This is a genomic window from Streptomyces sp. NPDC025793 (assembly GCF_055558375.1).
Genome location: NZ_JBVHMR010000019.1, coordinates 115,344 through 167,562 on the forward strand (window position 1 = coordinate 115,344; position 52,219 = coordinate 167,562).

The following is a 52,219-nucleotide window of genomic DNA, read 5'->3' on the forward strand; positions in this document are numbered from 1 at the left end:
GGAACGAGGCCCGCTTCATCGCCGCCTACGAGACCGGGCCCGAGGAGGGCCTCGCGCCGGGTGGCTCCGAGCAGGCGGCGCTGCGATGAGCGCAACCCCTGTTCTCGGCCTCGACGCGGCGACTTTGGTCGACCTGGTGCGCGAGCGCGGATTCGGCCCGTTCACCGGGGTGCCCTGCTCGTACCTGGGCCCGGTCATCAGCTGCCTGCAGGACCGGTATCCGCAGGAATACCTCATCGCCGCGAATGAGGGCGAGGCGGTGGCCGTCGCTGCCGGTGCCCGGCTCGCCGGGCGTACGCCGGTGGTGATATTGCAGAATTCCGGACTCGGCAACGCCGTCAACCCGCTGACCTCTCTGTGCCACACGCTTCGGCTACCGGTCCTGCTCTTCGTCACCTGGCGCGGCCGCCCCGGCTGCCCCGATGAGCCGCAGCACGAGCTGATGGGTGAGATCACCCCCCAGACGCTGACGGCCATGCGGATCAGGAACGAGATCGTGCCCGACGACCCCCTGACGCTGGCGGCCCGGCTCGACGAGGCCAAGGCCCATATGGAGGCCACCGGGCTGCCGTTCGCCTTCGTCGTCCCCAAGGGAGCCGTCGCACCGTACGCCGCCGGCCCACCGCCCCGCGAGCGCAGCGGCCTGATGCTGCGTGCGGAGGCGATCAGCCACGTCGTACAGAGCATGGAACCGGCTACCTGCCTGGTCGCCACCACCGGCAAGACGGCCCGGGAGCTGGAACGGGACTGGGACCGCGCGCGGAACCTGTACGTGGTCGGTTCGATGGGCTGTGCCTCCAGCGTCGCCCTCGGGGTGGCGCTGTACGCCGGGGACCGCAAGGTGGTGGTGCTCGACGGCGACGGCGCAGCGCTCATGCGGCTGGAGGCCATGGCCGCCATCGGTCGTCTGGCGCCCCCCAACCTGTTGCACATCCTGCTCGACAACGAGTCGTACGAGTCCACGGGTGGGCAGCCCACCGCCTCCGCTGCCGTTGACTTCGGCGCGATCGCACGGGCCTGCGGCTATCGGGCGGCCCATGACGTGACGGACGCCGTCGAACTCGCTGCCGCGGTGGCGGACGCCCAGGGCGCCGGAGGCCCCCGGCTGATCCGGGTGCGGATCGCCTCCGGGTCCGATCCGCGGCTCGGCCGTCCGGCCCTCTCCCCGCCTGCTTCGGCGACCCGGTTCATGGAGGCGATCTCCGCATGACAGTCGGTATCGTGGAGGGGCTGGCCGTCCGCTCCGAAGAAGGCCCCGATGACGCCCCCGACGGGCAGGCGCGCAGGCTGGTCCTGATGAACCCCGGCCCGGTGATGACCGACGAGCGGGTCCGTTCCGCGCTCGCCGGACCCGACATGTGCCACCGGGAACCGGAGTTCGCCCGGCTGCTGACCCGGGTACGGCGCAAGACGACTGCGGTCTGCGGAGGAGACGACGACCACACGGTCGTGATACTCACCGGCTCCGGAACCTGCGCGGTGGAAGCGGCGATCAGTTCCGCGGTCCCAGAGGCAGGTGCGCTGCTGGTGATCGACAACGGCCACTACGGCGAGCGCCTGCACCACATCGCGAGCGCGCACGCCGTCCGGACCCACCGCTGGGAACTTGGCTGGGGCACGCCGGTGGACTGCGAGGTGCTCGACCGGCTGCTGGCTGCGGATCCCGGGCTGACCCACGTCGGCGTCGTGCACCACGAGACGAGCACCGGCATGCTCAACGACGTGACCGCGGTGACCGCGATCGCCCACGCGCACGGGCGCGAGGTCGTCGTGGACGCGGTCAGCAGTGTCGGAGCCGAGGCCCTCTCCCTGCGCGACGACGTTCCCGACTGGCTCGCCGGCTCGTCCAACAAATGCCTCGAAGGAGCACCCGGGCTGAGCTTCGTCGGGGCCAGGAAGGATGCCTTCCGCGCACTGGGCAGCGCTCCGCGCCGCACCTACTACCTGGACCTGCACAGGCACTACACGGCTCAGGAAGAGGCGGCCGCCCCCGCCTTCACGCCCGGTATCCCGGCCTTCTACGCCTTCGACGCCGCGCTCGACCTCGCGCTGGCGGAAGGCCGTGAAGCCCGCCTGGCCCGCTACACGCGGCTTGCGCAGCGGCTGCGCAGCGGCCTTGAGGAGATGGGCTTGGAGATCCTCCTGCCGCCGGAGCACAGGGCCGCCGCGCTCACCGCAGTCCGGATCCCGCAGGGCCTCACCTACACCGAACTCCACGAAAGGTTGCGACGGGACGGCTTCGTCATCTACAGCGCCCAGGAGCAATTGGCCCAGGACTTCTTCCGATTGTCGACCATGGGATGCATGACGGCCGGGGAGATCGATTCCTTCCTCTCCGCCCTTGACCGCCTTCTGACGGAACGCCATCGCTGACATTCGGTCATTCCCCCGACGGACGATCGTATCCACGAAGAGAGGTACCCGGTGACCGCCGCCCAAACAGCCGCCTCCGAGCAGCCCGCGCCGCCCTTCAAACTCGCGCTGGTCGGAGGCGGGCCACGCGCCACCTACCTCCTCGAGAGGCTGTCGGCGACCATCGGCCGGCTGGACGCGGGACGGAGGCTGGAGGTGCACGTCTTCGAGCGCTCTGGTGCGTTCGGTGCGGGACAGGCCCACCACCCCGCTCAGGCGCGGACCAGCTATCTCAACCGCATCGCCTGCCAGGTCGGGTTCGCAGCGGACGAGAGCGTCGTCGGCGCCGGCCCGCTTCGGCCGACGGCGGAGCGTCCCACGCTGTACGACTGGTGCCGCCGCCGGTTCGCCCGCACCGGGGAGCCGGACTTCGCCGTCGGCCCCGGGGACTGGCCCAAGCGCTACGTCCACGGGTTGGCCCTGCGCGAGATGTTCGACACCTTCGCCGCCGAGCTGCGTGCGCACCCGGCGGTGGAAGTGGAACTGCACACCGCCGAAGTGGTCGATGTGCGTCCATCGGAGGACGGCCTCCGCGTGGTCACCGGCGAGGGGGCGGCGGTTCACCCGGCGGACGCGGTGGTGCTGCTGACCGGCCACACCAGCCACGACCCGCAACGGGTGCCCGCTTCCAGGCGGCTGGCGGAGCTCGCCGAACGCACCGGCGCGCAGTACGTCCCGCAGCCGTATCCCCTCGACATCGCGCTCGACGTCGAGCACTGCGGCCCCGGTACGGTCGTCGGATGCGCGGGCATGGGCCTCACCGCCATCGACGCGATCCTCTATCTCACGGAGGGCCGCGGCGGCACGTTCCACAGCGACCCGGTGGACGGTCTGGTCTACCGGCCCAGCGGCGACGAACCCGCCTCCATAGTGGCCTTCAGCGGCGCGGGCCTGTTCACCTTCGCAAGGCCCGTTAACTACAAGGAGCGGGACGGCGGCCCCGGGGACCACACCGGGCGGTTCTTCACCACCGACGCGATCGATCGGCTACGGACCAATGTAGGCCGACCGGTCGCGCACGGTTCGAACAAACGGCTCCAACTCGACTTCGACCAGGACATACTGCCGCTTGCCGTCCTGGAGATGGCACATCTCCACTACGCCGCCCTGTTCGGCCCCGCCTCGGTCTCTTTTCTGACACGCGGGGCCGCGGTGTGCGCCGAGGCGTTCGTCACCGGGCCGCGCGAGGCGAGCGAGGACCCCGAGCAACTGCTGGGACCGCTCGAGGAGGCCGTCGGCGAGGTGGCGGACCTCTTGACGGAGGTGGTGCGGGGCGCCGTGCCGGTACCGGCCGCACAGGTGCGCGCCGACTGGCCGGTCCGCGAGGTGCTGCTCCACTGGGTGGAAACGGTGTACGGCCCCTCTGTGGTTTGCGAGGTGGCACACCGGATCGACCGAGGACTGCCGCCGGGCCCCGCGCTCGAAGGAAGCGGCTCCCCGTGGGGGCTCGAAACCGACCCAAAGGGGAATCGGTTCAGTTGGTGGCGCACCGTCTCCCCGGTCGCGCCGCAGGGGACCGCCGACGACCAGCGGCGCGCGGTGCTGCGCTTCATGGAGCGTGACGGACTCTGGGCGCAACACGGGAACGTGCGCAACCCGCACAAGGCGGCCGCGGACGGCGTCTGGCGCGACCTCAGGTCCGTAATCTCCTACGCCGTTGACGACGCCGGACTGGTTCCGCGGTCCCAGCGCAGATTCCTGGACTGTTACGTGCGCCACCACAACAGGCTGGCCAACGGAGCCGCCGACGAGATCATGGCGAAGGTCACCGCGCTCGTCCGGCACGGCATAGTCGACGTCTCCACAGGCCCCGGTGCTCGTCTTCGACTGGACGAGGAGCACGGGCGTCTGCTGGTCGAGGGGCCCCGAACAGGGACCTCCCGGGAACTCGACGTCCTTGTGGAGGCCCGGATCCACCCATTCGATCCGCGGCTGGACGCCCTGCCCCTATACCGCAACCTCCTGGAACGCGGGGTGGTCCGGCTGTGGATCAACAGGTCGGCGGATGGTGAGACCTTCGTGCCAGGCGGGCTGGACCTGACCCCTCAGGGGCATCCGGTGCGTGCCGACGGCAGCGTCGATCCGCGTGTCACGGTGCTGGGTGTGCCGTCCGAGGGAGCGCGATCATTCCTGCTTTCGGCGCTGCGGCCCAATGCGGACCACTACGTGATGCACGACATCATGGCCTGGCTGGAGGGGTTCTGGGAGACGGTCGCCGCTCGGCCAGCGGCGGAATGCCCATCAGCTCGCTGATAGTTCGCTGACGCAACGCCACGGAAGCAGGCGGCTCAACGAGCTGCCGTCCCCATGACGTTGCGTCTGTTCCAGCAGGCCGGCAGGATCCGCCGGATCTGGTCGGCCACCGCGCCGGTATTCGTCGGCCGGCGGACCGTGTCGTGGCCGCCGAGGACCACCGGTAGCCCGCACATGCGCGCGCGTTCACCTCGAAGCGGTCGAAGATCGCGGCGCACTCCACAGGTCGAGGTCGTCAGGGATGATCCCCGGACCACCGCAGGGAGGCGACGAGGTGGGGAAGGGCGTCGAAGCGCCCTGCGGCGGACCACGGGCGGCCCGGTGCGACCGGCGAGGTCCCGGCCGAGCCAGTCGAGGAGGGCCGCGCGGTAGAGCGCGTCCACCGCGACGGTCGCCTCGACCTCGCAGCCGAGTGCGCCCAGCTCGCGGGCGAGCTCAACGGCGAGCAAGCCCCCATGGACCAGCCGCCGAGCCGCTACCTGCGGCCGGGCACGTCCCGCAGGATCGCCTACGCGTAGTCGGCCACCAACTCCACGAAGCTCACTGCCCAGTCCCAGCACCTCCCCGCCGGTCGGGTGGGCAAAACCAACGGTGTCCACTGGCAGTTCCGCACCGGGACGACGACTGCCCGGCGGCCCGGACCACCGGCCGACTCCCCCGCTCCTTGGCCTTCCGGACCATGTCACGGATGGTCGGAGCGTCGTAGAGGGCGGAGACGGCAAGCTCCACACCAGTCTCCCTGCGCAGCGCCGATACCAGCCGCACCGCCCGGAGCGAGTTGCCGCCCCGGGTCGAAGGAGTCGTCGGTTACCGTCAGAGGGAACTCCCCCCGGCACGGAGATCACCGAAGAGACCATGTACCGCGGCAGCGACCTCGCCACCAGCTCCTTCAGCTCGGTTCCGGTGAGCTCCGCGCCGGGCTCCGGCAGGACGTGCGCCACCAGCCCGGAGCCGCCGGCGCCCGTCGCCGCGAACCCCGGGACAGGCCGGCAGCGCGGCCTCCGCATCGCCCGGCTCGATCCGGTGACCGCCAACCTTGACCTGCGCATCCTCACGGTTGCTCGCGGAGGAGCTGACCCTGCCGGGCACGGGCAGCGGGTGGATGCGCGCGCGGTCACTGCGGCTGCTCGAACGCCTCCCCTCCGCGTCGCCCGGCCGGGCGTGTGCAACGCGTCCGCAGGACGCGCCCACCGTCCACAGACTCGTCAAGGCCGAGCGGAGGGTGGCGGTGATGGCCGCGTGCGGCCGTACCAACCGCGAGATCGCGGCCCAGCTCTACGTGACCGCCGGCACCATCGAAGCGCCTGACGCCTGCCTACCAGAAACTGGGGGTACGCGGGCGCAGCGACCAGCCGACCGCCCTGGGGCCCGAGCTCGAAGCCGGGGCCGAGACCGCGGACCTCTGAGCGGTGGTCAGGGGTTCCTTCACACGCGCAGGAACCCCTGACCACTCTTGCGACCCAAATGGCCACCGACCACCAACTGCTCTAGCGCGGTCGGCGGTGTGAAGGACGGCTCGGGGAACTCGTCGCTCAGCCGCCTCAGGATGGCCAGCGAGACGTCGAGACCGATGGTGTCCAGCAGCGCGAACGGACCCATCGGATACCCGAAGCCGTCCTCCAGCGCCGTATCCAGCTCCCGTGGGTCCACGTCAGGGCGGTCCAAAAGCCGGATCGCGTCGGCGAGATAGGGGAAGAGCAGGTAGTTCACGATGAACCCCGCCCGGTCCCGGCACGGGACGGTCGTCTTGCCGAGCGCGGCGCAGAAGGCGTTCGCGGTGCTCAGGGCCTGATCACCGGTGCGCGGCGCACGCACCACCTCGACCAGCTTCATCACCTGGGCGGGATTGAAGAAGTGCAGTCCTAGCACGTCGTGGTCGCGCCCGGAGGCCTCGGCGCAGGCGGCGACGGAGAGACTGGAGGTGACGGTCGCCAGCAGCGCCCCCGGGCGGCACACGGCCCCCAGGGTCGCGAACACCGCGCGCTTGACGTCGAGTTCCTCCGCCGTCGCCTCGATCACCACGTCGCAGTCGGCGACGGCCGCGCAGTCGTCGGACGCGGTGAGCAGGGCCAGCGCGGACGCCGTCGCCTCCGGCGTCCGCCTGCCCCTGGCCACCGACTTCGCCAGGGAGGACTCGACCGCGGCCAGCGCGAGATCCGCCTTGGGCCGGCCCCTGGCGACCAGGACCGTCGGCAGGCCGGCGGAGGCGGTCACCTCGGCGATGCCCCGTGCCATCGTCCCCGAGCCGATCACGCCGACCGTCTGGACGGCGCAGTCCACCGGTGCGCTCGCCACGGCGTGCCGGGCACCCTCGGGCCGTCCGAGCGCGTCGTAGGCGTAGAAGCCCTGGCCGCCCGCGCGTCCTTCCAGCCCGGCCTCGACCATTGCGGTGAGCAGCGGCGCCGGGCGGTACGCGGCGTCGCCGGTGCTCGCATGCAGGGCGAGCAGCTTCGCGTGGACGGTGCCCAGGCCCACCTGGTCCACGGTCTCCAGCGGTCCCGCCGGAAGCCCGCAGCCCAGGCGCATGGCCGTGTCCACGGACTCCTGGTCGGCGTGGCCAGCCTCGACCATGGCGACGGCGCGGTTGAGGTACGCGTAGACCAGCGCGGTGGCGTCATCGCCGACGCGTGCGCCGAGCGGCTTCACGGCCAGACCACTGTCGGCCACCAGTGCGTCGAGTGCGGCAATGGCGTCATCGCAACTCATCGCCGTCCGCACCGGCTCGACGGCGCTTCCGGGAGCAGGCGGGCGCACAAACCGCAGCCCCAGCGTCCTCGCCGGGCGTCCCGACGCAATCGCGAGCCCGGTGAGCGAGACCGACGACGCGGTACTGACGAGCACGGTGCGGTCCAGGCACACGCTGTTGAGGCGCCGCAACAAGTCGATCTTGACCGACTGCTTGTCTGGCACCGCCTCGATGACCACAGCGGCCGCGCCCAGCTCGGCCACCTCGTTGGTCAGCGTCCAACTACCCTGGCCTTCTCCGCCCTCCGCGCCGCTTTCAGCCTCCGCCGTCTTCATCCGCCGGTCGACACGGGCCAGCACGTCGAGTTCGCTGTCCACCCCGATGACGTCGTACCCCGCGGACCGCACCATGGCCAGCAGGGCTTCCCCCACCGTGCCGAGGCCGACGATCCCCACCACCGATGACTTCTTCGCCATGATTCGCCTCTCTTCTCCGGAACGTTCGGTACCAGCGTTCTCAGTTCGCGAGCATGCGGAAGCGGTTGATCGCGTCGATGTGCTTCGCCCGCATCTCGTGGTCGCGCACGCCCATGCCCTCGCACGGCGCCAGTGCGAGCACGCCGACCTTGCCCTGGTGCAGGTTGCGGTGGACGTCGTAGGCGGCCTGGCCGGTCTCCTCCAGGGAGTACACCTTCGACAGGGTCGGGTGGATCCTGCCCTTGGCGATGAGGCGGTTGGCCTCCCAGGCCTCGCGGTAGTTGGCGAAGTGGGAGCCGATGATGCGCTTGAGGGACATCCACAGGTAGCGGTTGTCGTACTCGTGGTTGTAGCCCGACGTCGAGGCGCAGGTGACGATCGTGCCGCCCTTGCGGGTGACGTAGACGGAGGCCCCAAAGGTGTCCCGGCCGGGGTGCTCGAAGACGATGTCGACGTCCTCGCCACCGGTGAGTTCACGGATGCGCTTGCCGAACCGCTTCCACTCCTTGGGGTCCTGGGTGTGCTCGTCCTTCCAGAACCGGTAGTCCTCGGCGTTGCGGTCGATGATCGCCTCGGCGCCCATCGCCCGGCAGATCTCCGCCTTCTGCGGCGAGGAGACCACGCAGATCGGGTTGGCGCCGCCGGCCAGCGCGAACTGGGTGGCGTAGGAGCCGAGTCCGCCGCTGGCGCCCCAGATGAGCACGTTGTCGCCCTGCTTCATCTGGGCGCCATTGCGCGAGACGAGCTGTCGGTAGGCAGTGGAGTTGACCAGGCCGGGTGCGGCGGCCTCCTCCCAGCTGAGGTGGCGCGGCTTGGGCATCAGCTGGTTGGACTTGACGAGCGCTATCTCTGCCAGTCCGCCGAAATTGGTCTCGAAACCCCAGATGCGCTGCTCGGGGTCGAGCATCGTGTCGTTGTGCCCGTCGCTCGACTCCAGCTCCACCGACAGGCAGTGCGCGACGACCTCGTCACCCGGCTTCCAGGCGTTGACCCCGGGCCCGGTGCGCAGTACGACGCCGGCCAGGTCGGAGCCGATGATGTGGTACGGCAGATCGTGCCGCTTGCTCAGTGGCGACATCTTTCCGTACCGCTCAAGGAAGTTGAACGTCGGTAGGGGTTCGAAGATGGCCGACCAGACGGAGTTGTAGTTCACCGAACTGGCCATCACCGCCACCAGAGCCTCGCCAGGACCGGGCTGCGGAGTCGGAACCTCTTGGAGGTGTAGCGACTTACGGGGATCCTTGTCCGCGATGGCCATGCCCTCGAACATTCCCACGTCTTCCTTGCGCAGGACGCACGCGCGGTAGCTCTCCGGAACGGCGATGGCAGCGAAATCGGAGGCTGCCGCGTTATCGGAGAGGACGGCTTCCAGTATGTCTTTCACGTTCGGATCCCTCTGACGCTGTTATGTGTACGCGGAGTAGGAGGACGCCGACAGCTCCACATCGCAGCGCCGTCGACGCCGGCTCCTGGATACGGCGGTTCCAAACCGCACACGACGCCGGAACTCGTCTGGTCTGCTTTCCACATGCCGGTGGATCGGCCGACTTCCTCTTTCCGCGGGTGCGGGAACCCGGCCGTCGAGGCCCTCATCCTTGAGTAACCGGTTCCGGGTCGTTCTTGTTGGGGATTTGGGGACTGTCGTTGCGGTGGGTTCTCGCGGTGGTCGCGTGGGCATCGGGCCGCCCCCTGTTGGAGCCGACACCTACTACCGGAGGTGGCGCGAGCACGGAAGCTGGCATGCCCAGGCCCGGCGGCATCTGTTCAACCGCTTGATCGGACAGCTCTACAACTGCTTCCAGACCGGGCAGCAGCCGAGGCCATCGCCGATCGCCTTGCCGGGCCGCCACGCGATGACCCCGGCGGCGGGGTGGCGGGCAGCGGCCGGAGCCGGCGGCCCGCCAGGCCCGGGCCGTGCGTGGCCGGCCCAACCGCGGTGCCCGGGGTGATCCCGGGCACCGCGGGTTCAGCTCGACCGTCGGATTCAGCGGTCGCTACACCCGTTCGAGCGCAGATCATCGCGACGAGCCCACGACGGTTGTGTCTCGGCTGATCTCCTCGCGGGGAATCTCCACCGAGTAGTTTCGCTGGATACGCGACGTCAGTTCCACGATGCTGCGCCAGTCGATATCGGGTGCATTGATCATGGCGCGTCGGAGATCATCTCCGGCTGGGCGCCGAAGTCCATGAACTCGGCCTCGACAGGCACGGTCGGGCGCGTGGGACATGGCTATCCTCGTCTCTCATCCCGGGATGGCGTCGACGAGCCTTTCGAGTTGGGCTCGCGGAAACGCGCGGGATCCGGGGTATGCGATGCGATAGCCCGGTCAGGAGGCGTACGCGGACCTCATTTCCTCCCGCGAGTCGTCCAGCCAGGCCTCTCGCGCGAGGATTGCTCGATGCAGCTTCTGCAACTTCAGCCCGGGCTCGACCCCGAGCTCCTGGACGAGGATCTTTCGAATCCTGCCGTATTCCGCGAGCGATTCTGCGATGCGACCGCTGCGATAAAGGGCGATCATCAGGTGCCAGTAGAGACTCTCGCGGGTCGGCTGCTCGTCGATGAGTGAGTAGAGTTCACCGATCAGTGAGTTGTGTCGCCCGAGTTTGAGTTCGAGCTCGAACTTCTGCTCGTAAGCGAAGGCGCGCTTCTCGTCCAACTGCCGACACAGGTTGTGGAAAAAAGGGACCGCACGCAGGTCTTCGAGGGCCGGCCCACGCCACAGTGCCAGGGCCATGTTGAGAGCCTCTGCCGCCTCCTTAAGCTGGTCCTGCGCATGGAGGCTGCGGAAGTCGCAGAGCAGGGACTCGAATCGCCGCAGGTCAAGCGTCTGGCTGCACAGGTCCAGCCGGTACCCGGGCGGCTGCGTGACGAGCAGTTTCGGATCGGCCCCCACGCTGGACAAGTACTTCCGCAGCTGTGAAACGTATACGTGCAGCGCTGTGGTGGCGCTCTGCGGAGGCATCCCGGACCATAGGGCTTCGATGAGGCGGTCCATCGAGACGGATCGTGTATTGCGTATGCACAGGTAAGCCAGGAGTGACCGGAGTTTGAGCGCTCGAGGGCTTACACGCTGCCCGTCTCGTGTTTCAATCTCCAATGGCCCCAGTATCTGAAACTGCATTTTCCCCCTCAGGTATGAACCCATGAAAAACTGCGCGCGATTCCGCGCGGCTGCACGCTGCTGCACCCAAACGTTCCGGCGCAGCGCCCCGTTTCCCCATTCCGTGTTCGTGGGCCCGAAGCGCTCATCCCGACGCCTCCAGCGCCACACCTCACCGTACAAACCGACGAGCGAGGTAGACGCTCCGCGCATCTCGCTCTGGGTGTGTACGGCTATGTGCTGCAACGGGCAACGCTCGTACCGGCGCGGCGAACCGCGCTTCTGACGGGCAAACGTTGCCTGCCGTGGCGCTAGTTGACTAGACGCGCCGAGGTGACGGTACGCCGCAACCACTCCAGCCTGTCAAGTGAACGAGATGGTCGACTGGGGCTACTTGCGACGACATCTAGTGAAGGAGATAATGAGACGCAGGCGGACACACGTCCGCAACCACGCAGGCAAGAGGGGGGGTCGGTAGATGAGCGACAGCGGCCCATCGAGCAGTCGGCGTACGATTGCTCAAAGGCTGGACTACCTGATCGGCGCGATCCACCCCAAGGGGCGCGGGCCCTTCACATACCACGAGATCGCCGAGCTGATCAGGGAGCGTGCCGGCGAAGGAGGTCCCACTGTCTCCCACGGCACCGTCCAAGCGATCCGTACCGGTAAGGTCACCAACCCCAGCGTCGACTCGCTCCGCGCACTGGCCGACTTTTTCGGCGTGCCTGCAGCCTACTTCCTTGACGACACCGTCTCAGAAGCCGTCGAGGCCCGGATCATGGAGATCAAGGAGAGCGCCGAAACGGCCGAAGCCGCCAACGAACTTGCCGATGTCCTACAGGACAACGAGGTTCGCGCCGTGGCGTTCCGCCTCGGCGGCCTGTCGGCTCGGTCAATTCGCGGGATAAAGAGCATCGTCGAGGGGTTCCGTCAAGCCGAGGGCCTGCCCGAAGTCAAGCTCCCGCCCTCGAGGCGCCGTCGCGGATAGGTCGCAAGCGCCGAGTCGGCGAGTGTCCGACCGGGCTGCGCTTGTGCCGGGAAACGGTATGAGACCCTAGCTAGAATGAAGTGGTGGAGGCGCAGACGCGATGACCTGCGCAGGAAAGTCGAGGACGAACTGATCATCCCTCAGCCGTTCGACCTCGAAGTCTTTTGCGCGAACATCTCTGCACAACGAGGACGCCCGCTCCTCGTACTTCCCCTCGATGGTCCCGCTGATACCGACCTGCCGTGCGGCATCTGGGTGGGCCTCGACACGGCGGACTTGGTGTTCTACGAGGCCGGGGCGGCGGACATCCTCAAGGTCCAGATCGTCCTGCACGAGATCGCACACATGCTGCTCGGCCACGTCTCGCCGCAGCTTGACGTCCGTGGCGATGCCGACGACGAACTCGTCACCGCCTCGGAGTACTTCCGCCGGTTTCTGGCGAGTACCAGCGACTTCGAAAATGGCATGCATCCCGATTTGACCATCGCCGAGACCGTGCGCGCCGAGGCCGCCCGGATCAGGGTGGCCGCAACCAGACCCACGTCCACCGACATCGAACTAGGGCTGTCCACCGACCGCATCCTTCACCTTCTGGGCCGCACTAAGTTCGGGAACCGGCAGGAGAAGGAGGCAGAGACCCTGGCAACCCTCATCCTTGAGCGCGCCAGCCGCAACGAGGCCATCTCCACCTCAAGTGGCGCGTCGGACGTCCTCGCCCGTCTCAACGACGCTCTCGGGCACCCAGGGAAAAGAACGTGACAGCGGTCAAGACTTTCACTCAGATCATGCTGTGGGTCGTGGCGGCCTGGCGCCTTCCCGGTGCCATCCGCACGCCCAGGCAGCGTGCACTGTGGATCGCCTTCGCATCGATTGCGGTCGCGACGACCCTCGGGACGCCGGGAGTCGCTCACGCGACCGACTCCGTCACCGGCATCCACAACCTGGCCACCCTGGGCAAGAACCTGCTCGGCATCATCGCATCGGCCGCGATTGTCGACTTCGTCACCGCTATCGCCCGGCCCGACTCCGTCTCCGGCTTGCGCCGCACCCTGGTTCCGGCAACCACCATTGCCATGACGTCTCTGACCGCTCTCTTCGCGCTCATCCCTCGGCCAGAAGAATCTGACAACTTCTTCAAGACGAACATGGGGTCTGCTCCAGGCACCGCTTACTGCATCGTCTTCCTCGGGGCTCTCGGGCTGGCCATGACTGAGGCCACTCGGCTGTTCTGGGGGAGCAGCAGACACGCGGGCGCCCGATGGCTGCGCTCGGGCCTGCGGATGCTCGGCACGGGCACTGTCTTCGGCGCGTTGTACAGCCTCTTCCGTACCATCCTGATGCTGCTCGGCCTGCTGCACACCGCCACCGAAGACGCGCGGACGGACCAGATCGCCGACATTCTCGAGTACACCGCCATCTCGCTGATCATCCTGGGGAGTTCCATACCCGCCATCGGCGTCCTGTGGCGTGTGCTGCGTGACTGGCGGCTACTGCGATGCATCCGACCGCTGTGGACAGCACTCACCAGGGCCGTTCCCGACGTGGTGTTGGACACCCGGTCACTGCACCCCGGCCCGCGGGTCCGGCTGCACCGAACGGTGATCGAGATTCGCGACGCCGCTCTGGTGCTGGCACGCCACGCCTCGCCAGACGTTCGCGAAAGAGCCCGCTCTGCCGCCGAACAGTACGAACTCACCCCCGAACAGCGTTCCGCGCTGGCCGAGGCTATCTGGCTGCACACGGCCGTTACCGCTCAGCTCGCCGGCGCACCACCGGCACCGACAGGCAGTGCGCATCCGAGTCCGCAGCTCGCCATGGATTTCGACTTCGACGCCGAGGTCGACAGGCTCCGCGCCATCAGCGAGGCTTACCACTCGCCCGCGGTCCATGCCGCGACCGAGTCTGCCGCTTCCACCACCGTTACACCGGTTACCACCGCATCCGATCAGGACACCGCGTGACATCCACCCTCGCCAGGCCCGAACCATCGTTCGCTCGTGCCATCACCGATGGTCTCGAACCCAAAAACTGGATCATCGCAGTCGCCATCCTCATGGGCTGGCATGCCGACCGACTCGCCGGAGTGGCCTGGGGGCTGGTCGCGGCCCTCTTCGCCGCCGTTGTCCCGATCATGTTCATCAAGTTCGGCCAGCGACGCGGCTACTGGGGTGACCGGCACGTGCGGCGACGCCAGGACCGGCTGATCCTCATTCCCGGCATCATCGCATCGGTCGCGACCGGCATGCTGCTCATGGGCGTGTTCGGCGCCCCCCGCGAGATGATCGCACTGGTCACCGCAATGCTGGCCACCCTCGTCACCATTCTGGCCATCACCGCGGCGTGGAAGATATCCGTCCACACCGCCGTCTCCTCCGGCGCCATCGCGATGCTCGCGATGGCATACGGCCCTTGGCTGCTGTGCGCCTATCCGCTCGTCCTCCTAGTCGGATGGTCCCGAGTCGCGCTCAGGGATCACACGGTCCTCCAGGTCCTCGCCGGAACGGCCCTCGGCGCGCTGGTCGCGGGTGCTACCTTCGCCCTGTTGCGATAGCAACTCCGGTGACCGTCCCCGCGCGTACGACCACTCGCGTGACGCCCAAGCCCAGCGGAAGGTCCCCGCGGACGGCGTGGTAATGGCCGGCGGCCGAGGGCGCGAACCTGCGGCCAACCAGACCGTCACCCCGTCCACGGCCCACGCGGGCAACAACGGCGTCGCCGACACCGCCCCGCCCCGGACGTCACCGCCCCGAAACGCTCGCCCGCACAGGCATACAAGAGGAACGGACTGCTCCTGCCACTGAGCGGCAACGTCCAGCGGTCCAGACCCGAGTCTCTTGGCAGCCCATGCAACCGGCGTCCGGTACGCTCCGCTGGCCTTTCCTGCGAGACAGCCACTCCGACGCCTCAAGATCAATGCACATCCGGTGCACAATCACCCGGGAACTCCCAGGAAACCGCAGGTACAGGCGGGCACTCCAGCCAGACGCACCAACGCCCCGACCAGGTTGTTTTGCCTGGTCAGGGCTCAAATGGCAGACGAGTCGGGCTGTACGCCGGGTTTTGTTCCTCCACATGGAGGCAGCCTGGACAGCACGCGGCGTCCCTTCCGTCTCTCCAGTGCCCTTGAGGCTGCGTAGCCGCGCGCTACGGGCGAGCATTGAGCTGCGATTCGAAAGATGTGCGCATCTGTCCGAATGTCAGAGCAACAGGCTCAGGACACACGCCGCGCGCTGGAAGGAAACGAGGCCGTGCATGGCGAGTACAAGGTACCCGGCGGCAAGCTGGTCGCCGTGGATCTGGATGTCGAGGAAGGCGTCCTGCGCAACGTGCGCGTCGCCGGGGACTTCTTCCTGGAGCCGGACGAAGCGATCCTCTCGATCAACGCAGCCCTTGAGGGTTCACCCTCATCGACGGACGCCGCAGGGCTGGCCGCCCGGATCACGGCGGCGCTGCCGGAGTCGACCATGATGCTCGGGCTGACCGCGGAGGGCGTCGGCATCGCCGTCCGGCGTGCTCTGGCCCACGCGACCGAGTGGAGCGACTACGACTGGCAGCTGGTGCACATGGAGCCACAGACACCGGCCCTGCACATGGCGCTGGACGAGGTGCTCACCACCGAGGTGGCCGCCGGGCGGCGAGCCCCGACCCTGCGGGTATGGGAGTGGGCCTCGCCTTCCGTGGTGATCGGCAGCTTCCAGTCCCTGTGCAACGAAGTGGACCCCGAAGGGGCCGCGAAGCACGGGATGACCGTGGTCCGCCGTGTTTCCGGAGGTGGGGCCATGTTCGTGGAGCCCTTGAGTACGATCACGTACTCCCTGTCCGTGCCGGAGTCCCTGGTCTCGGGCCTCTCCTTCGCAGACAGCTACGCCTACCTCGACGACTGGGTGCTGGGTGCACTCGGCGACATGGGCATCAAGGCCTGGTACCAGCCCCTGAACGACATCGCCACCGAGGCCGGCAAGATCGCCGGTGCGGCCCAGAAGCGCATGGTCGGCCCGGACGGCGGCCCCGGAGCGGTCCTCCATCACGTGACCATGTCCTACGACATCGACGCCAACAAGATGCTGGAAGTGCTCCGCATCGGCAAGGAGAAGCTGTCCGACAAGGGGACCAGGAGCGCCAAGAAGCGGGTCGACCCGCTCCGCCGGCAGACGGGCCTCGCGCGGGAACAGGTCATCGAGAACATGATCGCCTCCTTCCGCAACCGCTACGGGCTGACCACCGGCGAAGTCACGGCGGAAGAGATGGCACGCGCGGAGGAACTGGTGCGGACCAAGTTCGCCACCGAGGAGTGGACCGCACGCGTGCCGTAAGCGCCGCGCCCCGGCCTGTGCCGCGTGGCACCCAGCAGGGCGTGTAGGTCCTTGCCCATGATCACGCCGGCTCGTAGTGTCTTCCCCGTCCGACCTTCGTCGAGCCGGGCAACACGATCATGTACTCCCTGTCGGTGCCCGACTCCCTCGTGCAGGGCCTGTCCTTCCAGGACAGCTGCGCCTATCTGGACGACTGGGTGCTGGGCGCCCTCGGCGACATGGGGATCGGGGCCTGGTACCAGCCGCTGAACGACATCGCGACCGACCAGGGCAAGATCGCGGGCGCCGCGCAGAAGCGGATGGTCGGGCCGGACGGGGGCCCGGGGGCCGTGCTGCACCACGTGACGATGTCGTACGACATCGACGCCGACAAGATGGTGGAGGTGCTGCGCATCGGCCGGGAGAAGCTGTCCGACAAGGGCACGCGCAGCGCGAAGAAGCGGGTCGATCCGCTGCGTCGGCAGACGGGGCTGCCCCGCGAGGCGGTCATCGACCGGATGATCGCGTCGTTCCGCGCGCGGTACGGCCTGGCGCCGGGCGGGATCACGGACGAGGAGCTGGCGCGGGCCGAGGAGCTGGCGCGGAGCAAGTTCGCGTCGACGGAGTGGACGGCGCGGGTGCCTTAGCGGGCGGTCCGGGCGGACGCCCCGGTTCAGCAACGGGTCAAGGACTGCCCTTCCCCGGATCAAACGGTCGTATGGGTTCCGTGCACGTCGACTTCCGCACGCCGACATAGCCTGATTTGTCTCATTGACTGCTGGCTAACGTGGTCGAGCCCAACGGCCACGCGAAACCACGGGGAAGAGGTGAAGGCGGTGGGGGCGCCGATACGTTCACGGCTGCACGATTTCCTGGAACCAGACCCGCCGGGACGCGACACTTCACGGCAAGCCACCGAGCCGCGCCGTTCGGCGCTGCTGGACCTGCTGGGCGCAGCCCCGCCGCCCCGACCCGCCACGGACGACCGTCCCGGCCCCAAACCGGGCGTACCCGCCTACCACACGCCGGTGTTCGTACCGGCCCATCCGAGGTCCGTCGCCGGCACCGGCGCGGACGGCCGTCCCGCACGTTCGGTCTTCGTCGTCTTCGAACTCTTCGACCATCCCTCCCACGGCACCGTGGCCTTCGCCTTCACCACACCGGAGAAGCTGGTCGACGCACTCGGCGAGGCACAGCCATGGGTGGCCACCTCGCTGGGCCCGCTGGCCGAGGGCGTGCGCGAGCAGGGCGTCACCGTCGTGCTGGACCCGCGCGCGACGCCCTCGGAACCCAACTGGCAGCCGGCGGACCTGGCCGCCTACGCGCAGGGAGTGGCCCGATGACAGCCGACTTCAAGGTCGTGTACGGCGATCTGGCCACGTTGGCGAAGACCTTCCATGACGAGGCCGACGCCTACCGCAAGCTGCACAACGACGTGGCGCCGCCCGTGGTCAGCGGCGGCGATCCGGGGCTCGACTCGGCGATCAAGGAGATCTCCCACCTCATCATCGGCCTGCACATCGCGCTCGCGGACCGGATGGACGACCACGGGGACAAGGCCGCGTACGCGCGTGACTCCTTCCATCGACACGATGTGGACGTCCACGGCGTGTTCGAAGATCTAGTGCCACCGGACGAGGACTGATGAGCGACAACTGGGTCGACGGTGACATCGGCGGGCTCCGCACGATGGCCGAGACGTACAAGAACGCCAAGGACAAGCTGGACGGCATCGTCAAGCCGCTCGGTCGCGCCGTGGACCAGCTGGTGGACGACGCGAGCTGGAAGGGCGACGCGGCCCAGTCCTTCCGCGCCAAGTGGAGCGAGGACGCGGTGGCCGCCGGCGGCTTCGCCGAGCTGGTGCACGCGGCGGGCGACATCCTGGAGACGCTTGCCAACGCGCTGTCCACGTGCGACTCGGCCCTCAAGAACGCGCAGCACACCGCGGCCGGCAAGGGGGTGGCGACGACCGACAAGGGCGTGCCACTGGACATCGCGACGGCGAACCCCCCGAGCGCGGACGCCCAAAAGACCACCGCCGCCAGGGACGAGTACGTCAAGGCGCGCAACGAGATCCTGCACACGGCGCAGCATGCGCGGCTGGCGGCGGCGAAGCAGTTGCAGGGGCTGTACGACAAGGCGACGGCGAAGGACAACTCGGTGTCCCAGGGGGACAAGGTCACCCTGTACGACGCGTTGCGCACGCTGTACGCGTACGACGCCGAGGACGCCCGGGCGGGGGGCATCGACGCGCGCAAGAACATCGACGCGGCCAAGGCCGACGCACAGGCCGCCAAGAAGCAGCTCCGCGCCGAACGCAAGACATTCCAGCAGCAGGGCCGCACGATGCCCGACGACCTGCCCGCGAAGAGCGCCTACCGGGACGCGGTCACCAAGGTCGACTCGCTGGAGGAGGACATCGCCCGCGCCGACAACGGCAGCACCAACCTGCCGTACGACCGTGCCCTGAACGTCAAGCTGGCCGATGCCGCGGACGCGCTGCGCCTGGGCAAGGGGCTGGAGGCGGTACCGGACGCCCTCAAGGAACTGCCGGTGCTGGACGTCGCCGCAGCCGGCGCCTGTGGTCTGATCGAGGCCAAGGGCGACCACGACAAGGGCTGGTCCTGGCAGCGTTCCGTCGCCACCGACGAGGGAGCCAACGTCGGCGGTCTGGTCGCGGGCGCGGTGGTGGCGAGCGCGCTCATGCCGGCCGAGGCACCGGCCCTCGCGGTGGCCGCGGCGGGAGTGGGGGCGGCCGTCGTCGCGACCGGCCTCATCGACCATTCCCTGCACGAGCACTGGAGCGAGGACATCCACGATCACGGCGTGGTCGGCGGGATGGCCGTGGGCGCCGGCCACGTGCTGAAGGACACGGGGAAAGACATCGGAAGGCTGGGGAAGGACATCTGGCATGGCGTCACGAGCATCTTCTGACACGGGTGCCGCCCGAGGTCAGGTTGGGATCCCGTCGCTGCCCCGGCTCGGCACCGCCTGGTACGAGCGTGGTACGCGCTACTGGCTGTGCCGTGCCCGGATCGCCCTCGGCCTGCTCGTCGCGTCGGCCATCGTGGTCTTCTTCTCACTGAGCCTGTACGACGGGTTCACCAGCGAGTGGTCGCCGACCGCGCGCACGACCTCGTACTGGGTGCAGGCCGCCGGATCGTGCGTGGCCGTGGTCTGGGGCTGGCTGAAACAGCGCAGGGACCATCGCGCGGACCTGCTCGACCCGCCCAGTCCCGCGGAGAGCCTCGCGGCCATGAGGGCGCACAAGAGACGTGCTCCTGGGCTGTCCGTGACCGGGCGTGGCCTGGTACTGATCCTCGCTCCCGTCATGCCCATGGTGGCCGCGTGGTGCGTCGGCTGGTTCCTCGCCTACGCCACCGTCCGCGAGTACCCCAGCGAGGCCGGCGCCCGGCGCTGGTTCGAGGAGCATTCCACCGGTTCATGACGCCGACCGACATCCCGTCCCTGCCGGGCCTCGGCACGACCTGGTACGAACGCGGCCCGCGCTACTGGCTGCGCCGTACGTTCAGCGCCCTCTTCCTGATCACCGTCCTGGCCTTCTTCTGCTACGTCGCGCTCCGGCTCTACCTGGGCGCCCCCCGCAGCGACATGCCGCCGGGCCTGCGCCGGGTGTGGGACGTGACGCAGGTGGCCGGCTCCTGCGTGACCCTCGTCCGGGGGTGGGTCAAGCAGCGCCGGGACCTGCGTCGGCAGCTGCTGGACCCGCCCATGCCCGACACGTTCCGCGCGGCCAAGCAGGCCGAGTCCGGCCGTGCCCGGAACTGGAGCCGGGCCGGGCTCGTCCCCCTGCTGCTCGCGGCACCGATCCTGCCCGCGATCGCCGCGTGGTGCGTCGGCTGGTTCGCCGCCACGCTCACCGTCCGCGTCCACCCCAGCGAAGTCGGCGCCCGCCGCTGGCTGGAGAAGCGCCGGGGTTCGGCGACGACGGCCACGTAAGGGGGTGAAAGGGGCATCTGCCGAAGGCCTGCGTCACTGCGCGAGCACACAGCGAGTTTTCGCTTCCGCCCTACAGGCACTCGTGTGACACTGGCGTCCCCGTCCACCCTGCGGACCCCTTCCGCACCCCCTCCCCCACGAGAAGTGCGCCGTGCGTTCTCTTCCTCTGCCGCTCGCGCTCACCGCGCGGATCTCTCCGGTCGCCGTGCTCGCCTGCGCCGGCTGGGCGCTGACGTCCGGTCCGGCCGCGCCGGCCGCCGCCGACGGCTCCCCGGCGGGCCAGAAGGCGCCCGCGCAGTCCTCCGCCGCCCCCGGCCCGTCGTCCTCCACCGGGTCGAAGGCGTACGCCGCCGCGCCCACTCCCTGTACGAGCGTGCCCGCGGCCACGGTCACGGCCCTGGTGCCCGGGGCGAAGACGGAGGGCAAGGAGATCCCGTCGACGGACACCAAGGTGCGCCGCACCTGCTCCTGGAACGCCCTGAAGGGGTACAGCTACCGCTGGCTCGACGTGTCGTTCGAGATCGCCGGGTCGCAGCAGGAGGCGAAGCAGAACTACCAGCAGCAGGTGAGCGAGAAGAGCGGCGGCGGTGCCGTACCGGGGCTCGGGGACAGCGCCTACTCGATCGTGAACCTCACCACCGAGGACAAGCAGCAGACCCGCGAGGGCGTGGTGATGGTCCAGGTCTCCAACGCCCTGGTGGTCGTCACGTACAACGGCAGCGACTTCGACACGAAGAAGGCCCCCGGTACGGACGAGATCAACCAGGGCGCCATCAAGGCGGCGCGCGCCGCCGTCGGTGCGCTCGGGAGCGGGCAGTCCGGGTAGCCGGCTGCCCGCCCCTCACCCTTTCGGGTCTTTCTTCCGGGTCTTCCTACATCTGCCTGCGGGCTGTCAGCAGCGTGAGGGCCAGGTAGAGGACCAGCGACGTACCCAGTCCCACCGCCCAGCCGTAGTCCGCCAGGGCGGACAGGGCGGGGATGGGGCGACCGTCGAGCAGGGGTTTGAAGCTGGCGCCGCCGATCGCGAGCACGCCGCCCGCGAGGAAGGCGACGACGGCCCGCCAGTTCCAGCCGGCCGCGTACCAGTAGCGGCCGCCCGCGCGGTACAGGTCGGCGAGGTCCAGTCGGGTGCGGCGCAGCAGCCAGTAGTCGGCGACGAGGATGCCCGCGACGGTGCCGAGCAGACCGCCGACGAGGCCGAGCCAGGTGAAGATGTAGCCCTGCGGGTCGGAGTACAGCTTCCAGGGCATGATCACCACCGCCAGGACCGCGGTGATGAGCGCGCCGGTGCGGAAACTCACCTTCCTGGGCGCCACGTTGGAGAAGTCGAAGGCCGGGGAGACCAGGTTGGCCGCGATGTTCACCGAGAGCGTCGCCACCAGGACCGTGACCAGGGCGTAGAGCAGGCCCACCACGTTGTCGGTCTTCGCGGCCAACTGCACCGGATCCCAGACCGGTTGCCCGTAGACCGCCTGCGAGCCGGACGTCACCAGCACCGACAGGAACGCGAACAGGGTCATCGTCGTCGGCAGGCCGAGCGCCTGGCCCCGGGTCTGGGCCTTCTGGCTCCTGCCGTAGCGGGTGAAGTCGGGGATGTTCAGCGACAGGGTGGACCAGAAGCCGATCATGCCCATCAGGGACGGCCAGAACAGCTTCCAGAAGTGGCCGCCCCAGCCGAGCTTCGACGGCTGGTCGAACAGCGGGCCGACGCCGCCCGCCTTGCCGCTCATCCACGCCAGCATCACCAGCGCGCCGACGATCACGAACGGCGCCGCCCAGTTCTCGAAGCGGCGGACGGTCTCCATGCCCCGGTAGATGATCGCGACCTGGAGCAGCCAGAACAGCGCGAACGACAACCACATGGTCCAGGCGTAGCCGCCGACGTGCGCGGCGTTCGACCAGCCGTCTCCGATCAGCTTGCCGGCGAGGAAGTAGATGGCCTCGCCGCCGATCCAGGTCTGGATGCCGAACCAGCCGCACGCCACCAACGCCCGTACGACGGCGGGCAGGTTGGCGCCGCGCACGCCGAAGGAGGCGCGGGCGAAGACCGGGAAGGGGATGCCGTACTTGGGGCCCGCGTGCCCGGTGAGCAGCATCGGGACGAGGACGACCAGGTTGGCGAGGGCGATGGTGAACACCGCCTGCTTCCAGTCCATCCCGACGGCGATCAGTCCGGAGGCGAGCGTCCAGGAGGCGGTGTTGTGGGCCATGCCGACCCACAGCGCGGAGAAGTTGTACGTCGTCCAGGTGCGCCCGGCCGCGGGGACCGGGAGCAGGTCGTCGTTGGCGTACGGGCCGCTGGGCGGCGGGGTGCCGGGGGCGAGTTCGACGCGGCCGTCGGGGAGGGTGACCTGACGGGACGGGGGTATGGCTGCGGGGGCGGTGTCGGTCATGGGCGGTCCCGGAGGGGTGAGACGGATCGGGGAGTGCCGTGCGGGCGGCGCGATGGGGGGGGTGCGCGGGCGGGCGCCCTGTGCCCCCTCCCCCCAGGCGGCGGGGAGGGGGAGACCAACGGGGAGGCGGTGATCAGGAGTTGACGGCGGGGATCACCCGGGAGCCGTAGGCGTCGATGGTGGCTTCCCGGGCGTCGTGCATGTCGTACACCGCGAACTGGTCGACGCCCAGCGCGCGCAGCGCCTTCAGTTTCTCGACGTGCTTCTCGACAGGGCCGATGACGCAGAAGCGGTCCACGATCTCGTCGGGCACGAACGCGGTGTCGGGGTTGTCGGCGCGCCCGTGGTGGGAGTAGTCGTACCCCTGGCGGGCCTTGATGTAGTCGGTGAGTTCCTCGGGGACCCGGCCGGAGTGCTCGCCGTAGCGGGCGACGAGGTCGGCGACGTGGTTGCCGACCATGCCGCCGAACCAGCGGCACTGCTCGCGGGCGTGGGCGAGCGCCTCGGGCGAGTCGTCCTCGGTGACGTACGCCGGGGCGGCGACGCAGACCGTCACCTCGGACGGGTCGCGGCCGGCGGCGACGGCGGCGTCCTTCACGGCCTTGACCATGTACTCGGTGAGGTAGAGGTCGGACAGCTGGAGGATGAAGCCGTCGGCCTCCTCGCCGGTCATCTTCAGCGCCTTGGGGCCGTACGCGGCCATCCAGACGGGGAGTTCGGCGCCCTCCCTGATCCACGGGAAGCGGATCTTCGTGCCGCCGAGGTCGGCCTCCTCGCCCCGGCCGAGGGCCCGGATGACCTTCATCGCCTCGCTGATCCGGGCCAGCGTGTTGGGCTTGCGGCCCGCGACGCGCATCGCGGAGTCGCCGCGGCCGATGCCGCACACGGTGCGGTTGCCGAACATGTCGTTGAGGGTGGCGAAGGTGGAGGCGGTCACCTCCCAGGTGCGGGTGCCCGGGTTGGTGACCATCGGGCCGATCTTCAGCTTCTGTGTGTTGGCGAGGATCTGACTGTAGATCACGAAGGGTTCCTGCCACAGCACGGAGGAGTCGAAGGTCCAGCCGTACGTGAAGCCGTTGCGCTCGGCGCGTTTCATCAGGCTGATGACGCGGGAGGCCGGCGGGTCGGTCTGGAGGACGAGTCCGAAGTCCATGGGCGCCACTCCTAGTTGAGGTACTGACAGGTGGAGCGCGGGGTGTAGACGCCGTGACCCGTGCGTCCGGTGTACTCCCGCTCGGTGATGACGGGTACGCCGCGCGAGAGCACGGTCTCGACGCGGCCGGTGATCCGTTTGCCCTCGTAGGCGGAGTAGTCGACGTTCATGTGGTGCGTCGCGGCCGAGAGGATCTGCTCGGCGTGCGGGTCGTAGACGACGACGTCGGCGTCGGCGCCCGGGGCGATGGTGCCCTTCTTCGGGTAGAGGCCGAACATGCGGGCCGGGGTGGCGCAGGCGATCTCGATCCAGCGGCGGCGTGAGATACGGCCGTCGAGGACGGCCTGGTGCAGCAGGTCCATGCGGTTCTCGACGCCCGGCAGTCCGTTGGGAATCTTGGAGAAGTCGCCGCGGCCCAGCTCCTTCTGGCCGGCGAAGCAGAACGGGCAGTGGTCGGTGGAGACCACCTGGAGGTCGTTGGTGGCGAGGCCCCTCCACAGCGCGGCCTGGTGTTCCTTCGGCCGCAGCGGCGTGCTGCACACGTACTTCGCGCCCTCGAAGTCCGGCTCGGCGAGGTTGTCGGTGGACAGGAACAGGTACTGCGGGCAGGTCTCGCCGAAGACGGGGAGCCCCTCGTCGCGCGCCCGCGCCAGCTCGGCGACCGCCTCCTGCGCCGAGACGTGCACGACGTACAGGGGCGCGCCGGCGACCTGCGCGAGCCGGATGGCGCGGTGGGTGGCCTCGGCCTCCAGCAGGGCCCTGCGGACCTCTCCGTGATGGCGCGGGTCGGTCTCGCCGCGGGCGAGGGCCTGCTGGACGAGGACGTCGATGGCGATGCCGTTCTCGGCGTGCATCATGATCAGCCCGCCGTTCTCGGCGGAGCGCTGCATGGCGCGCAGGATCTGCCCGTCGTCGGAGTAGAAGACGCCCGGATACGCCATGAACTGCTTGAAGGAGGTCACCCCCTCCTCCACCAGCAGGTCCATCTCCTTCAGCGTCTCGTCGTTCACGTCGGAGACGATCATGTGGAAGGCGTAGTCGATCGCGCAGTTGCCCTCGGCCTTGGCGTGCCAGGCGTCCAGGCCCTCGCGCAGGGTGTGGCCGACGCCCTGCACCGCGAAGTCGACGATCGTCGTCGTACCGCCCCAGGCGGCGGCCCGGGTGCCGGTCTCGAAGGTGTCGGAGGCGAAGGTGCCGCCGAACGGCAGCTCCATGTGGGTGTGCGCGTCGACACCGCCCGGGATGACGTACTTCCCGGTGGCGTCGACGACCCGCTCGGCGGTGAACGCCTCGGCGGCGGGGGTGCCGGAGGCGGCGAGGGCGGCGATGCGGCCGTCCTCGATCAGGACGTCGGCGTGGAGTTCGTCGGAGGCGGTGATGACGAGTCCGCCGCGGATGACGGTACGGCTGCTCATGCTGCTCCCTCGGTCAACGAATGCGGTCGGGGTGCGGTCAGGGTGCGGTCAGCGGCTCGTACGCCCCCGGCGCGCGGTCCCGGTAGAACTGCCAGCGGTCGCGGACCTCGCGGAGTTTGGCCAGGTCCAGGTCGCGGACGACGAGTTCGGTCGCCTTGTCGCTGGCGACCTCGCCGACGAACTGGGCCTCGGGGTCCACGAAGTAGGTCGTGCCGTAGAAGTCGTTGTCGCCGAGGTCCTCCACGCCGACCCGGTTGATCGCGCCGACGAAGTACTCGTTGGCGACGGCCGCCGCCGGCTGCTCCAGCTGCCACAGGTAGCGGGACAGGCCGCGGGAGGTGGCCGAGGGGTTGAAGACGATCTCGGCACCGGCGAGGCCGAGCGCCCGCCAGCCCTCGGGGAAGTGACGGTCGTAGCAGATGTACACGCCGATCTTCCCGACGGCCGTGTCGAAGACGGGCCAGCCGCTGTTGCCCGGGCGGAAGTAGAACTTCTCCCAGAACCCCCGGACTTGCGGGATGTGGGTCTTGCGGTACTTGCCGAGGTAGGAACCGTCCGCGTCGATCACCGCGGCGGTGTTGTAGAGGACGCCCGGCTGCTCCTCCTCGTACATCGGCAGGACGAGGACGATGCCCAGCTCGCGCGCCAGGCGCTGGAAGCGCTGGACGGTCGGGCCCTCGGGGATCCGCTCGGCGTACTCGTAGAAGGCCTTGTCCTGCACCTGGCAGAAGTAGGGGCCGTAGAACAGCTCCTGGAAGCAGAGGACTTGGGCGCCCTGGGCGGCGGCGTCGCGGGCCGCCTGCTCGTGCACCTGGATCATGGATTCCTTGTCGCCGGTCCACGCGGTCTGGAACAGGGCGGCACGGATCACTCGGCTCATCGGGACCTCCGTCGGCTCGGTGTGCGGTGAGCCTAGAAAGCGCGCGGGGCGCCTTCGACGGGCAGCGTGTCACGTCTGCGGGCGCGCGGCGTGCCACCGTGTCACGTGTCGCCTGCCGCATGTTTCACCGCCGTTTTCCCAGGTCGTCGTGTATTTCAGCGCTGTTGCGCATCGTGCGCGAGCAGTGCGATGTGGACGGAGGCCGCCTGTTCGAAGTCGTCCAGGTCGACGCCGAGGCGGGTCTGTATCGCCTCCAGGCGGCGGTAGAGCGCGGGCCGGGAGACATGGTGGAGCTGGGCGGTGCGGGACTTGTTGCGGCCGGTAGCGAGATAGGTCCGCAGGACGCCCAGCAGCTCCGGCTCGGCCGCGCACAGCAGCCCGTCCAGCTCCCGCTCGGCGAAGGCCTGCACATGCGGGTCGTCGCGCAACAGCCGTACCAGCCCGCGCAGATGGACGTCCCCGAGCCGCACCACGTCGGGCAGGTCGAGGGCGTGCGAGGAGTCGGCGACGGCGTCGGCGACATGCCGGGCCTCGCGCAGCCCGGCGGGCACCTCGTCCCATGCGGTACGGGCGTCGGCGGCGGCGACCACGGCCCCGGACCCGGCGCGCAGCCGGGCCGCGAAGTGGCCGGTGAGGGCCACGGCGTCCTGGTCCCGGGCGAGGCTGAGCAGCACGGCGGCGGCCCCGTCGGCGAGTTCGGCGACGAGTCCGGACAGTCCGAGCAGCCGGAGCACGCGGTCGAGTTCCTCGGGACCGGGGCCGAGGACCACGAGGGGCACGAAGGTGCGCCGGTTGACCGGGAGCCCGGCGGCGCGGGCCCGGGGCAGCAGGGTCCGGGCCGGTACGGCGCCGGAGACGAGGTCGGTCAGCAGCCCCTGCGCGGACTGCTCCTCCCAGCTCGCCGCGCTGGAGCCGCCGAGCATGCGGTGCAGGACCAGCGCCTCGGCGGCCCGGTCGGCGAGCAGCCGCCCGGTGGCGGCGGGGCCCCGGTGGCCGCACAGCAGCAGTCGGCCCCAGCGCTCCCCGCGGCCGCCCAGTTCGGCGCTGATCCAGCCGTCGCCGTGGGCACCGCCGGCCTGCCGGGCGATGCGCTCCCAGTCGCGCAGTACGTCGTCCACGGCCGGCCGCTCCCCCGCCGTGGCGAGGACGCGGTGGGCGAGGTTGGTGACGACGACGGGACAGCCGCTGTGCACGGCGACCTCGTCGAGCAGCCGCTGCAGGGGGGCGCCGGCGGTGATGAGGCCGGTGAGGGCGGTGCGGATGGACTCCGAGAGGCTGACGGCGGCGAACTTGCGCCGCACCAGGCGGGACTGGACCTCCTCCGTCAGTTCGGCGAAGGGGAAGGGGCGGTGCAGGACCACCATGGGCAGCCCGCAGCGGTCCGCGGCGCGCCGCATCGCCTCGGGGGGCGCGGGAAAGGCGCGGCCCAGGCCGAGGACGACGGCGGCCGCCTCGGCCCGGTGCAGCGACTGGACGTACTCGGCCTGCTTGGCCTCGTCGCCGGCGAGCAGGACGCCGGTGGTGAGGACCATCTCGCCGCCGCTGAGCATGACCCCGACGTCGGCGGCCTCGGCGACATGCACCCAGCGCACCGGCCGGTCCAGCTGCCCGGCACCGGCCACCACCTCGGGTTCCCCGGCGAGCACCCGTTCCAGGGACAGCACCTGGCGCACGGAGAGCACGGGCTCCCAGCCGTGCGGGGTCTGCGAGGCGGTGGTCATGGCCGTGCACCTGTCTCTCTCGTCCGTGCGCCGTTTCCCCCCGGGGGTTCCCTAGTACGCGCTCCGCAGGGCCCGTTCCAGGATCGCCGCGCCCTCCTCGGCCTCCGCGACGGTCAGCGACAGCGGCGGGGCGATGCGCAGGGCGCTGGTGTTGTGGCCGCCGCCCTTGCCGATGAGCAGCCCGCCCTCGCGGGCCGTCTCCAGGACGGCGGAGGCCGACTGCGGGTCCGCCTCGTCCGTGCCCGGCCTGACCAGCTCGACGCCGATCATCAGTCCGCGCCCGCGCACCTCCCGGACCCCCGGCAGTTGGGCGGCGACGGTCCGCAGCCGCTCGATGAGCAGACCGCCGACCCGGCGGGCGTTGCCCTGGAGGTCGTGTTCGAGGAGGTAGGTCAGGTTGGCGAGCCCGGCCGCCATGGTGACCTGGGTGCCGCCGAACGTCGAAATGCTGTTGGCGTCCAGGCAGTTCATGATCTCGGCGCGGGCGATCACGCCGCCGATGGACGTGCCGTTGCCGATGCCCTTGGCGAACGTGACGATGTCCGGCGGGCCGCTCTGCGCGTGCGCCTGCCAGCCCCAGAAGTGCTCGCCGGTGCGGCCCCAGCCGGTCTGCACCTCGTCGGCGATCCACAGGATGCCGTGCTCCCCGAGGACGTCGCGGAAGGCGGCGTAGAGGCCGTCGGGCGGCGAGGTGAAGCCGCCGACGCCCTGGATGGGCTCGGCGATCAGCGCGGCGGGCGGGCGGGTGTGCCCGAGGATGTCCTTGAGGTCCGCGACGCAGGCGTCGATGAACGCGCGGTCGTCCAGCTCGGCGAACGGCCCCCGGGTGCGCACCCCGCCGTGCACGTAGAGGGTCTGGAGCGGGGACAGCGAGGTCGGGGACCAGCTGCGATTGCCGGTGATGCCGACGGTGCTGAAGGAGCGGCCGTGGTAGCTGTTGCGCATCGCGAGGATCGTGTTGCTGCGCCGGTAGGCGGTGGCGAGCAGCAGGGCGGTGTCGTTGGCCTCGGTGCCGGAGGTGGTGAAGAAGACCCGGGCGTCCGGGATGCCGCTCAGCTGGGCGACGCGCTCGGCGAGTTCGACCATCGGCCGGTTCAGGTACAGCGTGGACGAGTGGACGATCCGCCCGGCCTGCTCGCTGACGGCCTTGGTGACCTCGGGGAGCGCGTGGGCGGTCATCGTGGTCAGGATGCCGCCGAAGAAGTCCAGGTACTTGTTGCCGGCGGAGTCCCAGACGTGGCGCCCCTCGCCGTGGGTGATCTCGATCGGCTCGTCGTAGTAGAGGGCCAGCCAGTCGGGCAGGACCTGACGGTGGCGGGAGTAGAGGTCGTTCACGGCTGGATCAGTCCTTCGTAGGCGTCGGGGCGGCGGTCGCGGTAGAAGGCCCACTGCTGCCGCACTTCGTCGATCAGGCCGAAGTCGAGATCGCGGACGAGCAGTTCCTCGGACGTGTCGCTCGCGGTCTCGCCCACGAACTGCCCACGTGGATCAACGAAGTAACTGGTCCCGTAGAAGTCGTTGTCCCCGTACTCCTCCCGGCCCACCCGGTTGATGGCGGCGACGAAGTACTCGTTGGCGACGGCCGCGGCGGGCTGCTCCAGCCGCCACAGGTAGGCGGACAGGCCGCGGTGGGTGGCGGAGGGGTTGTAGACCAACTGGGCGCCGTTCAGCCCGAGTTGCCGCCAGCCCTCCGGGAAGTGCCGGTCGTAGCAGATGTACACGCCGATCTTGCCGACGGCGGTGTCGAAGACGGGCCACCCGAGATTGCCGGGTTTGAAGTAGTACTTCTCCCAGAAGCCCTTGACCTGCGGGATGTGGTGCTTGCGGTACTTGCCGAGGTAGGAGCCGTCGGCGTCGATCACGGCGGCGGTGTTGTAGTAGAAGCCGGACTGCTCGACCTCGAAGACGGGCACGACGGTCACCATGCCGGTCTCGCGCGCCAGCTCCCGCATCCGGCGCACGGTCGGCCCGTCGGGCACCGGCTCGGCCCAGCGGTAGTGCTCGGGTTCCTGGACCTGGCAGAAGTAGGGCGCGTTGAAGACTTCCTGGAACCCGATGACCCGGGCGCCCTGCCGGGCCGCCGTACGGGCGTGCGCCTCGTGTTTCGCCACCATGGACTCGGTGTCGCCGGTCCAGGTGGCCTGGACCAGTGCGGCGCGTACGACGTTGGCCATGAGCTGCTCCTTCGACGGGACGCCAGAGCCTCTACACCCGTGGAGCAGGCCGTAGAGGGACGAAAGTAAGCCTCCTGGAGGCCCTTGCCAAGACCATCGTCGTCAACAGGCGGGGTCGATCACGTTTCACACGCCGATAGGCGAGCGGACGATCCGCGCGACGGGGTGAAACGGGGCAGACCGGTACGAGGTCGTCCCGGCTCCTCTCACGCACCGTACCCGGCGACACGCAGGGCGTGCACGAGGTCCCAGTGCCGCTCCTCGGAGACGCCGCGGGCGGCGTCGAGCAGCAGCGGCACGAGCCGCCGCGGCTCGGGGGCGACGGTCCGGGCGGCCGCCTCCGCCGTCCGCGCGCGGACACAGGCGTCCAGCAGGGCCCGCGCCTCGCGCTCCCGCCCGTCGTCCACCAGCCGCAGCACGGCGGACCCGACCTGCTCGGCGGGCCGGGCCACGCCCTGCCGCAGCAACTGCCGCCCGTCGCCGTCCCGTCCCGCGACGGCGAGCGCGTCGGCGACGCGGACCAGCCGTTCCGCGGGCAGCGAGGCGGCCTCCCACAGCAACGTCGCCCAGTCGGCCCCGAGCCCGGCCCGGTGCAGGGCATCGGCGAGCAGGGGGTAGCGGGCCGGGGGCCACTGCGCGACCTCGGCCAGCAGCACATGCGCCTCGCCGCTGCGCCCCGCGGCCCGCAGCCGCGCCAGCCGCCCGACGGCTTCGGCGACCGCCGCGTCCGCCCCGGCATCGACGTGCTCGACGCGCACCGTCTCCGCCTCGACGGACTGCTCCGCCGCCCCGGCGAACCGGGCCCCGCGAGGCCGGGCGGACCCGGCCGCCCGCGGCACCCGGGCCGCCGGTACGGGCGTCTGCGGTGCGGGGACGGGGGCGGCCACGTCCTCGGCCATCCCGGCGAACCGGGCACTGCCGCGCCGGCGTTTCCGGAAAGTGGCGACCGGCGCGGGAAGTGACCCCGGATCGGGGGGTGGCCCCGGGGCGGGCGCGGCGGAGGGCGGGACATGCCGGGCGGGCGGTGACGGGACGACGGGGTCCGGTTCCGGGGGCACGACGGCCGGGGAGGCGGGGGTGAACGAGGCGGCGGCCGCCGGCACCTCCACCGAACCGGCGGCACCACGCACCGGCAGGTCGGCCCGGCCACCGCCCCCCGCCGACTCCCCCTCCCGACCGGGCCCGTCGGTCGACGGGCCCGGTCCCGGAGCCGGCCGTTCCCGCACGGGCCCCGTCCAGTGGCCCGCCGCCTGGCGGTCCAACTCCGCCAGGCGGCCGCGGAGTTCCTCGCACCTCGCGGAGGCGCGGGCGTGGTCGTCGCGGGCCCAGGCGAGGTCGAGGCGGAGGGAGTCGAGGCCGGCACCCGAGGCGCCCGGGGCCCCCGCGGTGAGCAGACGGGTCAGTTCGGCCTGGCGTTCGGCCGCGTAGCGCCGTTCGCGGAGCATGACGTCGAGCCGGTCGGCCAGGGCCGCGCGTGCCCTGGGGCGGGCGTCGCACGAGGCGAGAGCCGCCCGGTACAGGCCCCTGGCCCGTGTCCGCTCGGCGTCCGCCGCGCCCGTGCCGTACACCGTCGCGAGGTCGTCCAGCAGCGCCTCCACGACGTCCCACGGCGGCACCTCGCGCCCCTGAAGGCAGGCCCGCATACCCTCGGGGTCCCGCTGCCAGAAAACGCCGCTCCAGCCCTCCCCCTGGTCCAGGCGGGCCAGCAGGCCGTCCAGACAGCCCGCGAACTCCCGCACCGGACCGGGGAGTTGATCCACCGCCATCGCCCAGCTCCCGCCCCACCACCGGCACTACGGCCACCAGGCAACACCAGTCGTGTTACGGCTCTGCTACGCACGGTTTTCCGGCAGCGCGCGGACCTCTCACCCCGGACGCCGGCTCACACGGCGACGAGTGCGCAGCGTGTGACCAGTTCGTCCATCGACAGTCCGAGGGCCGCGGCCAGCGCGGCCACGGTGAAGAACGCCGGCGTCGGCGCCCGGCCCGTCTCGATCTTGCGGAGCGTCTCGGCCGAGACGCCCGCCGCCGCGGCGATCTCGGTCATGCTCCGGCCGCCGCGTGCCTCGCGCAGCAACCGCCCGAGCCGCTCGCCGCGTTCACGCTCTTCGGGGGTGAGGGGGGTGCGCACCATGCCGCCATTCTAATACCGGCCCCCCGGTGCGCCCCATTTAAATACCGGTATACCAATTGACGCGAGGGGCCGACGTCGGACGCGCCGATCGAGGCGATACACGCAGCCGGTGCTGCCTCGCCGTTCCCCGGCCACCGCCTCGCCCCTGTCCGGCCGTTCTCCGCACCTGCGTGAACGACGCGATCGTGCACGGCACCCGACCCGCCACCGCCTGCGCGACGGCGACCTGATGTCGGTGACTCGGCGCCGTCCTGGACGGCTGGGCCGCCGATTCGGCGCTCGGCCTCACGGTGGCCCGGCCGCGTCCGGCGGACGTGCGGCCGACCGGCGCCGCCGAGCGGGCCCCGCCGGCGGGCATTGCGGCGGCCGTCGCGGGCCGTCGCATCGCCGACATCGCGCACGCCGTCGGCCAGGGGGTGCCGTCCGGCTCAGGCCGGCCGTGCCGGGCAGTGCGGACCGGCCGACCCGAGCGGGGTCGTGGGGGTACCTCCCGCGCGCGAAGCCGAGCCGGGGGGAGTCGGCGACCGACGACAACGCCGCTGGGGTACCCCTCCGGGGGGAGCGCGTGCCAGATCCCGCTCGGGTCGGCGTGATCCAAACGACATCGCCCGGGTCTGCCGCGGCGCCGGCGGCGGCATCCCTCAGGGCTTGTGCGACCACGGCGTGGGCCGCCGGATGCCATGAGGACCCGGACGTCCCGAACGGGGTTCGCGCCGGCCGGGGTGTCTTCCCCTGCGCACGAGCGACGGCTCCCGCGCGTCCCATGCCGGACACACGGTCGTGATCACGGAGACCGGCCCGGGGATTCTCGCCGAGCGGTGCCGGGGCAGCGGGCCCCGGGCGCTGGTGGCACGGACGGCGCGGGGAGCCGCGCGCGCGGCCGCGGCGCGCCCGCAGCCGCCCGCCGGCCGGCGCCCCGCTCCCCCGCAGGCGAACATGCCCGCCCCCACGGATCGTGTCATCGTGGGCATGAACAGCCAGCGAGGAACGGAACGCCATGACCAACGGCTACCCTCCCGACCCCTTCGGCGATTTCCTGGCCCGCTTCTTCGGCGGATCCGGCGCAGCCCCCGGACCCCGCCACATCGACATCGGCCGGCTGCTCAGCCAGCCGGCCCGGGAGCTGGTCAGAGGAGCCGCCCAGTACGCCGCCGAGCACGGCAGCCGGGACCTGGACACCCAGCATCTGCTGCGCGCGGCGGTGTCGGCCGAGCCCACCCGGAGCCTGCTGAGCAGGGCCGGCGCGGACCCGGACTCGCTCGCCACGGAGATCGACGACCGGGCGGGCCCGGTCCAGCACCCGCCCGGCGAGGCACCGCCGCCCACCTCGCTGTCGCTCACCCCGGCCGTCAAGCGCGCCCTGCTGGACGCGCACGACCTGGCGCGGTCGAGCGGCGCCGGGTACATCGGCCCGGAGCACGTGCTCAGCGCGCTGGCCGCGAACCCGGACTCGGCCGCCGGGCACATCCTGAACGCGGCCCGGTTCTCGGCGGGCGGGCTGCCGCCCGAGGCGCCGGAGAGCACACAGCCCCGCCCGGAGCGGCAACGGCCCACCGGCACGCCCACGCTGGACAAGTACGGCCGTGATCTGACCGAACTGGCCCGGCAGGGCCGGATCGACCCGGTGATCGGCCGGGACACCGAGATCGAGCAGACCATCGAGGTGCTGTCGCGACGCGGCAAGAACAACCCGGTCCTGATCGGCGACGCCGGGGTCGGCAAGACGGCCGTCGTGGAGGGGCTCGCGCAGCGCATCGGCGACGGGGACGTACCGGACGGGCTGGCCGGGCGCAGGGTCGTCGCGCTGGACCTCACCGGGGTCGTCGCCGGCACCCGCTACCGGGGCGACTTCGAGGAGCGGCTCAACACCATCGTCGAGGAGATCCGCGCCCACTCCGACCGGCTGGTCGTGTTCATCGACGAGCTGCACACCGTCGTCGGCGCGGGCTCGGGCGGCGAGGGCGGCGCGATGGACGCCGGGAACATCCTGAAACCGGCGCTCGCCCGCGGCGAACTGCACATCGTCGGCGCGACCACGCTGGAGGAGTTCCGCCGGATCGAGAAGGACGCGGCGCTGGCCCGCCGGTTCCAGCCGATCCTGGTGCCCGAGCCGACGGTCACGGACACCATCGAGATCCTGCGCGGGCTGCGCGACCGGTACGAGGCCCACCACCAGGTCCGCTACACCGACGAGGCGCTGGTCGCCGCCGTCCAGCTCTCGGACCGCTATCTCACCGACCGGCGGCTGCCGGACAAGGCGATCGACCTGATCGACCAGGCGGGCGCCCGGGTACGGCTCGGTGCCCGGACCAAGGGCACGGACGTGCGCGCGATGGAGCGCGAGGTGGAGCAGCTGGTCCTGGACAAGGACCAGGCGGTCGCGGCCGAGGACTACGACGCGGCCAAGCAGCTGCGGGACCGGATCGGCGAGCTGAAGCAGCGGATCGAGCAGGTCAGCGGCGGCGACAAGGCCGACGAGGGGCTGGATCTGGAGGTGACCGCGGAGGCCGTCGCCGAGGTGGTGTCCCGGCAGACCGGGGTCCCGGTCGCCCGGCTCACCCAGGAGGAGAAGGAACGCCTGCTCGACCTGGAGCGGCATCTGCACCAGCGGGTCGTCGGCCAGGAGGAGGCCGTCGCCGTGGTCTCGGAGGCCGTGCTGCGCTCCCGCGCGGGCCTCGCGAGCCCGAACCGGCCGATCGGCAGCTTCCTGTTCCTCGGCCCGACCGGCGTCGGCAAGACCGAGCTGGCCCGGGCCCTCGCCGAGGCGCTGTTCGGCAGCGAGGAGCGGATGGTCCGCCTGGACATGAGCGAGTACCAGGAGCGGCACACCGTCTCCCGGCTGGTCGGCGCCCCGCCCGGGTACGTCGGCCACGAGGAGGCCGGCCAGCTCACCGAGGTGGTGCGCCGGTACCCGTACTCGCTGCTCCTGCTCGACGAGGTGGAGAAGGCGCACCCGGACGTCTTCAACATCCTGCTCCAGGTCCTGGACGACGGCCGGCTGACCGACTCCCAGGGGCGGACGGTGGACTTCACCAACACCGTCATCGTGATGACCAGCAACCTCGGCTCGGAGGCGATCACCCGGCGCGGCGCCGGGATCGGGTTCGGGCCGGGCGGTGCGGACGCGGACGAGGAGGCGCGGCGCGAGCAGATCCTGCGGCCGCTGCGCGAGCACTTCCGGCCGGAGTTCCTCAACCGCATCGACGAGATCGTGGTCTTCCGCCAGCTCACCGGCGCCCAACTGCGGCAGATCACCGAGCTGTTGCTGGACGGGACCCGGCGGCTGCTGGAGGGCCAGGGCGTCACGGTCCACTTCACGGACCCGGCGGTCGACTGGCTCGCCCAGCGCGGCTACCAGCCCGAGTACGGCGCCCGCCCGCTGCGCCGCACCATCCAGCGGGAGGTGGACAACCAGCTGTCCCGCCTCCTGCTGGACGGCACGATCTCCGAGGGCAGCCGGGTGACGGTGGACGTGACGGACGGCCACCTGGACTTCCGCTCCGCCCGCTCCCAGCCTCCGCCGCCGGAGCCGTAGCAGCGGCCTGTGGCGGCCGCGCTCACCGCGCCGGGTCCACCACCATCGCCGAGCCGCCGCCGCGGCGTACCTTCTCGGCGGCGGCCAGCCACTCGCCGCCGGGCAGGCGCTGGACGCCGGTGGCCGCGCCGATCTCGGGGTTGAGGGAGAAGGAGTGGCCGATGGCCTCCAGCTGCTTCTTCATGTCGCTGCCGTAGAGGGCCGGTTCGAGTTCGGTCCGGGCCGCGTTGCGCTGGCTGGCGCGGGGGGCGGCGATGGCGTCGACCAGCGGGAGGTGCCGGTCGAGGAACTCGGTCAGGGTCTGGAGCACGGTCGTGATGATGGTGGCTCCGCCGGGCGAACCGAGTGCCACCACCGGCACGTTGTGGCGGTCCAGGACGATCGTCGGCGCGATCGACGAGCGGGGCCGCTTGCCCGGACCCGGCAGGTTCGGGTCGTGCACGGCCGGGTCGGCCGGGGTGAAGGAGAAGTCCGTCAGCTCGTTGTTGAGCAGGAAGCCCCGGCCGGGCACGGTGATGGCGCTGCCGCCGGTCTGCTCGATGGTGAGCGTGTAGGAGACGACGTCGCCCCACTTGTCGGCCACCGTCAGATGCGTGGTGTTCTGGCCCTCGTAGGTCGTCGGGGCCGCCGTGCCGCCCGTGCCGCAGGCCTTCGGGTGGCGCGGGTCGCCGGGGGCGAGCGGGCTGGTCAGGACGGCGTCGTCCTTGATCAGGCAGGCGCGCGAGTCGGCGAACCGCTGCGACAGCAGCTGCCTGGTCGGCACGTCCTCGAACGCGGGGTCGCCGACCCAGCGCCCCCGGTCGGCGAAGGCGATGCGGCTCGCCTCGATGAAGTGGTGCAGGTACTGCGCTTCGCTCGCCTTCGAAAGGTCGGTGTTCTCCAGGATGTTGAGCGCCTCGCCGACCGTGGTGCCGCCGGAGGAGGAGGGCGCGATGGAGTAGACGTTCAGGCCGCGGTACGACGTCCTCGTGGGGGCCTGGAGCCTGGTCCGGTAGACGGCGAGGTCCTTCTCGGCCAGCTTCCCGGGGCGCGCCGTCCAGCCGGAGGCGGGGTCCACGGGCGGGTGCTCGACGGTGTCGACGATGTCGTCGCCGATGTCCCCGCGGTAGACCGTGCCGATGCCCTTGCGACCCAACTCCTCGTAGGTGCGGGCGAGTTCGGGGTTCTTGAAGGTGGAGCCGACGGCGGGGAGCCGGCCGCCGGGCAGGAACAGCTTCGCGGTGTCGGGGAAGTAGCGGAACCGGGTCTCGTTGGACGCGGTCTGCGAGCGGAAGGTGTCGTCCACGGTGAAGCCGTCGCGGGCGATGCGCTCGGCGGGCTTCAGTACCGTGCCGAGCCGTTCGGTGCCCCAGTCGTCCAGCGCCGACTGCCAGGTGGCGGGCGTGCCCGGGGTGCCGACGCTCAGCCCGCTGCTGACGGCGTCGGCGAAGGAGAGCGGCTTGCCGTTCTCCACGAACAGGTCGGAGCCGGCGCTCAGCGGCGCCGTCTCCCGGCCGTCGATGGTGTGCACGCTGCGGGTCCTGGCGTCGTAGTAGACGAAGTAGCCGCCTCCGCCGATGCCGGAGGAGTAGGGCTCGGTGACGCCGAGCGCGGCCGCGGTGGCGACGGCCGCGTCGACCGCGTTGCCGCCGTGCCGCAGGACCTCGATACCGGCCGCGGTGGCGTCCGCGTCGACACTCGCGACGGCGCCGCCGTAACCGACGGCCACCGGGGCCTTGGTGGGGGTGCTGCTCGTCGCGGCGGGCGGCGCGGCCGCCCCCACCGACACCAGGGCGGCCGAGACCGCCAGAACCGTAAGTTTCCGCGTGCCAGGACGACCCATCCGTGCCTCCCGTCGGGACAGTCCGCGCAGCGTAACGAGATTGCCGCAGTACCGACAGTACGCCTCGGCCACCGGCGCACGAACGTCACGGATCGAACACCGGTACGTTGCCGTTGCCCGGGACCGCTAGCATGCGCGCCCATGAACGACGACGTGCGCAACATCGTCCTCGGCCTGGTGGCCACGGGCATGTCCGCCTCGCTGGGCTGGCTCGCCCGCACGTATCTGTGGCGCCGCAAACTCCGGCGCAAGCAGGCGTTCTTCGGGCTGCCGCAGAACGCGGAGTCGCTGCTCGTCGTCAACCGCGACCCGGCCGCCGCCGAACCGGCGGTGCACCGCTTCGACGTGTTCGCGCTGCTGGAACTGTCCGCGCTCATCAAGGAGTGCGGAGCGAACGCCCAGGTGGTCACCCAGGACACGGTCCAGCAGGGCTTCGGCGAGCGCACCGAGTTCTGTGTCGGCGGCCCGGCGTCCAACCGGCGCACGGCCGCCCACATGTCGGCGATGCTGCCGGGTCTCGCGGTCAACACCGAACCGGAACCGGGTCCGGAGCGCGGCGCCTTCCGGATCGGCGGCGAGCACTACCCGATGGCGCGCGGCACCGCCGAGCACGTGCTGCTCGCCCGGGTCACCACGAGCGGCCAGGCGCGGCCGGTGTTCCTCTTCTGCGGCCAGAGCGCGATCACCAACCAGGCCGCGACCCGCTATCTCGCCCGCCACCACGAGCGGCTGCACCGCAAGTACGGCACCGGCTCGTTCGTGCTGCTGCTGAAGGTGCTCAACTCGCAGGCGTACGGACCGGACGTGGTGGAACTGGTGGCGGACGTGACCCGCGCGGCGCGCACCCCCGCCCCCGCGACGGCCTCCGCCGACACGGCCGCTTAGCACTTCAACAATCTTTACCCGCACGTAACTTACCGACGGGTTACTTACGGTAAAGGGGCGCGGTTACCGTCGGGTCACTTTGCACTGACACGAGTGAAGGAGTGACCCATGGCATCCGCAGGACACGGCCGCACCGCCCTGCGCACCACAGCCGCCACGGCCGTATCGGCGGCGCTCGTCGCGGCAGGCGTCGTCGGCCTGGCCCCGGCCGCCCAGGCCGCGCCGGCCGCCGCCCCGTCCGTGCGCTTCGTGGACATCACCGGCGACGGCGGCACCGTGCTGAAGGCGAACGTCGTCGCCCCCGCGGACGCGAGCGCCACGCACCGCTACCCGCTCGTCGTGCTGCCCACGAGCTGGTCCCTGCCGCAGGTGGAGTACCTGGCGCAGGCCGAGAAGCTCGCCGACGCCGGCTACGTGGTCCTCAGCTACAACGTGCGCGGGTTCTGGCAGTCCGGCGGGCAGATAGAAGTGGCCGGTCCGCCGGACGTGGCGGACGCCTCCAAGGTCATCGACTGGGCCCTGGCCCACACCCCGGCCGACCCGCGGCACATCGGCATGGCGGGGGTGTCGTACGGCGCCGGGATCAGCCTGCTCGCCGCCGCGCACGACAGGCGGATCAGGGCGGTGGCGGCGCTGAGCGGCTGGGCGGACCTCGTCGACTCGATCTACTCGGGCCGCACCCAGCACGTGCAGGCGCTCGCCGTGCTGGACGGCCTGGGACGGCTCACCGGCCGCGAGAGCCCGGAACTGCGCGCGATGTTCCAGAACCTGTACTCCTCGAACCTGTCGAAGGAGCAGGAGATGATCGCATGGGCGAAGAAACGTTCTCCCGCGACCTACCTCGACCAGCTGAACCGCAACGGCGCCGCCGTGATGCTCGCCAACGCCTGGGGCGACACCATCTTCAACCCCAACGAGTACGCCGACTTCTACGAGAAACTGAAGGTGCCCAAGCGGCTGGAGCTGCGCCCCGGCGACCACGCGACCGCCGAGCTGACCGGCCTGTTCGGGCTGCCCAACGACGTCTGGACGGACACCGAGCGCTGGCTCGGCCACTATCTCAAGGGCGCGGACACCGGCGTCGACCACGAGGAACCGGTCCGGCTGAAGTCCCGTAGCGCGGGGGGATACGAGGGCTACCCGGACTGGAAGTCGGTCGGCGCGACCCGCGAGAAGATCGCGCTCGCGGGCTCCACCACCATCCACGCAGGCGTCGACTCGGGCGCCGACGGCGGGATCGTCTTCCTCTCCAGCATCCTGGACCAGGTCGCCCAGCTGCCGCCGATGGCCTCGATCCCGCTGCTGCCGCGCCGCTGGGCGGCCGTGTGGCAGTCGCCGCGCCACGACACCGCGCAGCAGGTGCGGGGCACGGCGAGCCTGCACACAACGCTGACCCCGACGGCGGAGAGCGGCACCCTCGTCGCCTACCTGTACGACGTGGGGCCGCTCGGCGTCGGCAAGCTGGTCACGCACGCGCCGTACACCTGGCACGGGAGGACACCCGGCACGCCGTTCGACGTCGACCTGGACCTGTTCTCCACGGCCTACGACGTACCCGCCGGGCACCGCCTCGCGCTGGTGGTCGACACGGTCGACCCGCTGTACATCGAGCACAACCCGTCCGGCGCGCAGCTGACCTTCTCCTCGCCCTCGGACGACCCGTCGTACGTGTCCGTCCCCGTGCGCGAGCAGTGATCTCCGGCTGCCGCCGGACGAGCCTGGCCCGTGTGAACTGCCGCCCCTCCTAGGGTTTCGGGACCGTGGGGGGCTCCCCGCCCGGCAGCAGCGCCCCAGGACCCGGTGTGGCGAGAGCCACCGCCTCGGTCCTGGGGCTGCGCTGCTCACGGCGGGACACCCGGACGGCGCACCACGAGAGCAGCATGCACATCCCGATGTAGATCGGCGAGATCACCATCACCACAGGGATGAACGGCAAATCGTAGTCGAGGTTGGAGGCGATCAGTTTCCCGGCATGGAGGAACTCCTCGTAGGTGATGAGGTAGCCGAGGGAGGTGTCCTTCAGGGCGACCACCAACTGGCTGATGACGGCGGGCAGCATGGCGCGCACGGCCTGCGGGACGAGGACGTGCGTCATGACCTGCGTCTTGCGCATGCCGAGCGCGAACGCGGCCTCGTGCTGGCCGCGTTCGACGGCGTTCACGCCCGAGCGCAGGACCTCGGCGAGCACCGAGCCGTTGTAGAGGGTGAGTCCGGCGACGAGCGCGGTCAGCGGCTGCGCCTTGAGCGCCACGAAGATGAAGAAGATCATCACCAGGACGGGCATGGCGCGGAAGAACTCCACGAGGACCGCGGCCACGAGGCGCACCGGCCGGTGGTCCGACAGCCGCCCGACGGCGAGCACCGCGCCGAGCACCAGGGAGAGCGCGGCCGCGACGGCGAAGGCCTTCAGGGTGTTGCCGAGGCCGCGCAGCAGCAGCTCCTGGATGCCCTTGTACGCGAAGGGCATCCACTTGGTGTACGTGAACTGGCCGGTGTCGAACAGCAGATACAGGATCCAGGCGACCAGGCCGAGGAGCACGGCGGCGGCCAGCACGCCGTAGAGGCGGTGCCGCTGCCTGGTGCGCGGGCCCGGGATGTCGTAGAGGGCGGTGGTGCCGGTCATCGGGCGACTCCCCAGGTGCGCTCCAGCGCGTGGAACAGCGCGCTGACGGCGAGCGTGATGACCAGGTAGCCGAGGGCGATCCAGACGAAGGTCCAGACGATGTTGTAGCCCAGTTCGTTGAGGGTCTTGTAGGTGCCGAGCAGTTCGGTGACGCTGAACGCGCCCGCGATGGCGGAGTTCTTCGCGAGGGCGATGAGGGTGGAGCCGACCGGCGGGATCACCGAGCGGAACGCCTGGGGCAGCACGACCAGGTTCAGGGTCTGGCCGAAGGTCATGCCGAGGCTGCGGGCCGCCTCGCCCTGTCCCCTGGGCACGGTGTTGATGCCGGAGCGCAGGGCCTCGCAGATGAACGCCGAGGTGTAGCAGCCGAGGGCGAGGACGGCGAACACCTGGAAGGGCAGCACGAGTCCGAACCGGGGCAGGCCGAGCACCACCGCGAAGAACAGCAGGGTGAGCGGGGTGTTGCGCAGCACGGTGACCCACACGGTGCCGAAGACGCGCAGGGAGGCGACGGGGGCGACCCGGAAGGACGCCATCAGGAAGCCCAGCGCCAGCGCCAGCAGCCCGGCGTAGACGGTGAGTTCGACGGTGCCGAGGAAACCCTCGCCGTAGAGGGAGAAGTTGTCGGTCAGTACGTTCATGCCGTCCTCGCACCGGGCGCCGGGTAGCGGTCGATCGGGGGCGGGTGGGGGGCGGGCACGCCGGACAGGCCGAGCGTGGCCTCGTACGCCTTCTTCCAGTCGCCGTTTTTCTGCCGGGCCTCCAGGGCGTCGTTCAGGGCGAAGCGCAGGGCGTCGTCGCCGCGCGGGACGCCGATGCCGTACGGCTCCTTCGAGAACGGCTTGCCGACGACCTTGAGTTCGTCGGGGGCCTTGGCCGTGTAGCCGATGAGGATGGCGTCGTCGGTGGTGACCGCGTCGACCTGATAGGTGAGCAGGTTGTCGACGCAGACCGAGTAGGTGTCGTAGCCGACCAGGACGGCCCTCGGGTAGTCGGCCTGGATGCGCTGGTACGGCGTGGAGCCGGCGGCCGAGCAGACGCGTCTGCCGTCGAGGTCGCCGGGGCCGTGGATGGCGTTCTCGTCCTTGCGTACCAGCAGGGACTGGCCGGCCATGAAGTAGGGCCCGGCGAAGCCGACGAGCTGCTTGCGGTTGGCGTTGATGGTGTACGTGCCGACGTAGTAGTCGATCTGGCCGTTCTGCAGGGCGGTCTCGCGGTTGGCGGAGGCGATGGTCTTGAAGTGCACCGACTGCGGCGCAAGGCCGAGGGAGGCGGACATCATCCTGGCGATCTCGATGTCGAAGCCGGAGTAGGTGCCGGTCGCCGGGTCCTTCTCGCCGAGGTAGGGCTGGTCCTCCTTGGCGCCGACGACGAAATAGCCGCGCCGCTTCGCCCGGTTCCAGGTGCCGGAGGCGGGCAGGCTGAAGCTCCGGTCGACCCGGTAGTGCGGGAGCCTGTCGGCCGCCGGGCCCTTGCTCGGCGGGCTGCCCTCCTTGCCGCAGGCGGCGGCCAGCAGCGCGAGCGCGCCGCACAGGACAGCGCCGAGGACGGCGCCCGGGGCGCGGGGCACACGGGTGGTACGGATCACGGTCGCGCTCCCCCGATCAGTGCTTGAGGATCTTGGAGAGGAAGTCCTTGGCGCGCTCGCTGCGCGGGGCGGTGAAGAACTCCTCCGGGGTGCGGTCCTCGACGATGCGGCCGTCGGCCATGAAGACGACCCGGTTGGCGGAGGCGCGGGCGAAGCCCATCTCGTGGGTGACGACGACCATGGTCATGCCGTCACGGGCGAGCGCCCGCATGACCTCCAGCACCTCGTTGATCATCTCCGGGTCGAGGGCGGAGGTGGGCTCGTCGAAGAGCATCGCCTTGGGGTCCATGGCGAGGGCGCGGGCGATGGCCACGCGCTGCTGCTGGCCGCCGGAGAGCTGCGCCGGGTACTTGCCGGCGTGCGCGAGCAGGCCGACCCGGTCGAGGAGTTCACGCGAGCGCCGGTCGGCGTCGTCCCTCGTGCGCCTGCGGACCTTGACCTGGGCGAGGGAGACGTTCTGGAGGACCGTCCTGTGGGCGAAGAGGTTGAAGGACTGGAAGACCATGCCGACCTCGGCGCGCATCCGGGCGAGCGCCTTTCCCTCCTCGGGCAGCGGCTCGCCGTCGAGGGTGATGGTGCCGGACTCGACGGTCTCCAGCCGGTTGATCGTCCTGCACAGCGTCGACTTCCCCGACCCGGACGGGCCGACGACCACGACCACCTCTCCCTTGCCGACGGTGAGGTCGATGTCCCGCAGGACATGCAGTTCCCCGTAGTACTTGTTGACGCCCAGCAGTTCGATCAACGGATCGACGGCCATCCGCAGCCCTACTCACTCTCAGCTGTGTCGTGGTTGCCGCAACCTATCCAGACGCCAGCGGAGTTGAGGGACGACACGCACTTTTCGGGCATTAGCCGTATTTACCGCAAACGGGGTGGTGGTGTGAGGGGGCGGGTGTCGACGGCGGGGACCGGCGGCAGGAACCGGCTCAGCTCTCGGCGATCTCGGCGTACAGCTGGGACAGCTCGGGGACGCCGCTCGCCGCCCACTCCTGACCGGCGTCCGCGACCTCGATCTCCCGGCCGGAGGACAGGAGGACGACGGGCTCCCCGCCGGGGCGGATCCGCCAGCGGGCGCCGGGCACGGTGCGCACCACGACCGTGCCCAGATAGAGCCCCGCGTCATGGCCGAGCCCGGGCAGGGTCTCGGTGTCGTCGCGCCAGCGCGGGACGACCTGGTCCAGGGCCTCCAGGGAGGCCGGGGTGTCGTCGAGGCGGACACCCGCCTGATCCGCCTGTGCGCGCAGCAGCTCGCACTCGGACAGCAGCGCGGCGACCGACTCGGGGTCGGCCGGCAGCGCCGCCTCGCCGTTCTTCTTGTGCCGGTGGCTCAGGAACGGAAGGTTCATGGCCCCAGCCTGGCATCACACGTCGAGGTCGACCACCACCGGCGCGTGATCGGAGGCGCCCTTGCCCTTGCGCTCCTCACGGTCGACGTACGCGTCCTTGACCGCCTTGGCGAAGGGTTCGTTGCCGTACACCAGGTCGATGCGCATGCCGCGGTTCTTCGGGAAGCAGAGCTGGCGGTAGTCCCAGTAGGTGTACGGGTGGTCGTACTTCAGCGGGCGGGGCACGACGTCGTCCAGGCCCGTCTCGCGCAGCGCGGCGAGGGCGGCGCGCTCGGCGGGGGTGACGTGGGTGAGGCCCTCGAAGGCGGCCGTGTCGTAGACGTCGTCGTCCGTCGGCGCCACGTTGTAGTCACCCAGGACGGCGAACGGGCGGCTGCCGCCCGCGTCACCGGCGACGGCCGCCTTCAGGGCCTCGAACCACCGGAGCTTGTACGCGTAGTGCGGGTGGTCCACCTCGCGGCCGTTGGGCACGTACACCGACCAGACGCGGACCGGGCCGCACGTCGCCGAGAGGGCACGCGGCTCGCTCGCGCCGTCGTACCCGGGGTCGCCGGGCAGGCCCTTGACCACGTCCTCGATGCCGACGCGGGAGAGCACCGCCACGCCGTTCCACCGGCCGGTGGCGTGCACCGCCGCCTCGTAGCCCAGCTCGCGCAGCGGGTCGAACGGGAACTGCTCCTCGGCGACCTTGGCCTCCTGGAGGCAGAGCACGTCGGTGCCGCTGCTCTCCAGCCAGGCCAGCAGTCTCGGGAGGCGGGCGGTGATCGAGTTCACGTTCCAGGTCGCGATGCGCATGTCCCACAACCTACCCGCAGGCTCTGACAACGGGCCTCAGAGCTCCGCCGAGGCTCCCGGGGCCAGCCGCAGGTGGTCGGTGCCGCCCAGGGCGCCGATCTGGCGGTCGTAGATCGGCCGGGCGAGGTCGGTGAGCAGGGCGTCGTGGACGTCGTAGGCACGCTGCGGGCGCACCTCGCGGACGTAGTCGATGACCTCGGAGATCTTGTTCCAGGGCGCCATCACGGGAAGCATCAGCGTCTGAACCGCCCGGTCGGGGACGGTGAGGGCGTCGCCGGGATGGAAGACCCTGCCGTCGTCGATCAGGTAGCCCACGTTGGTGATGCGCGGGATGTCCGGGTGGATCACGGCGTGCAGTTCGCCGTGGACCTGCACGTCGAAGCCGGCCGCGGTGAACGTGTCGCCGTGGCCGACGGTGTGCACCCGGCCCGGGAAGGCCGCCGCGACCTGCTCCGCCACGGACCTCAGCGTCCAGATCTCGGCGGCCGGGTTCGCCTCCAGCGCGGCGCGCAGCCGGCCCTCGTCGAAGTGGTCCGGGTGCTCGTGCGTGACCAGGACGGCGTCCGCGCCGACGGCCGCGTCCGCCTCGCTGAAGCCGCCGGGGTCGATGACGAGCGTCCGCCCGTCCTTCTCCAGGCGGACGCAGGCGTGGGACTTCTTCGTGAGCTTCATGCCCGCCATCCTGCCGCCTGCGGCAGCCCGGCGGTCACCCGACGCCTCACGCGTCGGGCGTGGTCTCCTCCGCGATGACCCCCTGGGCCACCCGGAAGGCGCGGTGCGCGGCCGGCACCCCGCAGTACACGGCCGTGTGCAGCAGCACCTCCCTGATCTCGTCCGGGGTGAGGCCGTTGCGCAGCGCCGCCCGGGTGTGGGAGGCGAGATCCTCCAGGTGGCCGCCCGCGACCAGCGCGGTCAGCGTGATGCAGCTGCGGGTACGGCGGTCCAGACCCGGCCTGTCCCAGACCTCGCCCCAGGTGACGCGGGTGAGGAAGTCCTGGAAGTCCCCGGAGAACGCGTCGGCCGCGGCCAGCGCCCGGTCCACGTGCGCGTCGCCGAGCACCTCGCGGCGGATCTTCAGCCCGGTCTCGTACCGGTCGGCCGGCGCGGGCAGCGCGGCCGGCACGGGGGCCGGCGCGATCTCGGCGACCGGCACGACCGGCGGCGGCGCGACCGGGACGGGCAGGGCGGCGAGGCTCGGCAGGGCCGTGTGGCCGGTGTCGCACGGCTGCTGCCAGGCGGTGGAGAAGTGGTGGACCAGCAGGTCGGTGACGGCGGCCGGCTGCTCGACGGGGACCAGGTGGGAGGCGCCGGGGACGACCGCGAGCCGGGCGTCCCGGATGCCGGCGACCAGGGTACGGGCCTCGGCGGGCCCGGTGACACCGTCGTCGGAGCCGACCAGCACGAGGGTCGGCGCGCCGGCCCGGCCCAGCTCGGCACGGACGTCGAAGGCGGCCAGGGCCTCGCAGGCGGCGATGTAGCAACCGGGGTCGGTGGTGCGGACCATCTGCACCGCCCACTCGGTGATCGCGGGCTGGGCGGCGGCGAAGGAGCCGGTGAACCAGCGGTCCGGGGAGGTACGGGCGATCGGGTCGAGCCCGTTGGTCCGCACGATCACCCCGCGCTGGCGGAACTCGTCGGCGGTCCCGAACCGGGGCGAGGCGGCGACGAGCGCCAGCGAGGCGAGCCGCTCCGGGTGACGCAGCGCGAGCTCCAGCCCGATCGCGCCGCCCAGCGCACAGCCCGCGTACCCGAACCGCTGCACGCCGGCCGCGTCCAGCGTGGCGAGCAGCCGGCCGGTCAGCTCGGCGACGGAACCCGCCGGGTGAGCGGGGGCGCCGCCGTGCCCGGGCAGGTCGAACCGGAAGACCCGCCACTGCTTGGTCAGTTCCGGCACCTGCCGGTCCCACATGTGCCATGTGGTCCCCAGGGAGGGACCCAAGATCAGGACCGGAGCGTCTTCTGGCCCGTCAAAGCGGTATTGCAGGGTGTTCGGTGGTGTCTCGCTCACCCGTCCGACCCTCTCATCTGTCACGACAGCCCCTATGAGCGGGGTGCCGGCTGTAGCTGTCTCACCAGGTGGAAGACCTCCCGGGCCGCGTATCGCTTGAGACTTCGGACGATTTCACGTCGAGTCTTGCCTTCCTTGCTGCGGCGTTCGTAGTAGTCCTGGGTGCGTGGGTCGACGCGTAGGCGGGTCTGCACGATCCGGTGCAGGGCCGCGTCCGCTTGCCGGTCGCCACCCCGGTTGAGGCGACGGTATTGCCGACTGCCCGAGGAACGCTCGACTGGGCTGACCCCGCGCAGGGCCGCGAAGGACGCCTCACTGCCCAGGCGTTCCGGGTTGTCCCCGATCGTGATCAGCAAAGTGACGGCTGTGTCCGGACCGATGCCCACTGCCTCGAGCAGTTGCGGAGCGTGGTGCTCCACCAGCCGGGACAGGCGGCCTTGCAGCTCCAGGACTTCTTCGCTGAGCTGCCCGATGCGCCGGGCCAGCAGACACAGCGTGATGTGCGTAGCGTGGAGCACCGCCCCTTCGTCGTCCTCGTGGTTCAGGCTGTCGTCGACGAGCCCGGCGCAGGTGCGGAAGAGTTCTGCGTTGCCCAGCCCGGCCAGTTCCGTCCTCAGTTGCGGATCGGCACGGATGAGTACGGCCTTGAGCTGGTTGATCGCCTGGGTGCGGGCCTTGACCGCCGGGTCCTTGGCCAGCTTGTACATCCGGGCGATCTCCACCGGCCCATCGCCCGTCTTGGCCTGGGCACGCGCCCGCCCGCTCAGCACCGCCCGGGCCGCGTTCTCGGCATCGAGCGGGTCCGACTTGCCTCGCCGTCGGCGGTCCGGTCGAACCGGTTCACATCGAAAACGGCCAGGCCCTGGGCCAGCAGGTAGCGGGACAGGGCCGCCCCGAAGGAACCGGTCCCTTCCACTCCGGCCCGGCGTACCGTACCCGACGCCCTGGCCCACCCCAGCAGGTCTCGGTATCCGGCCGCGGTGGCCGAGAATTCCTTGGTGCCGATCACCTCCCCCCATAGGGAGAGCACGGCGGCCACATGGGCATCCCGGTGCGTGTCCACTCCCAGGACCACATCCCCCGCCGGCCGACGCCGACGAGAACGCGAAGCGGAGGACATGCCGATCATGCTCATTCCCCTCCAGCCCAACGGCTCATCGCCTAGCCGGCACCGGGCCGCGCGGACGGTCAGAATCGGTGATGACGCCTTTCCGGCAAGCCCCTATCGAGACACGCCCGCTCAGTCCGAAACCAGCAACGCACCGCCCCCGGCCGGTGGTCGACACAGTGTGAGCAGGACACCTGTACTCGGTCATGACTGTGGTGACAGTCGGCTGATCGGGGGCTGGCCTGCGAGCGCGGTGTGTCGGCGTCGAGTGTTGCCGGGATCCGCCGGGAGTTCGTGGACGGTCGAAGTACGCGTCAACTGGCCCGAAGACCGACCGCCAGCGTCAGTTCAAGGACCCGGTGTGGCGATGCGAGATCCGGAAACAGCTCCCGCAGCTGCGACATCCGGTACCGGACTGTCTGGGGATGGACGAACAACGCCGCCGCCACCTCGTCCCGCCTGCCCTGGTGCAGCAGCCACGCCCGCAACGTCTCCTCCAGCCGCCGTGCGGTCGCGACAGGCAAGGTGCGCAACGGTGCGAGGGCTCGGACACGCAGGTCTGCGAACGCGTCCACGTCGGCGCTCAGCACCAGCTCGGGCAGGTGGTCCTCGGTGTCGCGGATATCAGAGGAGAGGGAGCGCGCGCGTACGGCTCGTGCGTACGAGGCGGACGCACGAGTCCATGGCCGGGCCGGGCCGACCACGGCGGTGCGGTCGGTCAGCTGCCGCAAGAGATGTGATCGGTCGGAATCGGGGACGAGCAGCACACCGGTGGTGTCCGGCAGATCGTCGAGGACGAGGGTGCTCGGGTCGAGCGCGCGGTAGGCAGGCCGGGCCTGGGCGGCGGGCAGCAGGACCGCCGTCAGCGAATCCGGAGGCTGCCATCCGGCCCGTTGAGCAGAGGCCAGCAGCACGTCCGGGCTCGCTCCGGCGAGGAGGTCGCGGGCCAGGTGTTCCAGGTGGCGCTCGTGGGCCCTGCCCCGGGCGGCCAGTTCGTCGGCATGGCCCGCGGCGCTCGCGGCGGAGAGCTCGTCGATGTAGGCGAAGGTCAGCTCCGCGAACTTGGCGACCTCGGCGGCGGGCAGACCTGCGGACACGGCGCCCGCTGCCAGGCATCGCCAGGCCACGCGGGCGCCGACGCGGTAGGCGCTGAGCAGGGCGTCCATCGAACGGCCGTCGCGCACCTCGCCGCGGCCCAGCTCGTAGGCCGCGTCACCGCCGTCGCCGCCCGTGGCGTTCCCGCTCGCGAGGTCCAGGTAGTGCCCGAGGGCGGTGCGAACGGCTCGGCGGATGGTGCCGCCCATGCTGCCCGAAAGGGCGTTGGCGTAGGGAGGGACCTCGTCGATGATCGCCTGGACGACCTCGTCGGCGGTGGTCTTCAGCGCGGCCCGAAGTGCGGTGACCGTCGTCTCATCCAGGGCCAGTTCGCTGGCCCTCTGGGTTACACGACTCATGTTTTTATTCCCTGCGAACAATTCCACCCACCAGATTCACGCCCTACGGTCAGGACTTTACGCCCTGAGACGCAGCAAGCTGGAGTCATGACGAGTGCAGCCCTTCGCAGCAGGGCGTGGAAACTGCTGGAGATGGTCACGACGCCGCTGCTGCCGTCGGACTACCTCGACCTGGTCAACCCGCTGCGTGCGGGCGCCGACCTGCGGGGGCGCATCGAGGCCGTGCACCCCGAGACGGGTGACGCCGCGACCATCGTGATCAGGCCGGGACGGGGCTGGCGCGGCCACACAGCCGGTCAGTACGTGCGGATCGGGATCGACGTCGACGGCGTGCGCCTGTGGCGTGCCTACTCCCTCACCTCGCCGACGAACCGCCAGGACGGCCGCGTCACGATCACAGTGAAGGCGATCCCGGACGGCAAGGTCAGCAACCACCTGGTCCGCAGGGCGAAACCGGGCACGCTGATCCAGCTCGACCAGGCGACCGGTGACTTCGTGCTGCCGCAGGCCAAGCCCGCCAAGGTGCTCTACCTGACGGCCGGAAGCGGCATCACGCCCGTGATGGGCATGCTGCGCGACACCGAGTTCGACGACGTCGTCATGGTCCACTGCGCGCCACGGCCGCAGGACGTGATCTTCCGCAACGAACTGCACGACCTGGTAGCGGCCAAGAAGCTTCGGCTCACCGAGGTGCACACCGCCACGGACGGCATGCTCGACATCGCCCGTCTCGACGAACTCGTGCCCGACTGGGCCGAGCGCGAGACCTGGGCTTGCGGGCCCGCGGGCCTGCTCGACGCCGCTGAAGAGCACTGGAGCGAGCACGGCGTCCAAGAGCGCCTGCACACCGAACGCTTCCGCCCCGGCGTCGTCGTCGCCGGCGACGGATGCGGCGGCGGCGAGGTCACGTTCAGCGCCACCGGCAAGACCGTCGACGCGGACGGCGCCACGCCGTTGCTGGACATCGGCGAGGAGGCCGGCGTGCTCATGCCCTCCGGGTGCCGCATGGGCATCTGCTTCGGCTGCGTCACGCCGCTCAAGGCGGGCGCCGTCCGCGACCTGCGCACCGGCGAGATCACCGAGGCCGAGGCGGGCGTCCTCATCCAGACCTGCGTGTCCGCCGCGGCGGGCCCTTGCGACATCGAACGGTAGGAGCACCTTGACCGCCATCGACCCCACCGCCCACCTGACCGCCGAGCAGATCGAGGGGCTCGGCCGCGAGCTGGACGCGATCCGCGACGAGGTGATCGCCGGCCGCGGCGAGAAAGACGCCGCCTACATCCGTAAGGTCATCTCGGCACAGCGCAAGCTCGAGCTGGTCAGCAGGGGCGTGCTGCTGTTCTCGATCTTCCCGCCCGCATGGCTGCTCGGCACCGCCGGCCTGTCCGTGGCGAAGATCATGGACAACATGGAGATCGGCCACAACGTCCTGCACGGCCAGTGGGACTGGATGCGGGACCCGAAGATCCACTCCACCACCTGGGAGTGGGATCACGTCTCGCCGTCCGACCAGTGGAAGCACTCGCACAACGAACTGCACCACACGTACACCAACGTGATCGGCAAGGACAACGACCTCGGCTACGGCATCATGCGCGTCGACGAGGACCAGAAGTGGCACCCGTTCCACCTCGGCCAGCCGCTGTGGAACTTCATCAACGCCTGCTTCTTCGAGTACGGCATCGCAGCGTACGACCTGGAGCTCGGCAAGAACCTGCACAAGCGCCGCCGCAAGAACCCGGAGTTCCGCGCACGGGCCAAGGCCGTGGGCCGCAAGATCCGCAAGCAGGTGCTCAAGGACTACGTGATCCACCCGCTGCTGTCGGGCCCGTCGTTCCTCACCACGCTCGCCGCCACGTTCACCGCGAACCTGGTCCGCAACATCTGGTCCCACTCGGTGATCATGTGCGGGCACTTCCCCGAGGGTGTACAGGTCTTCGAGCGCCGGTCGATCAAGGACGAGACGCGCGGCCAGTGGTACCTGCGCCAGATGATGGGCTCGGCGAACATCAGCGGCAGCAGGGCCATGCACTTCATGACCGGCAACCTGTCGCACCAGATCGAGCACCACCTGTTCCCGGACCTGCCGAGCAACCGGTACGCCGAGGTCGCGGTGAAGGTGCGCGCGCTGTTCGAGAAGTACGAGCTGGAGTACGTCACCGGACCGCTGCCCAAGCAGGTGTTCTCCGCGTGGCGCAAGGTCTTCCGGCTCTCGCTGCCGAACAAGAAGCCCGAGGTCAAGACGCCGGACCGTGAGCAGGAGCTCGTCGCCGCCTGATTGTTACAAGCACCTGGCTCACGAACCCGAGGTCAGGCGCCCTTGTCCGCAGGCTCCAGAATCGCCACGCACTCCACGTGATGCGTCATCGAAAAGACGTGCCAAAACGCGGAAACTGGATATCTGCGGGTCAGCGTAGGTTCACGGGGCGCCTTGAACGGCTCGTCCGGCCCCGGAGCGTCAGACGAGCGTCTCCGCGGTGGCGCTACAGCATCGACGAGACGGGTCCGAGGTAGTCAGCTGAGCAATCCACAGGACTCTCTCAGACGACTCCGGTGATCTTGAATGCAGCCCAGAACAGCGGGCTTTCGGCGACCTGTTGGTCAAAGTGGCTTCGCCAGTCCGGAAGCATCGCGTCGATTGCTGATTCGGCGGCGCGCACCGGACCTGCCTCCCAGGGCACTCGCCACCGGTGTCCGCTTAGGTAGCGGATGGTGGCGGCGTAAGCGGTGTGGGAGTCCGCGCCGACGCCGAGGTGTGCGTGGAGCACAGCGGAGAACACGACGCCTTGCGGGTCAGTGTTTTCCCACAGAGTGGAGATGACCGCTTTTGCGCCGCGGGCGAGAAAGGCGGACTCGATGCTGCGCAAGGTCTGCACGGTAGGGCCGGTGCCTTCATGCGTGCCCGTTCCGCAAGCGTTAAGTGGGCGTTAAGTCCGATCTTCCTCGGTTCGTGATCGCTCGATCGTGGTACTGACAGCCGTACGAGCCGTCGGGTGGGCATGTCCATGTTGAGA

At 70.4% G+C, this 52,219-nt stretch carries 43 protein-coding genes and 4 pseudogenes (1 of these 47 running past the window's edge); 21 read left to right on the forward strand and 26 right to left on the reverse strand.

Translation table 11 applies throughout. The annotated features are described in order from the left end of the window. The 4 genes in view from ACZ4MF_RS30825 to ACZ4MF_RS30840 are tightly spaced (at most 51 nt apart) and all read left to right on the forward strand, a layout consistent with a single transcriptional unit that may run on beyond the window. On the forward strand, positions 1-89 hold the 3' end of the coding sequence (locus tag ACZ4MF_RS30825) for an isocitrate lyase/phosphoenolpyruvate mutase family protein (protein ID WP_467495230.1). Its footprint begins 940 nt before the window's first position; the window shows 89 of its 1,029 coding nt (coding positions 941-1,029); its start codon lies beyond the left edge, outside the window; its stop codon occupies positions 87-89. Continuing rightward, entirely contained in the window at positions 86-1,210 is a 1,125-nt protein-coding gene (aepY, locus tag ACZ4MF_RS30830; protein WP_467495232.1) for a phosphonopyruvate decarboxylase, read from the forward strand. Before ACZ4MF_RS30825 ends, aepY begins: the two co-directional genes overlap by 4 nt. After that, positions 1,207-2,373: a pyridoxal-phosphate-dependent aminotransferase family protein gene (locus tag ACZ4MF_RS30835; RefSeq protein ID WP_467495234.1), complete on the forward strand. Its 1,167-nt coding sequence runs from the start codon at positions 1,207-1,209 to the stop codon at positions 2,371-2,373. Before aepY ends, ACZ4MF_RS30835 begins: the two co-directional genes overlap by 4 nt. Positions 2,374-2,424: 51 nt before the next feature. Continuing rightward, entirely contained in the window at positions 2,425-4,665 is a 2,241-nt protein-coding gene (locus tag ACZ4MF_RS30840) for an FAD/NAD(P)-binding protein (RefSeq protein WP_467495236.1), read from the forward strand. 35 nt (positions 4,666-4,700) lie between these two features. Here ACZ4MF_RS30840 and ACZ4MF_RS30845 read toward each other — a convergent pair whose 3' ends face one another. From ACZ4MF_RS30845 to ACZ4MF_RS30865, 5 genes and pseudogenes are all read right to left on the reverse strand, one after another. Beyond that, on the reverse strand, positions 4,701-5,114 hold the full coding sequence (locus ACZ4MF_RS30845; protein WP_467495238.1) for a hypothetical protein: 414 nt from the start codon (positions 5,112-5,114) through the stop codon (positions 4,701-4,703). Positions 5,115-5,205: 91 nt separating this feature from the next. Continuing rightward, positions 5,206-5,439, reverse strand: a pseudogene (locus ACZ4MF_RS30850) (acyl carrier protein); the annotation flags it as partial. Between the two features lie 651 nt (positions 5,440-6,090). After that, entirely contained in the window at positions 6,091-7,827 is a 1,737-nt protein-coding gene (locus ACZ4MF_RS30855) for a 3-hydroxyacyl-CoA dehydrogenase family protein (RefSeq protein WP_467495240.1), read from the reverse strand. Positions 7,828-7,867: 40 nt separating this feature from the next. Next, positions 7,868-9,211 (reverse strand): crotonyl-CoA carboxylase/reductase, encoded by a 1,344-nt coding sequence (ccrA, locus tag ACZ4MF_RS30860; RefSeq protein WP_467495242.1) that lies wholly within the window; start codon positions 9,209-9,211, stop codon positions 7,868-7,870. A gap of 943 nt (positions 9,212-10,154) precedes the next feature. After that, the gene (locus ACZ4MF_RS30865) at positions 10,155-11,141 is read right to left on the reverse strand and encodes an AfsR/SARP family transcriptional regulator (protein WP_467495318.1); all 987 of its coding nucleotides are present in this window, start codon (positions 11,139-11,141) and stop codon (positions 10,155-10,157) included. Positions 11,142-11,406: 265 nt separating this feature from the next. Here ACZ4MF_RS30865 and ACZ4MF_RS30870 point away from each other — a divergent pair, with 265 nt between their 5' ends. From ACZ4MF_RS30870 to ACZ4MF_RS30925, 12 genes and pseudogenes are all read left to right on the forward strand, one after another. Continuing rightward, positions 11,407-11,916, forward strand: coding sequence for a helix-turn-helix domain-containing protein (locus ACZ4MF_RS30870; protein WP_467495244.1), 510 nt, complete (start codon positions 11,407-11,409; stop codon positions 11,914-11,916). A gap of 75 nt (positions 11,917-11,991) precedes the next feature. Next, on the forward strand, positions 11,992-12,675 hold the full coding sequence (locus ACZ4MF_RS30875; RefSeq protein ID WP_467495246.1) for a hypothetical protein: 684 nt from the start codon (positions 11,992-11,994) through the stop codon (positions 12,673-12,675). Beyond that, on the forward strand, positions 12,672-13,877 hold the full coding sequence (locus ACZ4MF_RS30880) for an MAB_1171c family putative transporter (protein ID WP_467495248.1): 1,206 nt from the start codon (positions 12,672-12,674) through the stop codon (positions 13,875-13,877). The genes ACZ4MF_RS30875 and ACZ4MF_RS30880 overlap by 4 nt, the downstream gene beginning before the upstream one ends. Next, positions 13,874-14,467 (forward strand): hypothetical protein, encoded by a 594-nt coding sequence (locus tag ACZ4MF_RS30885; RefSeq protein ID WP_467495250.1) that lies wholly within the window; start codon positions 13,874-13,876, stop codon positions 14,465-14,467. Before ACZ4MF_RS30880 ends, ACZ4MF_RS30885 begins: the two co-directional genes overlap by 4 nt. 697 nt (positions 14,468-15,164) lie before the next feature. Then, positions 15,165-16,229, forward strand: a complete 1,065-nt coding sequence (locus tag ACZ4MF_RS30890) for a lipoate--protein ligase family protein (protein WP_467495252.1) — start codon at positions 15,165-15,167, stop codon at positions 16,227-16,229. A 95-nt stretch (positions 16,230-16,324) separates the two neighbouring features. Beyond that, positions 16,325-16,855, forward strand: a pseudogene (locus tag ACZ4MF_RS30895) (lipoate--protein ligase family protein); the annotation flags it as partial. A gap of 189 nt (positions 16,856-17,044) precedes the next feature. Then, positions 17,045-17,551 (forward strand): SAV_915 family protein, encoded by a 507-nt coding sequence (locus ACZ4MF_RS30900; RefSeq protein ID WP_467495254.1) that lies wholly within the window; start codon positions 17,045-17,047, stop codon positions 17,549-17,551. Beyond that, a complete protein-coding gene (locus ACZ4MF_RS30905; RefSeq protein WP_467495256.1) occupies positions 17,548-17,853 on the forward strand; it encodes a DUF6317 family protein in 306 nt (101 codons plus the stop codon). Before ACZ4MF_RS30900 ends, ACZ4MF_RS30905 begins: the two co-directional genes overlap by 4 nt. Continuing rightward, positions 17,853-19,142 carry a WXG100 family type VII secretion target gene (locus ACZ4MF_RS30910; RefSeq protein ID WP_467495258.1) on the forward strand — a complete coding sequence of 430 codons (1,290 nt, stop codon included), beginning with the start codon at positions 17,853-17,855 and terminating at the stop codon, positions 19,140-19,142. Before ACZ4MF_RS30905 ends, ACZ4MF_RS30910 begins: the two co-directional genes overlap by 1 nt. Beyond that, positions 19,120-19,656, forward strand: a complete 537-nt coding sequence (locus ACZ4MF_RS30915) for a hypothetical protein (protein WP_467495260.1) — start codon at positions 19,120-19,122, stop codon at positions 19,654-19,656. Before ACZ4MF_RS30910 ends, ACZ4MF_RS30915 begins: the two co-directional genes overlap by 23 nt. Continuing rightward, entirely contained in the window at positions 19,653-20,168 is a 516-nt protein-coding gene (locus tag ACZ4MF_RS30920; RefSeq protein WP_467495262.1) for a hypothetical protein, read from the forward strand. Before ACZ4MF_RS30915 ends, ACZ4MF_RS30920 begins: the two co-directional genes overlap by 4 nt. Positions 20,169-20,319: 151 nt before the next feature. Continuing rightward, positions 20,320-20,994 (forward strand): hypothetical protein, encoded by a 675-nt coding sequence (locus ACZ4MF_RS30925; protein ID WP_467495264.1) that lies wholly within the window; start codon positions 20,320-20,322, stop codon positions 20,992-20,994. Between the two features lie 46 nt (positions 20,995-21,040). On the opposite strand, the gene ACZ4MF_RS30930 is transcribed toward ACZ4MF_RS30925, so the two are convergent. From ACZ4MF_RS30930 to ACZ4MF_RS30970, 9 genes are all read right to left on the reverse strand, one after another. Continuing rightward, the gene (locus tag ACZ4MF_RS30930; RefSeq protein ID WP_467495266.1) at positions 21,041-22,561 is read right to left on the reverse strand and encodes an NCS1 family nucleobase:cation symporter-1; all 1,521 of its coding nucleotides are present in this window, start codon (positions 22,559-22,561) and stop codon (positions 21,041-21,043) included. 133 nt (positions 22,562-22,694) lie between these two features. Next, complete coding sequence (locus ACZ4MF_RS30935) at positions 22,695-23,714, reverse strand: TIGR03842 family LLM class F420-dependent oxidoreductase (protein ID WP_467495268.1); 1,020 nt, start codon at positions 23,712-23,714, stop codon at positions 22,695-22,697. A gap of 11 nt (positions 23,715-23,725) precedes the next feature. Further along, complete coding sequence (gene hydA / locus ACZ4MF_RS30940; protein ID WP_467495270.1) at positions 23,726-25,129, reverse strand: dihydropyrimidinase; 1,404 nt, start codon at positions 25,127-25,129, stop codon at positions 23,726-23,728. 37 nt (positions 25,130-25,166) lie between these two features. Continuing rightward, entirely contained in the window at positions 25,167-26,009 is an 843-nt protein-coding gene (locus tag ACZ4MF_RS30945; protein WP_467495272.1) for a nitrilase-related carbon-nitrogen hydrolase, read from the reverse strand. A 155-nt stretch (positions 26,010-26,164) separates the two neighbouring features. Next, the gene (locus tag ACZ4MF_RS30950) at positions 26,165-27,730 is read right to left on the reverse strand and encodes a PucR family transcriptional regulator (RefSeq protein ID WP_467495274.1); all 1,566 of its coding nucleotides are present in this window, start codon (positions 27,728-27,730) and stop codon (positions 26,165-26,167) included. 51 nt (positions 27,731-27,781) lie between these two features. Then, positions 27,782-29,065, reverse strand: a complete 1,284-nt coding sequence (locus tag ACZ4MF_RS30955) for an aspartate aminotransferase family protein (RefSeq protein ID WP_467495276.1) — start codon at positions 29,063-29,065, stop codon at positions 27,782-27,784. Then, the gene (locus ACZ4MF_RS30960) at positions 29,062-29,904 is read right to left on the reverse strand and encodes a nitrilase-related carbon-nitrogen hydrolase (protein WP_467495278.1); all 843 of its coding nucleotides are present in this window, start codon (positions 29,902-29,904) and stop codon (positions 29,062-29,064) included. The genes ACZ4MF_RS30955 and ACZ4MF_RS30960 overlap by 4 nt, the downstream gene beginning before the upstream one ends. A 206-nt stretch (positions 29,905-30,110) precedes the next feature. Then, positions 30,111-31,670: a hypothetical protein gene (locus ACZ4MF_RS30965; protein ID WP_467495280.1), complete on the reverse strand. Its 1,560-nt coding sequence runs from the start codon at positions 31,668-31,670 to the stop codon at positions 30,111-30,113. Positions 31,671-31,786: 116 nt separating this feature from the next. Continuing rightward, on the reverse strand, positions 31,787-32,038 hold the full coding sequence (locus tag ACZ4MF_RS30970) for a helix-turn-helix domain-containing protein (protein ID WP_356025348.1): 252 nt from the start codon (positions 32,036-32,038) through the stop codon (positions 31,787-31,789). A gap of 997 nt (positions 32,039-33,035) precedes the next feature. Between ACZ4MF_RS30970 and ACZ4MF_RS30975 the strand changes: the two genes are divergently transcribed. Beyond that, positions 33,036-35,573, forward strand: a complete 2,538-nt coding sequence (locus ACZ4MF_RS30975; RefSeq protein WP_467495283.1) for an ATP-dependent Clp protease ATP-binding subunit — start codon at positions 33,036-33,038, stop codon at positions 35,571-35,573. Positions 35,574-35,595: 22 nt separating this feature from the next. Here ACZ4MF_RS30975 and ggt read toward each other — a convergent pair whose 3' ends face one another. Next, on the reverse strand, positions 35,596-37,395 hold the full coding sequence (gene ggt, locus ACZ4MF_RS30980) for a gamma-glutamyltransferase (protein WP_467495284.1): 1,800 nt from the start codon (positions 37,393-37,395) through the stop codon (positions 35,596-35,598). A 141-nt stretch (positions 37,396-37,536) separates the two neighbouring features. Here ggt and ACZ4MF_RS30985 point away from each other — a divergent pair, with 141 nt between their 5' ends. Beyond that, positions 37,537-38,280 (forward strand): hypothetical protein, encoded by a 744-nt coding sequence (locus ACZ4MF_RS30985; protein WP_467495286.1) that lies wholly within the window; start codon positions 37,537-37,539, stop codon positions 38,278-38,280. 108 nt (positions 38,281-38,388) lie between these two features. Continuing rightward, positions 38,389-39,975: an alpha/beta fold hydrolase gene (locus ACZ4MF_RS30990; RefSeq protein WP_467495288.1), complete on the forward strand. Its 1,587-nt coding sequence runs from the start codon at positions 38,389-38,391 to the stop codon at positions 39,973-39,975. A gap of 49 nt (positions 39,976-40,024) precedes the next feature. Here the strand turns inward: ACZ4MF_RS30990 and ACZ4MF_RS30995 are convergent, their stop codons facing one another. The 10 genes and pseudogenes from ACZ4MF_RS30995 to ACZ4MF_RS31040 form a co-directional block, all read right to left on the reverse strand. Then, positions 40,025-40,903: an amino acid ABC transporter permease gene (locus ACZ4MF_RS30995; protein ID WP_467495290.1), complete on the reverse strand. Its 879-nt coding sequence runs from the start codon at positions 40,901-40,903 to the stop codon at positions 40,025-40,027. Then, complete coding sequence (locus tag ACZ4MF_RS31000) at positions 40,900-41,544, reverse strand: amino acid ABC transporter permease (RefSeq protein ID WP_467495292.1); 645 nt, start codon at positions 41,542-41,544, stop codon at positions 40,900-40,902. The genes ACZ4MF_RS30995 and ACZ4MF_RS31000 overlap by 4 nt, the downstream gene beginning before the upstream one ends. Next, positions 41,541-42,473, reverse strand: coding sequence for a glutamate ABC transporter substrate-binding protein (locus tag ACZ4MF_RS31005; RefSeq protein ID WP_467495320.1), 933 nt, complete (start codon positions 42,471-42,473; stop codon positions 41,541-41,543). Before ACZ4MF_RS31005 ends, ACZ4MF_RS31000 begins: the two co-directional genes overlap by 4 nt. Positions 42,474-42,507: 34 nt before the next feature. Beyond that, positions 42,508-43,251 carry an amino acid ABC transporter ATP-binding protein gene (locus ACZ4MF_RS31010; protein ID WP_467495294.1) on the reverse strand — a complete coding sequence of 248 codons (744 nt, stop codon included), beginning with the start codon at positions 43,249-43,251 and terminating at the stop codon, positions 42,508-42,510. A gap of 169 nt (positions 43,252-43,420) precedes the next feature. Further along, positions 43,421-43,840 (reverse strand): DUF6278 family protein, encoded by a 420-nt coding sequence (locus ACZ4MF_RS31015; protein ID WP_467495296.1) that lies wholly within the window; start codon positions 43,838-43,840, stop codon positions 43,421-43,423. Positions 43,841-43,855: 15 nt separating this feature from the next. Then, on the reverse strand, positions 43,856-44,635 hold the full coding sequence (locus ACZ4MF_RS31020; RefSeq protein ID WP_362820772.1) for an exodeoxyribonuclease III: 780 nt from the start codon (positions 44,633-44,635) through the stop codon (positions 43,856-43,858). Between the two features lie 36 nt (positions 44,636-44,671). Continuing rightward, positions 44,672-45,307, reverse strand: a complete 636-nt coding sequence (locus ACZ4MF_RS31025; RefSeq protein WP_467495298.1) for an MBL fold metallo-hydrolase — start codon at positions 45,305-45,307, stop codon at positions 44,672-44,674. Between the two features lie 46 nt (positions 45,308-45,353). Then, complete coding sequence (gene pcaDC / locus ACZ4MF_RS31030; protein WP_467495300.1) at positions 45,354-46,643, reverse strand: bifunctional 3-oxoadipate enol-lactonase/4-carboxymuconolactone decarboxylase PcaDC; 1,290 nt, start codon at positions 46,641-46,643, stop codon at positions 45,354-45,356. Positions 46,644-46,675: 32 nt separating this feature from the next. Then, positions 46,676-47,772 (reverse strand): annotated as a pseudogene (locus tag ACZ4MF_RS31035) (IS110 family RNA-guided transposase). 293 nt (positions 47,773-48,065) lie between these two features. After that, entirely contained in the window at positions 48,066-49,205 is a 1,140-nt protein-coding gene (locus ACZ4MF_RS31040; RefSeq protein ID WP_467495302.1) for a PucR family transcriptional regulator, read from the reverse strand. An 87-nt stretch (positions 49,206-49,292) separates the two neighbouring features. Between ACZ4MF_RS31040 and ACZ4MF_RS31045 the strand changes: the two genes are divergently transcribed. Together ACZ4MF_RS31045 and ACZ4MF_RS31050 are read left to right on the forward strand one after the other, a co-directional pair. Next, entirely contained in the window at positions 49,293-50,357 is a 1,065-nt protein-coding gene (locus ACZ4MF_RS31045) for a ferredoxin reductase (protein WP_467495304.1), read from the forward strand. 7 nt (positions 50,358-50,364) lie between these two features. Continuing rightward, positions 50,365-51,483 carry a fatty acid desaturase family protein gene (locus ACZ4MF_RS31050; RefSeq protein ID WP_467495306.1) on the forward strand — a complete coding sequence of 373 codons (1,119 nt, stop codon included), beginning with the start codon at positions 50,365-50,367 and terminating at the stop codon, positions 51,481-51,483. Between the two features lie 262 nt (positions 51,484-51,745). Here ACZ4MF_RS31050 and ACZ4MF_RS31055 read toward each other — a convergent pair. Further along, positions 51,746-52,114 (reverse strand): annotated as a pseudogene (locus ACZ4MF_RS31055) (CHAT domain-containing protein); the annotation flags it as partial. Between the last annotated feature and the right edge of the window lie 105 nt (positions 52,115-52,219).

Excerpts from the sequence above, each read along its gene's own strand:
- aepY (WP_467495232.1), top strand. The coding sequence starts at position 86 with ATGAGCGCAACCCCTGTTCTCGGCCTCGACGCGGCGACTTTGGTCGAC.
- ACZ4MF_RS30835 (WP_467495234.1), top strand. The coding sequence starts at position 1,207 with ATGACAGTCGGTATCGTGGAGGGGCTGGCCGTCCGCTCCGAAGAAGGC.
- ACZ4MF_RS30855 (WP_467495240.1), bottom strand. The coding sequence starts at position 7,827 with ATGGCGAAGAAGTCATCGGTGGTGGGGATCGTCGGCCTCGGCACGGTG.
- ACZ4MF_RS30865 (WP_467495318.1), bottom strand. The coding sequence starts at position 11,141 with ATGCGCGGAGCGTCTACCTCGCTCGTCGGTTTGTACGGTGAGGTGTGG.
- ACZ4MF_RS30870 (WP_467495244.1), top strand. The coding sequence starts at position 11,407 with ATGAGCGACAGCGGCCCATCGAGCAGTCGGCGTACGATTGCTCAAAGG.
- ACZ4MF_RS30875 (WP_467495246.1), top strand. The coding sequence starts at position 11,992 with ATGAAGTGGTGGAGGCGCAGACGCGATGACCTGCGCAGGAAAGTCGAG.
- ACZ4MF_RS30905 (WP_467495256.1), top strand. The coding sequence starts at position 17,548 with ATGACAGCCGACTTCAAGGTCGTGTACGGCGATCTGGCCACGTTGGCG.
- ACZ4MF_RS30910 (WP_467495258.1), top strand. The coding sequence starts at position 17,853 with ATGAGCGACAACTGGGTCGACGGTGACATCGGCGGGCTCCGCACGATG.
- ACZ4MF_RS30915 (WP_467495260.1), top strand. The coding sequence starts at position 19,120 with ATGGCGTCACGAGCATCTTCTGACACGGGTGCCGCCCGAGGTCAGGTT.
- ACZ4MF_RS30920 (WP_467495262.1), top strand. The coding sequence starts at position 19,653 with ATGACGCCGACCGACATCCCGTCCCTGCCGGGCCTCGGCACGACCTGG.
- ACZ4MF_RS30930 (WP_467495266.1), bottom strand. The coding sequence starts at position 22,561 with ATGACCGACACCGCCCCCGCAGCCATACCCCCGTCCCGTCAGGTCACC.
- ACZ4MF_RS30935 (WP_467495268.1), bottom strand. The coding sequence starts at position 23,714 with ATGGACTTCGGACTCGTCCTCCAGACCGACCCGCCGGCCTCCCGCGTC.
- hydA (WP_467495270.1), bottom strand. The coding sequence starts at position 25,129 with ATGAGCAGCCGTACCGTCATCCGCGGCGGACTCGTCATCACCGCCTCC.
- ACZ4MF_RS30945 (WP_467495272.1), bottom strand. The coding sequence starts at position 26,009 with ATGAGCCGAGTGATCCGTGCCGCCCTGTTCCAGACCGCGTGGACCGGC.
- ACZ4MF_RS30950 (WP_467495274.1), bottom strand. The coding sequence starts at position 27,730 with ATGACCACCGCCTCGCAGACCCCGCACGGCTGGGAGCCCGTGCTCTCC.
- ACZ4MF_RS30960 (WP_467495278.1), bottom strand. The coding sequence starts at position 29,904 with ATGGCCAACGTCGTACGCGCCGCACTGGTCCAGGCCACCTGGACCGGC.
- ACZ4MF_RS30965 (WP_467495280.1), bottom strand. The coding sequence starts at position 31,670 with ATGGCGGTGGATCAACTCCCCGGTCCGGTGCGGGAGTTCGCGGGCTGT.
- ACZ4MF_RS30970 (WP_356025348.1), bottom strand. The coding sequence starts at position 32,038 with ATGGTGCGCACCCCCCTCACCCCCGAAGAGCGTGAACGCGGCGAGCGG.
- ACZ4MF_RS30975 (WP_467495283.1), top strand. The coding sequence starts at position 33,036 with ATGACCAACGGCTACCCTCCCGACCCCTTCGGCGATTTCCTGGCCCGC.
- ggt (WP_467495284.1), bottom strand. The coding sequence starts at position 37,395 with ATGGGTCGTCCTGGCACGCGGAAACTTACGGTTCTGGCGGTCTCGGCC.
- ACZ4MF_RS30985 (WP_467495286.1), top strand. The coding sequence starts at position 37,537 with ATGAACGACGACGTGCGCAACATCGTCCTCGGCCTGGTGGCCACGGGC.
- ACZ4MF_RS30990 (WP_467495288.1), top strand. The coding sequence starts at position 38,389 with ATGGCATCCGCAGGACACGGCCGCACCGCCCTGCGCACCACAGCCGCC.
- ACZ4MF_RS30995 (WP_467495290.1), bottom strand. The coding sequence starts at position 40,903 with ATGACCGGCACCACCGCCCTCTACGACATCCCGGGCCCGCGCACCAGG.
- ACZ4MF_RS31000 (WP_467495292.1), bottom strand. The coding sequence starts at position 41,544 with ATGAACGTACTGACCGACAACTTCTCCCTCTACGGCGAGGGTTTCCTC.
- ACZ4MF_RS31010 (WP_467495294.1), bottom strand. The coding sequence starts at position 43,251 with ATGGCCGTCGATCCGTTGATCGAACTGCTGGGCGTCAACAAGTACTAC.
- ACZ4MF_RS31015 (WP_467495296.1), bottom strand. The coding sequence starts at position 43,840 with ATGAACCTTCCGTTCCTGAGCCACCGGCACAAGAAGAACGGCGAGGCG.
- ACZ4MF_RS31020 (WP_362820772.1), bottom strand. The coding sequence starts at position 44,635 with ATGCGCATCGCGACCTGGAACGTGAACTCGATCACCGCCCGCCTCCCG.
- ACZ4MF_RS31025 (WP_467495298.1), bottom strand. The coding sequence starts at position 45,307 with ATGAAGCTCACGAAGAAGTCCCACGCCTGCGTCCGCCTGGAGAAGGAC.
- ACZ4MF_RS31040 (WP_467495302.1), bottom strand. The coding sequence starts at position 49,205 with ATGAGTCGTGTAACCCAGAGGGCCAGCGAACTGGCCCTGGATGAGACG.
- ACZ4MF_RS31045 (WP_467495304.1), top strand. The coding sequence starts at position 49,293 with ATGACGAGTGCAGCCCTTCGCAGCAGGGCGTGGAAACTGCTGGAGATG.